This window comes from Buchananella sp. 14KM1171 (assembly GCF_041380365.1).
GTDB lineage: Bacteria > Actinomycetota > Actinomycetes > Actinomycetales > Actinomycetaceae > Buchananella > Buchananella felis.
In genome coordinates this window covers 2,075,205-2,132,875 of sequence record NZ_CP159981.1, presented here as the reverse complement: position 1 = coordinate 2,132,875, position 57,671 = coordinate 2,075,205, and the positions used below count along the sequence as shown (strand labels likewise).

The 57,671-nt window shown below is 67.8% G+C and carries 46 protein-coding genes and 2 tRNA genes (2 of these 48 cut by a window edge); 21 read left to right on the top strand and 27 right to left on the bottom strand.

The genetic code is table 11. From position 1 onward, the window contains the following. Positions 1-285: the 5' portion of a 4-hydroxy-tetrahydrodipicolinate synthase gene (gene dapA, locus ABYF38_RS08260; protein ID WP_371151907.1), read on the bottom strand. Its footprint begins 609 nt before the window's first position; the window shows 285 of its 894 coding nt (coding positions 1-285); its start codon is at positions 283-285; the stop codon falls past the left edge of the window. A 221-nt stretch (positions 286-506) separates the two neighbouring features. On the opposite strand from dapA, the gene ABYF38_RS08255 reads away from it, so the two are divergent. Beyond that, the gene (locus tag ABYF38_RS08255; RefSeq protein ID WP_371151906.1) at positions 507-1,115 is read left to right on the top strand and encodes a GNAT family N-acetyltransferase; all 609 of its coding nucleotides are present in this window, start codon (positions 507-509) and stop codon (positions 1,113-1,115) included. A 136-nt stretch (positions 1,116-1,251) separates the two neighbouring features. Here the strand turns inward: ABYF38_RS08255 and ABYF38_RS08250 are convergent, their stop codons facing one another. After that, on the bottom strand, positions 1,252-1,944 hold the full coding sequence (locus ABYF38_RS08250; protein ID WP_371151905.1) for an endonuclease III domain-containing protein: 693 nt from the start codon (positions 1,942-1,944) through the stop codon (positions 1,252-1,254). A 14-nt stretch (positions 1,945-1,958) separates the two neighbouring features. Further along, positions 1,959-3,590 carry a hypothetical protein gene (locus ABYF38_RS08245; protein WP_371151904.1) on the bottom strand — a complete coding sequence of 544 codons (1,632 nt, stop codon included), beginning with the start codon at positions 3,588-3,590 and terminating at the stop codon, positions 1,959-1,961. A 276-nt stretch (positions 3,591-3,866) separates the two neighbouring features. Between ABYF38_RS08245 and ABYF38_RS08240 the strand changes: the two genes are divergently transcribed. From ABYF38_RS08240 to ABYF38_RS08210, 7 genes are all read left to right on the top strand, one after another. After that, positions 3,867-4,166 carry a WXG100 family type VII secretion target gene (locus ABYF38_RS08240; protein WP_371151903.1) on the top strand — a complete coding sequence of 100 codons (300 nt, stop codon included), beginning with the start codon at positions 3,867-3,869 and terminating at the stop codon, positions 4,164-4,166. 82 nt (positions 4,167-4,248) lie between these two features. Beyond that, positions 4,249-4,605: a hypothetical protein gene (locus ABYF38_RS08235; protein WP_371151902.1), complete on the top strand. Its 357-nt coding sequence runs from the start codon at positions 4,249-4,251 to the stop codon at positions 4,603-4,605. A gap of 283 nt (positions 4,606-4,888) precedes the next feature. Next, positions 4,889-6,226 (top strand): glycohydrolase toxin TNT-related protein, encoded by a 1,338-nt coding sequence (locus ABYF38_RS08230; RefSeq protein WP_371151901.1) that lies wholly within the window; start codon positions 4,889-4,891, stop codon positions 6,224-6,226. Positions 6,227-7,046: 820 nt separating this feature from the next. After that, positions 7,047-7,346: a WXG100 family type VII secretion target gene (locus ABYF38_RS08225; protein WP_371151900.1), complete on the top strand. Its 300-nt coding sequence runs from the start codon at positions 7,047-7,049 to the stop codon at positions 7,344-7,346. Positions 7,347-7,502: 156 nt separating this feature from the next. Then, complete coding sequence (locus ABYF38_RS08220) at positions 7,503-7,805, top strand: hypothetical protein (RefSeq protein WP_371151899.1); 303 nt, start codon at positions 7,503-7,505, stop codon at positions 7,803-7,805. Positions 7,806-7,930: 125 nt separating this feature from the next. After that, a complete protein-coding gene (locus ABYF38_RS08215; protein ID WP_371151898.1) occupies positions 7,931-9,427 on the top strand; it encodes a glycohydrolase toxin TNT-related protein in 1,497 nt (498 codons plus the stop codon). Continuing rightward, positions 9,421-9,957, top strand: coding sequence for an Imm61 family immunity protein (locus ABYF38_RS08210; RefSeq protein ID WP_371151897.1), 537 nt, complete (start codon positions 9,421-9,423; stop codon positions 9,955-9,957). The genes ABYF38_RS08215 and ABYF38_RS08210 overlap by 7 nt, the downstream gene beginning before the upstream one ends. 55 nt (positions 9,958-10,012) lie before the next feature. On the opposite strand, the gene dapB is transcribed toward ABYF38_RS08210, so the two are convergent. From dapB to ABYF38_RS08195, 3 genes are all read right to left on the bottom strand, one after another. Further along, positions 10,013-10,759 carry a 4-hydroxy-tetrahydrodipicolinate reductase gene (dapB, locus tag ABYF38_RS08205; RefSeq protein WP_371151896.1) on the bottom strand — a complete coding sequence of 249 codons (747 nt, stop codon included), beginning with the start codon at positions 10,757-10,759 and terminating at the stop codon, positions 10,013-10,015. Between the two features lie 125 nt (positions 10,760-10,884). Then, positions 10,885-12,315, bottom strand: a complete 1,431-nt coding sequence (locus ABYF38_RS08200; RefSeq protein WP_371151895.1) for a M16 family metallopeptidase — start codon at positions 12,313-12,315, stop codon at positions 10,885-10,887. Positions 12,316-12,620: 305 nt separating this feature from the next. Then, positions 12,621-14,951: a polyribonucleotide nucleotidyltransferase gene (locus ABYF38_RS08195; RefSeq protein ID WP_371151894.1), complete on the bottom strand. Its 2,331-nt coding sequence runs from the start codon at positions 14,949-14,951 to the stop codon at positions 12,621-12,623. A 441-nt stretch (positions 14,952-15,392) separates the two neighbouring features. On the opposite strand from ABYF38_RS08195, the gene ABYF38_RS08190 reads away from it, so the two are divergent. Beyond that, positions 15,393-16,379 (top strand): aldo/keto reductase, encoded by a 987-nt coding sequence (locus ABYF38_RS08190; protein ID WP_371151893.1) that lies wholly within the window; start codon positions 15,393-15,395, stop codon positions 16,377-16,379. A 214-nt stretch (positions 16,380-16,593) separates the two neighbouring features. Here the strand turns inward: ABYF38_RS08190 and ABYF38_RS08185 are convergent, their stop codons facing one another. Both ABYF38_RS08185 and rpsO read right to left on the bottom strand, forming a co-directional pair. Then, entirely contained in the window at positions 16,594-17,778 is a 1,185-nt protein-coding gene (locus ABYF38_RS08185; protein WP_371151892.1) for an MFS transporter, read from the bottom strand. A 64-nt stretch (positions 17,779-17,842) separates the two neighbouring features. Further along, on the bottom strand, positions 17,843-18,112 hold the full coding sequence (rpsO, locus tag ABYF38_RS08180) for a 30S ribosomal protein S15 (protein WP_371151891.1): 270 nt from the start codon (positions 18,110-18,112) through the stop codon (positions 17,843-17,845). 173 nt (positions 18,113-18,285) lie between these two features. On the opposite strand from rpsO, the gene ABYF38_RS08175 reads away from it, so the two are divergent. After that, complete coding sequence (locus tag ABYF38_RS08175; protein ID WP_371151890.1) at positions 18,286-18,771, top strand: GNAT family N-acetyltransferase; 486 nt, start codon at positions 18,286-18,288, stop codon at positions 18,769-18,771. A gap of 108 nt (positions 18,772-18,879) precedes the next feature. Here the strand turns inward: ABYF38_RS08175 and ABYF38_RS08170 are convergent, their stop codons facing one another. Genes ABYF38_RS08170 through rbfA form a run of 4 tightly spaced genes read right to left on the bottom strand, consistent with a single transcriptional unit; the run spans position 18,880 to position 21,892 of the window. Continuing rightward, complete coding sequence (locus tag ABYF38_RS08170) at positions 18,880-19,878, bottom strand: bifunctional riboflavin kinase/FAD synthetase (RefSeq protein ID WP_371151889.1); 999 nt, start codon at positions 19,876-19,878, stop codon at positions 18,880-18,882. Positions 19,879-19,894: 16 nt separating this feature from the next. After that, the gene (locus ABYF38_RS08165; RefSeq protein ID WP_371151888.1) at positions 19,895-20,119 is read right to left on the bottom strand and encodes a hypothetical protein; all 225 of its coding nucleotides are present in this window, start codon (positions 20,117-20,119) and stop codon (positions 19,895-19,897) included. An 18-nt stretch (positions 20,120-20,137) separates the two neighbouring features. Continuing rightward, entirely contained in the window at positions 20,138-21,316 is a 1,179-nt protein-coding gene (gene truB / locus ABYF38_RS08160) for a tRNA pseudouridine(55) synthase TruB (RefSeq protein ID WP_371151887.1), read from the bottom strand. After that, on the bottom strand, positions 21,317-21,892 hold the full coding sequence (gene rbfA, locus ABYF38_RS08155; protein WP_371151886.1) for a 30S ribosome-binding factor RbfA: 576 nt from the start codon (positions 21,890-21,892) through the stop codon (positions 21,317-21,319). 86 nt (positions 21,893-21,978) lie between these two features. Here rbfA and rarD point away from each other — a divergent pair, with 86 nt between their 5' ends. Further along, the gene (rarD, locus tag ABYF38_RS08150) at positions 21,979-22,905 is read left to right on the top strand and encodes an EamA family transporter RarD (protein WP_371151885.1); all 927 of its coding nucleotides are present in this window, start codon (positions 21,979-21,981) and stop codon (positions 22,903-22,905) included. A 373-nt stretch (positions 22,906-23,278) separates the two neighbouring features. Here the strand turns inward: rarD and infB are convergent, their stop codons facing one another. The 4 genes from infB to rimP form a co-directional block, all read right to left on the bottom strand. Then, on the bottom strand, positions 23,279-26,356 hold the full coding sequence (gene infB, locus ABYF38_RS08145; protein ID WP_371151884.1) for a translation initiation factor IF-2: 3,078 nt from the start codon (positions 26,354-26,356) through the stop codon (positions 23,279-23,281). A gap of 49 nt (positions 26,357-26,405) precedes the next feature. Further along, a complete protein-coding gene (locus tag ABYF38_RS08140; protein ID WP_371151883.1) occupies positions 26,406-26,759 on the bottom strand; it encodes a YlxR family protein in 354 nt (117 codons plus the stop codon). Positions 26,760-26,802: 43 nt separating this feature from the next. Continuing rightward, positions 26,803-27,819, bottom strand: coding sequence for a transcription termination factor NusA (gene nusA, locus ABYF38_RS08135; protein ID WP_371151882.1), 1,017 nt, complete (start codon positions 27,817-27,819; stop codon positions 26,803-26,805). Between the two features lie 109 nt (positions 27,820-27,928). Then, a complete protein-coding gene (rimP, locus tag ABYF38_RS08130; RefSeq protein ID WP_371151881.1) occupies positions 27,929-28,330 on the bottom strand; it encodes a ribosome maturation factor RimP in 402 nt (133 codons plus the stop codon). A gap of 1,208 nt (positions 28,331-29,538) precedes the next feature. Here rimP and ABYF38_RS08125 point away from each other — a divergent pair. Further along, complete coding sequence (locus ABYF38_RS08125; protein WP_371153020.1) at positions 29,539-29,664, top strand: hypothetical protein; 126 nt, start codon at positions 29,539-29,541, stop codon at positions 29,662-29,664. A 584-nt stretch (positions 29,665-30,248) separates the two neighbouring features. On the opposite strand, the gene ABYF38_RS08120 is transcribed toward ABYF38_RS08125, so the two are convergent. The 3 genes from ABYF38_RS08120 to ABYF38_RS08110 form a co-directional block, all read right to left on the bottom strand. Next, on the bottom strand, positions 30,249-30,485 hold the full coding sequence (locus ABYF38_RS08120) for a hypothetical protein (RefSeq protein WP_371151880.1): 237 nt from the start codon (positions 30,483-30,485) through the stop codon (positions 30,249-30,251). A 792-nt stretch (positions 30,486-31,277) separates the two neighbouring features. Continuing rightward, positions 31,278-31,352 (bottom strand) — tRNA-Asn (locus ABYF38_RS08115). Between the two features lie 64 nt (positions 31,353-31,416). Beyond that, positions 31,417-31,809, bottom strand: coding sequence for a hypothetical protein (locus ABYF38_RS08110; protein WP_371151879.1), 393 nt, complete (start codon positions 31,807-31,809; stop codon positions 31,417-31,419). Between the two features lie 171 nt (positions 31,810-31,980). On the opposite strand from ABYF38_RS08110, the gene ABYF38_RS08105 reads away from it, so the two are divergent. After that, positions 31,981-32,057 (top strand) — tRNA-Ile (locus ABYF38_RS08105). Between the two features lie 401 nt (positions 32,058-32,458). Next, positions 32,459-36,868 carry a cell wall-binding repeat-containing protein gene (locus tag ABYF38_RS08100; RefSeq protein WP_371151878.1) on the top strand — a complete coding sequence of 1,470 codons (4,410 nt, stop codon included), beginning with the start codon at positions 32,459-32,461 and terminating at the stop codon, positions 36,866-36,868. A 72-nt stretch (positions 36,869-36,940) separates the two neighbouring features. On the opposite strand, the gene dnaG is transcribed toward ABYF38_RS08100, so the two are convergent. Both dnaG and ABYF38_RS08090 read right to left on the bottom strand, forming a co-directional pair. After that, the gene (gene dnaG, locus ABYF38_RS08095) at positions 36,941-39,115 is read right to left on the bottom strand and encodes a DNA primase (RefSeq protein ID WP_371151877.1); all 2,175 of its coding nucleotides are present in this window, start codon (positions 39,113-39,115) and stop codon (positions 36,941-36,943) included. A 76-nt stretch (positions 39,116-39,191) separates the two neighbouring features. After that, complete coding sequence (locus ABYF38_RS08090) at positions 39,192-40,475, bottom strand: deoxyguanosinetriphosphate triphosphohydrolase (protein ID WP_371151876.1); 1,284 nt, start codon at positions 40,473-40,475, stop codon at positions 39,192-39,194. Positions 40,476-40,616: 141 nt separating this feature from the next. Here ABYF38_RS08090 and ABYF38_RS08085 point away from each other — a divergent pair, with 141 nt between their 5' ends. Next, positions 40,617-41,876 (top strand): hypothetical protein, encoded by a 1,260-nt coding sequence (locus ABYF38_RS08085; protein ID WP_371151875.1) that lies wholly within the window; start codon positions 40,617-40,619, stop codon positions 41,874-41,876. Between the two features lie 187 nt (positions 41,877-42,063). On the opposite strand, the gene ABYF38_RS08080 is transcribed toward ABYF38_RS08085, so the two are convergent. The 3 genes from ABYF38_RS08080 to ABYF38_RS08070 all read right to left on the bottom strand — a co-directional run bounded on the left by ABYF38_RS08080 (position 42,064) and on the right by ABYF38_RS08070 (position 45,871). Further along, positions 42,064-42,936, bottom strand: a complete 873-nt coding sequence (locus ABYF38_RS08080) for a sugar ABC transporter permease (protein WP_371151874.1) — start codon at positions 42,934-42,936, stop codon at positions 42,064-42,066. 3 nt (positions 42,937-42,939) lie between these two features. Then, a complete protein-coding gene (locus ABYF38_RS08075) occupies positions 42,940-44,532 on the bottom strand; it encodes an ABC transporter permease subunit (protein ID WP_371151873.1) in 1,593 nt (530 codons plus the stop codon). A gap of 79 nt (positions 44,533-44,611) precedes the next feature. Then, on the bottom strand, positions 44,612-45,871 hold the full coding sequence (locus tag ABYF38_RS08070; protein ID WP_371151872.1) for a sugar ABC transporter substrate-binding protein: 1,260 nt from the start codon (positions 45,869-45,871) through the stop codon (positions 44,612-44,614). A gap of 146 nt (positions 45,872-46,017) precedes the next feature. Between ABYF38_RS08070 and ABYF38_RS08065 the strand changes: the two genes are divergently transcribed. Then, positions 46,018-47,025: a LacI family DNA-binding transcriptional regulator gene (locus ABYF38_RS08065; RefSeq protein WP_371151871.1), complete on the top strand. Its 1,008-nt coding sequence runs from the start codon at positions 46,018-46,020 to the stop codon at positions 47,023-47,025. Positions 47,026-47,091: 66 nt separating this feature from the next. Next, the gene (locus ABYF38_RS08060) at positions 47,092-48,900 is read left to right on the top strand and encodes a glycoside hydrolase family 13 protein (RefSeq protein WP_371151870.1); all 1,809 of its coding nucleotides are present in this window, start codon (positions 47,092-47,094) and stop codon (positions 48,898-48,900) included. Between the two features lie 357 nt (positions 48,901-49,257). Here the strand turns inward: ABYF38_RS08060 and dusB are convergent, their stop codons facing one another. Then, positions 49,258-50,481, bottom strand: a complete 1,224-nt coding sequence (dusB, locus tag ABYF38_RS08055; RefSeq protein ID WP_371151869.1) for a tRNA dihydrouridine synthase DusB — start codon at positions 50,479-50,481, stop codon at positions 49,258-49,260. Positions 50,482-50,587: 106 nt separating this feature from the next. Further along, positions 50,588-51,970 (bottom strand): glycine--tRNA ligase, encoded by a 1,383-nt coding sequence (locus ABYF38_RS08050; RefSeq protein WP_371151868.1) that lies wholly within the window; start codon positions 51,968-51,970, stop codon positions 50,588-50,590. 238 nt (positions 51,971-52,208) lie between these two features. Between ABYF38_RS08050 and ABYF38_RS08045 the strand changes: the two genes are divergently transcribed. Together ABYF38_RS08045 and ABYF38_RS08040 are read left to right on the top strand one after the other, a co-directional pair. Then, complete coding sequence (locus tag ABYF38_RS08045) at positions 52,209-53,633, top strand: MFS transporter (RefSeq protein ID WP_371151867.1); 1,425 nt, start codon at positions 52,209-52,211, stop codon at positions 53,631-53,633. Positions 53,634-53,696: 63 nt separating this feature from the next. Continuing rightward, positions 53,697-55,055, top strand: a complete 1,359-nt coding sequence (locus ABYF38_RS08040; RefSeq protein WP_371151866.1) for an MFS transporter — start codon at positions 53,697-53,699, stop codon at positions 55,053-55,055. A gap of 177 nt (positions 55,056-55,232) precedes the next feature. On the opposite strand, the gene glnA is transcribed toward ABYF38_RS08040, so the two are convergent. Continuing rightward, on the bottom strand, positions 55,233-56,654 hold the full coding sequence (glnA, locus tag ABYF38_RS08035; RefSeq protein ID WP_371153019.1) for a type I glutamate--ammonia ligase: 1,422 nt from the start codon (positions 56,652-56,654) through the stop codon (positions 55,233-55,235). Positions 56,655-56,916: 262 nt separating this feature from the next. Here glnA and ABYF38_RS08030 point away from each other — a divergent pair, with 262 nt between their 5' ends. Both ABYF38_RS08030 and ABYF38_RS08025 read left to right on the top strand, forming a co-directional pair. After that, on the top strand, positions 56,917-57,315 hold the full coding sequence (locus ABYF38_RS08030; protein WP_371151865.1) for a Fur family transcriptional regulator: 399 nt from the start codon (positions 56,917-56,919) through the stop codon (positions 57,313-57,315). 3 nt (positions 57,316-57,318) lie between these two features. Beyond that, on the top strand, positions 57,319-57,671 hold the 5' portion of the coding sequence (locus tag ABYF38_RS08025; protein ID WP_371151864.1) for a hypothetical protein. Its footprint extends 172 nt past the window's final position; only the first 353 of its 525 coding nucleotides appear in the window; it begins with the start codon at positions 57,319-57,321; the stop codon falls past the right edge of the window.

Sequence of the window (57,671 nt, the reverse complement as noted above, 5' to 3'; positions counted from 1 at the left end):
TGCGATGCGCACCGCGTGGGCCGTGTCGTTGGAGCCCGCGCCGGCGGTGATGAAGGCCTGGGAGCCGACCTCGTCCACGACTGCCGCCACCAGTTCGTCCTTCTCCGGCTGGTGGGTGGTGGGCGATTCGCCCGTGGTGCCGTTCAGGACGATGCCATCGCAGCCCTGGTCCACTAGGTGGCGAGCTAGGCGGCGAGCGGTGGGGATGTCCACCGAGCCGTCGGCGTGGAACGGCGTAACCATGGCGACGATGACGGAACCGAAAACGCGCTTTAGCTCACTCATAGTTGCACCCTAATGCGAGCGAGCTCACCTGCCCACATTCCGATTCCTTTGTTTCAAAAGGCGGACGGACGGGGGTGTGGGGCTGGGTGAGGGCCCGCGCGTTTTCGCCCCGCCGCGCGCTCACCGTCCGGCCGGTCACCATTTGGGCGACCACAGTTCGCGCACCGTCCTCGCCCCGGCCCGCGCTGTGCCCACCGGCCCAGGCATTTAGGGTGGGTGCCATGCAAACCGCCTCGCGCTACGTGCGCCCCGCCCTCGCCTCAGATCTGCCCGCGCTGGCCCGCCTTCACGCCGCCTACGTGGACTGGCTGGGACGCGCGGCCAGCGATACCGCAGCGCCTTGGGTTTTGGCCGACGACGCCCCTGCCGCCTCCCCCACTTCCCCGGCCGCTGCGAGCGCCGCCGTGGAGGCCAGCCTGGCGGGCCTGAGCGCGGCGCGCGCGGCGAGCGCGCGCGGCGCCCACCTGTTGGCGGCCGTGGAGGACGAGGCCCCGGTGGGGTTCGTGTTGAGCGTGCCAGTACAGTCGCCGGAGGCGGAGCAGGTGACGCCGCAGGGGCTGGAGCTGGCCGCCTCGGCCAGCGCGGAGCTGGCCTACCTGGTGGTGGCGCCCGGGGCCGGGGAAGGCCACGGCGAACGTTTACTGGCTGCGTTGGCGGATGTGTGCCGCGATGAGTCGCACACGGCCCTGCGCGCTTGGGTGCCCACGGTGGACCAGCGGCTCACCGAGCTGCTCACCGACTCCGGCTTTGCACCGGCCGGGGTGGAGGTGCAGTTGGACGCCGGCGCAGGCGCCCCCATCAAGGCCCGCCTCTACGCCACCACCCTCTAGGGCCGCGCGCGTCCCGGCGGCTTCCCTTCCGCCGAAACCTGTCCAACCCCGCCGGGCCTTGTCCAAACGCGCCGGGCCTTGTCCAACCCCCGCGAGACTTGTCCTTAGCGGGCCTTCTAAGGACAAGTTTCGGCGCCTATTGACAAGTTTCGGCGCGCGCTGCTTGGGCCCCATCCCGCGCCGCCGCCCCAGCCACGGCGGTCGTGAGGCTTCCGGCGGCAAGCAGCGGGTAGGCCACCTCCCAGCCGCCCAGGACGCGCGCCAGCTTGCCGCCGTCCACGATCAGTCCGTGGAAGCGCGCCAGCTCCGCTGCGGTGAAACCGGCCTCGGCCACCAGCGGGTCCAGGGCGCGCTTGGCCGCGCCGTAGCTGGGGTAGTGCCCGAATCCTGCGGCGGCCAGCAGGCGGCGGGCGTAGAGGTCGTAGATGAACACGGGCCGGTCGTAGACGTAGACCAGCAGGTCATCGGCCGTCTCCTCCCCGATCCCCCGCACCGCAAGCAGCTCGCGGCGCAGCAGCCCGGCCTCCAGGCGCTGGGCTTCCGGGTCGCGCTCCTGGAACCAGCACGCCAGCGCCTTCAGATAGCCGGTCTTGGCCTTCCAGAATCCGGCCGGGCGGATCAGGGCGGCCAGGTGGGCGTCGTCGGCCAACAAGAGGCGCTGCGGCGTCAGTAATCCCGCCGCGTCCAGGTTCGCGATCGCGGCGGACGCGTTGGCCCAGTTCGTGTTCTGGGTGAGCACGGCCCCGGCGGCGATCTCGAAGCGCGTGCGGCCGGGCCACCAGTGCCCGCTCGGCACCTGGGCGGAAAGCAGCTCGAACAGCGCCCGCATGGCCGGCGCGGGCCCTACTTCCAGAAGTCCACCCCGCGCAGCTCCACCGGGTGTTGCTCGGAGGTGACCTGAACCGACGTGATGGTCTGGCCCGCCACTGCCTCCGGCAGCTCCACACGCACGGTGCCCAGCAGGTAGACGCCGTTGTCCAGATCGGAGGCACGGTTGACCACCGCCTGGTCCGTGGCCTCCACGCCGAACTCGAACTCGCTGCCGTCCTTGAGACCCAGACGCACCCTCAGCGCGGTGCCAGGCCCGTCGTAGGTGCCAGAGGGCGCAACGTGCAACGCCACGCCCTTGGCTCCCGCCACCTCCAGCTCGGCCTTGGCGTCGGTCAGGTAGTTCACCGGGGTGACGATCTGCACCACGCCGTTCTCCGGTGCCGGGCAGGCGTTGTCCACCGCGACCGGGCTCATCGGGTCCGGGTTCACGCACTCGACGGCACTCTGCCCGGAGACCGCCTTGAAGTCGCCCGGCTGCAGGCTCACCAGCGCGCCGGGCGTGTGGGCCAGCCAGCGCGCCTGCAGGCCGGCAACGGTGGCGGGCAGCTTGTGGGCGGCGCTGACCGGCAGCGTCGTCTCCGCGCCACGCACGGTGGCACCCAACCAGTCGGTGGCAACCTCGATCATGACGCGCTCGTGCTCGGCGGCGTCGGGGCAGTCGCGCTCGTCGCAGCCGATGCGATCATCGGTGCCGGCCGTAGAGGCGGTGCGGTTTACCCACATGTGCCCCAGGCCGGGCACGGCCACCACGGCGGCCGGCTGGGTGCGGGCCTTGTCCAGGTAGTGCCCCACCCACAGGTTGGCCGACGTGCCCACGTCCGCGTCCGCCTCCCCCACCAGGGCCAGGTAGGCGACGTCGGCCGGAGCGGGCGTGATGCTGGCCAGGTCAAAGGTGTCGTAGGCCGGGCCGTAGGCGAAAGCGCCCTTGACGTTGCCCTCCCCGAACAGCTCGATGGCCGGCTCGATCAGCGTGCCCGAGCGCGAGTGCAGCACCAGCCCCACCCGGGTCAGGTCCACCGGTGCGGCCAGCTCGGTGCCTAGCGTCTCCTTGGCGGCGTCCTCATTCAGGGCGCCCACCAGCTGCCCGACCGCGTCCTTCCACATCTGGTTCTGGTCGTAGGGATCGGTGACGTCCGCGCCCACGAACACCCCGCCCAGGTCCGGGATCACCACGGCGTAGCCCTGTGCGGCCAGCGCCTCACCCAGGTAGACCATGCCGCGGTCGTAGCGGTTTTCCTGCGCCCCGTCCGCGCACGGGTAGGCGAACGTGGTGTCGGTGCAGTTGGGGGCGCGCAGGTGGCTGACCACCACCAGCGGCGTGGGAGCGTCGGCCTGCTTGGGCACGATCACCTGCCCGCGCAGCGGGGCGCTGTAGTCACCGGCCAGGACGTTGCCCAGGTCCACCTCCACCACCGTCGACTTGCCGTCGGCGCTGTCACTCGCCTTGGGGGCGGCCACCTCGCGGTCTGCCGGGGCGTGCGGGCCGTCCTGCTCCATCGGCATATCGATTTCGCCCGCCGTCTCCGAGGGCCCCGCCTGACCGCCCGCGCCCGTGTTCGAGCATGCGCCCAACCCAAACAGAGCCGTCGCGGCCGTCAGGGCCAGGCCCGCGCGTACCCACGTCTTCTTCGCCAAGGTGTTCACTTCCGTTTCTAGCCGTTGCGCGGCCACGTTGTGCGCCGCCGGGAACAGCCTACGGTGCGAACCTGGGGCGCACCTTAAACCGCAGCCCGAGTGGCCGGTGCGCGCCGCCTGCGCCCGCTGCGGTCGCTTTGCTGGCCGACGGCCGGGCCGCAGCGATCGGTGGCCGGGGTTGTCCACCGCTGTGTCCCGAACTGGTTGTGGGTTGGGGATGGTGTGGTTAGGGTTCTTATCGCTAGTGAGCGTGGGTGCTCTAGTAGAGAGGGAAGGTTGGTTGTTATGGCTAACGCCTATGGTTACACGCCCGAAGAGATGCGTCGTATTGGTAGCCAGTTGGTCTCCATCAAGGCAGAGATCGACGGCAAGGTCCAAGAAGCCCTGGCCGCCGTCAACGGCCTGATCGGTTCTGGTTTCACCACCCAGGCCGCTTCTGGCGCCTACTCCGAACAATTCCAGCAGCTCTCTACCGGGTTGAAGCAGGTCAACGAGAGCATGGAGCCCCTGGGTAACTTCCTGACCCAGTACGCAAACGCGGTTGTGGACATGGACACCCAGATGAGTGCTTCCCTGCGCGGCTAATTCACTGTTTGGCTCTGCCAGCCTCGGGGGCACGCGCGTTATTCGTGTCCCCGGGGCTGGCCTAGTTCAAAGCGAAGGGAGGGTGGTTTTGCAGTCCATCAGGGTTGATGTTGGCGCGCTAGGCACGATTGGGGCCTCGGCTAAGACGATCGCTTTGGAGTTTGAGGGTGCCAACACGAACTCCAACACCATTGCCGGTGCTGTGGGGCATGGGGGTTTGAGTCAGACCGTGCGCGGTTTTGCCCATGACTGGGACGACAAGCGCCAAAAGTTCATCGACGCCCTCAAAGCCTTCTCCGACGCCTCCCTGGCCGTGGCCCATGGGTGGATCAACTTCGACCAAGACGGCGCCAACACCCTCAACGGCCAAACCCCAACCAGCGCCGGTGGTGGGGCTGGTGCCACCGGCGGTGCGCGCCAAACAGCCGCAATCGCCTAAAGCGATGAGGGGATTAGTTGTCTATGAGTGCGCGTCCCTCTGATTGGAGTGCTCTGGGGTTGGGTGGTGATCCGACTCCGGGGGATCCGGTGGTGGTGCGTGATGGCGCAACCCGGTATCGGGGTGTGGCTGATGCGATCAAGCGTTGCGCCGACAACCTGCGGACGCTGGAAGCTGGGGCAAGCTCGCGGGCCGAGAGTGTCACCGCGCTACTAGAGCAGCGCGACACCCTGCTCGATGGGATCGGCAAGGCCGAGGGGCGTTATCGCGCGGCCGGGAGGCATTGGAGACGTATTCGGCGGCGCTGGACCGGGTACAGGCTGACACGCTGAATGCTTTGTATGCGGCCAGGCAGGCCAAGTGGGAACGCGATGAGGCCCGCGACAACCAGCACTACTACCAAGACCTGGCCGACGACTACGCGAGTACCGACGATGAGGGCGGCTATGGACATGACCAGCAGGTGCGTTACACGCGGTTAGCTAATAGTGCTGGACAGGATGCGGCGGCCGCTCAGGAGCGGATTGATAATCAGGTCCGGGTGGTCCAGGCCGCTGTGGCGGACCGGGATCGGGCCGCGCAGACGGCAATTGATGCGATCCAGGGTGTTACCGCCACCGATGGGCTCAATGACGGCTGGTGGGAGGACTATGGCGCTAAGGTCCTGGGTTGGATCGCTGACATAGCCGAATGGGTGGCCAATATTGCGGGCATCTTGGCCCTGGTCTTGTGCTGGGTTCCTGTACTAGGACAGGCACTAGCGGTTATCGCTGGGATCGCTGGGATCGTGGCGGCGGTGGCGAACATCGGCCTGGCCTTGGGTGGGGAGAAGACTTGGCGCGAGGCCCTATGGTCCGTGGGCTTTGCTGCCCTGGGCTGCATCGGCCTAGGCGGCCTGCGCGGTGCGGTTTCGTCTCTGAAGGCCCTGAAGGGTTTTGGTGGGGCGCTCAACGCTGCTGGTGGACTGAAGGGCGCGTTCTTAACCTTTGGCCGTGGAGCCGTCAAGGCAGTAAACACGGGCGCGAGCAAGATCTATGCTGCCGGCAAGACAGCATGGACAGCAACCTCAAAAGCGTTGAACAATGCCGCCGGACGAGTACGCGCTGCTGCGAACACAAGGCATCTCTATGTCAGGGGCAAGACCCTCCGCCCTGGAGCCACCGGACGTGACCTACTAAGAACGCGTGCCCCATTTGGGAAACACGAAGGCAGACGAATCAAGAGCGCAGAAGAATGGGCAAGCATCCACGCCCCCAACGGCAAAGAGATCTACGGCCCAGCCGCTGTCGAAGGAACCGAACGAACATTGTCCATGTCTGAATATGTGGAGGAATTTGGCCACGTCATCGACAGGATTGGTGGAGAGTACGGCGATTGGTTTTCCCCAGTCAAGGACGGTAAGGTCTACAGCTTCGAAGCTCGCGCACTTCGCGAAGCAAGCAAAGACCTACCCTACAACCAGCTCACATTCCCTCAGGAACTGCCAGACTTGCAAGTACACGTCTCTCAGGCGGCACCCAACCTTGGCCACCCCGGCGGCGCAATTCAATTGAACTTCGCCGACTCCACCGGAATACTTTCAATGAAGCAACTGAGAAGACTGGGGGTATCAAATTGGTAGATTTCTCGTTTTCAAAACAGTTCACAGATTTAGTGACGTCTGAGCGCCTAAAAGGGCAAATCAGGGAAGGCGATGACGAATACATAGTCTGGACTCCGAGCAGCGTGACTCACGTGGTCAAATGGCAGGATGAAGGATATTGCCATGGAACCTACGAGCGCACGCCACCTCCATCTTTTAGACTGTGCGCAAAAGATTTGACGCTAATTGAGCGGAATCTAGTCGCCGCGCTATGCGATGAGTTCAGATCAGCCGCACAGCTTCCCCTATTTGACGCCTACCACATGGCGCGGAGCGTCAAGGCAGGGTTCGAACCAGTTAGGTTGGATGACCTCCATTACACTCTCCGCGACACCGCTACAGATTACCTGTATCCAATGCGTATAACGGAAGGCTCGAATGAGCCATTAGAGCCTACCTATTTGTCTCATATCGTCACCGTTCCCATCGAGGACCTTTTTGCGGCCTACATGGACCCGAATGGCGCTCCCCTGTTCTCAGAGTTCATCGAGAAGCGCCCACCCCGGTGAGAGACAGCCAAGCCCACGCATCACGTCCCTGCTGTGGCGCGCCGGGGCAGAGCAATCAGATCTCGATGAGGCTCTCCAGGCCGCCGGTCGGTCGGGTGGTCGCCGGTTTGGATCGTTTGGTCCTGCAGGTGTTGGCCCCCGTTTGACTAGCGCCGGGTGGTGGGGTGGTCGGTGCCTCGCGGTGTGTCCACCGTGGTGTGCCGAACTGGTTGTGGGTTGGGGATGGTGTGGTTAGGGTTCTTATCGCCAGTGAGCGTGGGTGCTCTAGTAGAGAGAGAAGGTTGGTTGTTATGGCTAACGCCTATGGTTACACGCCCGAAGAGATGCGTCGTATTGGTAGCCAGTTGGTCTCCATCAAGGCCGAGATCGACGGCAAGGTCCAAGAAGCCCTGGCCGCCGTTAACGGCCTGATCGGTTCTGGTTTCACCACCCAGGCCGCTTCTGGCGCCTACTCCGAACAATTCCAGCAGCTCTCTAACGGGTTGAAGCAGGTCAACGAGAGCATGGAGCCCCTGGGTAACTTCCTGACCCAGTACGCCAACGCGGTTGTGGACATGGACACCCAGATGAGTGCTTCCCTGCGCGGCTGATTCACTGTTTGGCTCTGCCAGCCTCGGGGGCACGCGCGCGTTATTCGTGTCCCCGGGGCTGGCCTAGTTCAAAGCTAAGGGAGGGTGGTTTTGCAGTCCATCAGGGTTGATGTTGGCGCGCTAGGCACGGTTGGGGCCTCGGCTAGGACGATTGCTTTGGAGTTTGAGGGCGCCAACACGAACTCCAACACCATTGCCGGTGCTGTGGGGCATGGGGGTTTGAGTCAGACCGTGCGCGGTTTTGCCCATGACTGGGACGACAAACGCCAAAAGTTCATCGACGCCCTCAAAGCCTTCTCCGAGGCCTCGCTGGCCGTGGCTGACGCCTGGATCAAGTTCGACCAAGACGGCGCCAACACCCTAAACGGCCAAGGCTCTACCGGAGGCGGTAGCGCTGGCGCCGCTGGTGGCGCCACTGGTGGCGGGACTAGCACCCACCCAACAACCTCGATCGCCTAAAGTCCTGAAGGGATTAGTTGTCTATGAGTGCGCGGCCTTCTGACTGGAGCGCCCTAGGATTAGGGGCTGATCCCACCCCGGGGGATGCGGTGGTGGTGCGTGATGGCGCCACCCGGTATCGGGGTGTGGCTGATGCGATCAAGCGTTGCGCCGACAGCCTGCGCACCCTGGAGGCTGGGGCAAGCTCGCGGGCCGAGAGTGTCACGGCGCTGCTTGAGCAGCGCGACACCCTGATCGATGGGATCGGCAAGGCCGAGGGGCGTTACCGCGCGGCCGGGGACGCGCTAGAAACGTACTCGGCGGCGTTGGACCGGGTGCAAACCGACACGCTGAATGCTTTGTATGCGGCTAGGCAGGCTAAGTGGGAGCGCGATGAGGCCCGCGACAACCAGCGCTACTACCAGGACCTGGCCGACGACTACGCGGGTATCGACGATGAGGGCGGCTATGGGCATGACCAGCAGGTGCGTTACACGCGGTTAGCTAACAGTGCTGGACAGGATGCGGCGGCCGCTCAGGAGCGGATTGATAATCAGGTCCGGGTGGTTGAAAACGCTGTCCGGGAGCGTGACTTAGCCGCGCAGACCGCTATTGATGCCATCCAGGGTGTTACCGCCACCGATGGGCTCAATGACGGCTGGTGGGAGGACTATGGCGCTAAGGTCCTGGGCTGGATCGCCACCATCGCCGAATGGGTCGCCGCCATCGCCGGCATCCTAGCCCTGGCCCTGTGCTGGGTACCTGTACTAGGCCAAGCACTAGCAGTCATCGCCGGCATCGCTGGACTCGTCGCCGCACTAGCCAACATCGGCCTAGCCATCGGCGGGGAAAAGACCTGGGGCGAAGCCCTCCTCTCCATCGCCTACGCCGGCCTAGGCTGCATCGGCCTAGGCGGCCTGCGCGGTGCGGTTTCGTCTTTGAAGGCACTGAAGGGTTTTGGTGGGGCACTCAAAGCTGCTGGTGGGATGAAGGGCGCGTTCTTGACCTTTGGGCGTGGGGCTGTCAAGGCGGTAAACACGGGCGCGAGCAAGATCTATGCTGCCGGCAAGACAGCATGGACAGCAACGTCAAAAGCGTTGAACAATGCCGCCGGACGAGTACGCGCTGCTGTGAACACAAGGCATCTCTATGTCAGGGGCAAGACCCTCCGCCCTGGAGCCACCGGACGTGACCTATTAAGAACGCGTGCCCCATTTGGGAAACATGAGGGCAGACGAATCAAGAGCGCAGAAGAATGGGCAAGCATCCACGCCCCCAACGGCGAAACTATCTACGGCCCAGCCGCTGTCGAAGGAACCGAACGAACATTGTCCATGTCTGATTACGTGGAGGAATTTGGCCACGTCATCGACAGGATTGGCAAGAAAACAGGTAAATGGTTCTCTCCAGTCAAGGACGGCAAGGTCTACAGCTTCGAAGCTCGCGCAGTTGAAGAAGCATGCAAGGACCTACCCTACAACCAGCTCGCATTCCCTCAGGAACTGCCAGACTTGCAAGTACGCATCTCCCAGGCGGCACCCAACCTTGGCCACCCCGGCGGCGCAATACAGCTGCAATTAATTCAGAACGGCAAAGAAGTTTCCATGGCAGATCTAATCGATCTAGGGGTATCAAAATGGTAGAATTTGCATTCTCTAACACTTTCATAAGCCTAGTAACTTCCAGCCAGATCAAGGGCCGGATCGTAGAGCATGATGACCGCTACGAAATTGTGACCCCAGTTAGCGCAACCCATGTTGTCAAACTAGAGGACGGGGAATATTGCCTAGGGAGTTATGAGCGCGCCGACCCACCCTCCTTCACGCTCTACACCACCGACTTAGCACTCGCCGAACGGTATGTAGTATCCGCACTTTGCGACGACCACAGGGAAGATCTTCACTTCCCATCACTAGACTTCTACACCATGGCCCGGAAAATTAAGCCCGGCTTTGAAGCGTTCATGATAAAGGAGCACTACTCAACGCTCCGCGATACACACACCGGTAACTCGTACCCAATCCGCATATACGAGTTTTCGGACAGACCGTTAAAAGCGACCAGACTATCCCATAGCCTCACCGTTCCCATCGAGGAGCTTTTCGCGGCCTACCTGGATCCGAATGGCGCTCCCCTATTCTCAGAATTTATCGAGAAGCGCCCACCCCGGTGAGAGAAAGCTAAGTCCAAGCAGCACGTCCCTGCTGTGGAGCGCCTGGGCAGAGCAATCAGATCTCGATGAGGCTCTCCAGGCCGACGGTCAGACCGCCGCGCCCGGACACGTTGCGCACGGCCAGCAACACGCCGGGCATGTAGCACTCGCGGTCAAAGGTGTCGGTGCGGATGGTGAGCATCTCCCCCGGGTTGCCGAACAGGACCTCCTCGTGGGCCATGAGGCCGCGCAGGCGCACCGCGTGGACCGGGATGCCGTCCACGCGCGCTCCGCGCGCGCCGTCCGGGTCGGTCTCGGTGGCGTCGGGTACCGCGCCCAGGCCGGCCTGGGCGCGGGCCGTGGCAATCGCGCGCGCGGTGGCCGCAGCGGTGCCGCTGGGGGCGTCCACCTTGGCGGGGTGGTGCAGCTCGATCACCTCTGCGGACTCGAAGAAGCGCGCCGCCTTCGCGGCGAACTGCATGGCCAGCACTGCGGAGAGCGCGAAGTTCGGGGCAATCAGCACGGAGCGCTCGGGTAGGCGCTCCAGGTGCTCGGCCACGCGGGCACGGGAGGCGTCATCCCAGCCGGTGGTGCCCACCACCACGTCGGCACCGGCGTCCAGGACGGCGTGCACGTTGCCCTCCGCCACCGACGGCACGGTGAAGTCCACGACCACCTGCGCGCCGCCCAGTGACTCCTTAGTGATCTGGTCCCCGGCGTCCAGACGGGCCACCAGCTCCATGTCGGGCGCGCCCTCCACGGCGCGGCAAACGGTAGACCCCATGCGCCCGGCGGCGCCCAACACGGCAACGGCGATAGTCATGGCCGCCAGCCTAGCGAAGGTGGGGCCAGGGCAGCCCAGAGCGTCCCGACAAATGGGCGCCAGGCCTCCAAACCGCCGCACCGCCTAGTGCTGGCCACCCGCGCCACCCACAAATCACCAACGCCCTAGGCTCGCGCCACCAGCTCTTCCAGGCTTGCCGAGGCCCCCTTGGGCCCCACCAGGGCGAAGGCGCGCGGGGCGGCCCACAGGCGGCTGGCCACCGCAGCAACGTCGGCGGCCGTCACCGCCTCCATGCGCTCCACCATTCGCTCGACCGGGGTGAGGTGTCCATAAACGATCTCGGCGTGCCCAAGCCGGAACATGCGTGCACCGGTGTCCTCCAGGCCTAGCACCAGGGAGCCGCGCAGCTGCCCGCGAGCGCGCGCCATCTCCTCCGCAGTGGGACCCTCGCTGGCCATGGCGTACCACTGCTCGAGCAGGACGGAGGTAACGTCGTGCACCCGGCTCGGGGCGCAACCCGCGTACAGGCCAAAGTGGCCCGAATCGGAGTAGCGCGAATCGTAGGAGTAGGTGGAGTAGGCCCAGCCGCGCTTCTCCCGCACCTCCTGGAACAGGCGCGAGCTCATGCCACCGCCCAGCACCGACAGGAACACGGACATGGGCCAGCGCTGCGCCGTGCCCGCCGCGAACGAGCGCGCCCCCAGCACCAGGTGGGCCTGCTCGACCGGCCGGCGCACGCTGCGCACCTGGCCGCTCTCCAGGGCCGGGGCCTGACCGCCCGAGCGTCGGCCACGGGGCGCCTCCTCCCCCGCCAGCCAGCCGCCGCGTTCCAGGGCGCGCGCCACCAGCTCCACCAGCTGGGCGTGGTTGACCGCGCCCGCCGCCACGACCACCAGCTCCGGGGCGTGGTAGACGCGGTCGTAGTGCTCGCGCACCGACTCCCACGCGATCGCCTTCACCGTCTGCGCCGTGCCTCCCACCGGGCGGGCCAGCTCGCCGCCGTGCTGCGCGGCCGCGCAGAACTCCTCGTGGACCACGTCGGTGGGGTCGTCGGCGGCCATCGCCAGCTCGTCCAGGATCACCTCGCGCTCGCGCGCAAACTCCTGGCGGTCCAGCAGGCAGGAGGTCACCATGTCCCCCAGCACCTCCACCGCCAGCGGCAGGTCCACGCCCAGCACACGCGCGTGGTAGGCGGTGTACTCCTTGCCCGTGGCCGCGTTCAGGTCGCCGCCCACCGCGTCCAGGGTGGCGGCGATCTGCTCTGCGCTGCGCGTGGGCGTGCCCTTGAACAGCAGGTGCTCCAGGAAGTGGGTGGCACCGTGTTCGCCGTCGCGCTCGTCGCGCGAGCCCGCCGCCACCCACATGCCGATTGTCACCGACTGCGCCCCGGGCAGTACCTCGGTGAGCACGCGGGTACCGCCCGGCAGGATGGTGCGCTGCAGCTGCGAGGAGCCGTCCTGGATGGTGAACTCGCTGCCCGCGCCGGTCAGCGGCAGCTCGATCGTGGGCGGGGTGAGCACGCCCCCGCCGGGCTGGACGGAAAGGGAGGGGTCGGACTGGGCGGCCTCGTCGCCGGGCAGAGTGGAAAAACGCACCCCTAGAGTCTATTGGCCCTCCCGCCGGGCGCCTCACCGGAGGCGGCGTTGGTGGCCGACGTCGCACCCGCACCTGTGCGCCCACGCGGCCGGGCAAAGCGGCGGCGCCACACAATCGCGGCGCCACAAAACGGCGGCGCCGCACAATCGCGGCGCCACAAAACGGCGGCGCCACATAACGACGGCGTGGGTGGGCGACGTCGGCCAACAGCGCTCGCGGCCACGCGCGCCGCAACCACGCAACAAGGAAGCGGGGTGGAACCTTTAAGGCTCCACCCCGCTTACCTACTCACCCGTGCGGGAGCTCAGTCCTCGTTGCGGGTCTTGCGGGTGCGCTGACGCGGACGGCGCTGGCGACGCTCGCCGTCGTCCTCGCCGCGCTCGCCACGCTCGGAGCGACGCTCGGCGCGCTCGGCCTCAGCGGCGGCCTCGGCAGCCAGCTGCTCCTCGGAGAGCACCACGTGCAGGGAGAGCTTGCCGCGCGGGTCGATCTCGGCCAGCTCGACCTCAACCTGGTCGCCCACGTTGAGGACCTCCTCCACGGCCTCGACGCGCTTGCCACCGACCAGACGACGAATCTGGGAGATGTGCAGCAGGCCGTCCTTGCCCGGGGCCAGGGAGACGAACGCACCGAAGGTGGTGGTCTTGACCACGGTGCCCACGAAGCGCTCACCGACCTCCGGCATCATCGGGTTAGCGATGGCGTTAATGGCGGCGCGGGCGGCCTCGGCGGAGGCGCCGTCGGTGGCACCGATGTAGACGGTGCCGTCGTCCTCAATGGTGACCTCGGCGCCGGTGTCCTCCTGGATCTGGTTGATCATCTTGCCCTTCGGGCCGATGACCTCACCGATCTTGTCCACCGGGACCTGCAGGGCGATCACGCGCGGAGCGGTGGGAGCCATCTCCTCGGGGGCGTCGATCACGGAGGTCATGGCGTCCAGGATGGACAGGCGGGCGTCGCGGGCCTGCTCCAGGGCGGCGGCCAGCACAGAGGCCGGGATGCCGGTCAGCTTGGTGTCCAGCTGGATGGCGGTGACGAAGTCGCGGGTACCGGCCACCTTGAAGTCCATGTCACCGAAGGCGTCCTCGGCGCCCAGGATGTCGGTGAGTGCGGAGTAGCGGGTCTCGCCGTCGATCTCCTCGCTCATCAGACCCATGGCGATGCCGGCGACGGGGGCGCGCAGCGGCACACCGGCGGCCAGCAGGGACAGGGTGGAGGCGCAAACGGAGCCCATGGAGGTGGAGCCGTTGGAGCCCAGGGCCTCGCTCACCTGGCGGATCGCGTAGGGGAACTCCTCGCGGCTGGGCAGCACGGGCACCAGGGCACGCTCGGCCAGCGCACCGTGGCCGATCTCGCGGCGCTTGGGGGAGCCCACGCGGCCGGTCTCACCGGTGGAGTAGGGCGGGAAGTTGTAGTTGTGCATGTAGCGCTTGCGGGTAACCGGGGTGAGGTTGTCCAGCTGCTGTTCCATGCGCAGCATGTTCAGGGTGGTCACGCCCAGGATCTGGGTCTCGCCACGCTCGAACAGGGCGGAGCCGTGCACGCGGGGCAGCACGTCCACCTCGATGTTGAGGGCACGAATGGTGGTCAGGTTACGACCGTCCATGCGCACGCCCTCGGTGAGGACCTTGCGGCGCACCGCAGCCTTGGTGAAGGAACGGAAGGCGGCCTTGTAGTCCTTGGTCTCCTGCTCGTCCAGCTCACCGAAGGAGGCCAGCACCTCGTCGCGTACGGCGTCGATGGCGTCCTCACGGGCCTGCTTCTCCACGATGGAGATGGCGGGGGCCAGCTTGTCGCCCGTGGCCTCCTTGACGCGCTCGTACTGCTCGTCGGTGTAGTCCAGGAACAGCGGGAACTCGGCCACCGGCTTGGCGGCAACCTTGGCTAGCTCTACCTGGGCTTCGCACAGGACCTTGATGAAGGGCTTAGCGGCCTCCAGGCCCTCGGCCACCACGGTCTCGGTGGGGGCGGGGGCGCCGGCCTGCATGAGCTCCCAGGCGTTGTCGGTGGCCTCGGCCTCCACCATCATGATGGCGACGTCCTGGCCCTGCGCGGTCTCAACCACGCGACCGGCAACAACCATGGAGAACACCGCGCGCTCGAGCTCGCTGAAGCGGGGGAAGGCAACCCACTGGCCGTCGATGAGGGCAATGCGGGTACCGCCGACCGGGCCGGAGAACGGCAGGCCGGAAAGCTGGGTGGACATGGAGGCGGCGTTGATGGCGACCACGTCGTAGGCGTCGTCGGGGTGCACGGACAGCACGGTCTCGACAACCTGGACCTCGTTGCGCAGGCCCTTGACGAAGGAGGGGCGCAGCGGGCGGTCGATCAGACGGGCAGCCAGGATGGCCTCGGTGCCGGGACGGCCCTCGCGGCGGAAGAAGGAGCCGGGGATCTTACCGGCGGCGTACTGACGCTCTTCCACGTCGACGGTGAGGGGGAAGAAGTCGAACTGGTCCTTGGGGTGCTTGCCCACGGTGGTGGCGGACAGCAGGGTGGTTTCTTCGTCGAGCAGGACGACGGCGCTACCGGCGGCCTGGCGGGCCAGCTGGCCGGTCTCGAAGCGGATTACGCGGGTACCAAACGAGCCGTTGTCGATTACGGCTTCGGAGTACGGGAAGTCAGAACCCTCCACGGGTCCCCTTTCTCTTCAGGCAGGAAGCATCCTCCTGGGCCATTTGGCCTCTTGACCACCCCAAGTGGTCGCTCCCTGTGGGCTTTGCCCTTTTCTTGACTCTGTATCCCTTTAATCATCGCGTAGTTTTAGGGCGTTTTCAGCATCTGCCGCACGTGTTGCCCGTCACCTCGCCGTGCCCGACGCTCCTCCCGCCGAAACTTGTCCAACCCCGCCGGGACTTGTCCTCAGCGGCCCCGCTACGGACAAGTTTCAGCGCCCAATGACAAGTTTCGGCGCATGCGCTGGCCCCGCCGCCCCGCCTGCAACCACCGCGCCCGACGCCCCACCCACCACTCCGCCGAACCCCGCCGCCCCGCCTGCAACCACCCCGCCCTCCTTCGCCTCCTCCCCCGCCCCGCTACCGCAGCGCGGCGCAACGCGCCGGCTTAGGGTAGTGGCATGGAACAACGGCGTATGGAACGGCTCGGCATCGACACCACTGTGATCGGTCTGGGCTGCTGGCAGCTGGGCGCGGACTGGGGCGAGGTGAGCGAGGAGCACGCGATGGCAACGCTCCACGCGGCTGCGGACGCCGAGGTCAACTTCTTCGACACGGCCGACGTCTACGGCGATGGTCGCAGCGAGCAGCTTGTGGGCCGGTTCCTGCGTGAGCGCTCCGACGCCTCAATCACCGTGGCCACGAAGATGGGCCGGCGCGCCAACCCGCACGTGGCGCAGGCCTACAACGGGGCTAACTTCCGCGCCTGGAATGACCGTTCCCGCGCCAATCTCGGTGTGGACTGCCTGGACCTTGTGCAGCTGCACTGCCCGCCCACGTCGGTGTTCAGCACCGACGCCGTGTTCGACGAGCTCGACGCTATGGTCGATGAGGGCCGCATGAGGGCTTACGGCGTGTCGGTGGAGACCGTGGCCGAGGCCCTCACCGCCATCGCCCGTCCGAACGTGGCGAGCGTGCAGATCATTCTCAACGCGTTTCGCCGTAAGCCACTGGAGCAGGTGTTGCCCGCCGCTGCGGCGGCCGGGGTGGGGATCATCGCCCGGGTCCCGCTCGCGTCGGGGTTGTTGTCTGGCAAGTACGACGAGTCGACTCAGTTCGCCGCCTCCGACCACCGCTCCTACAACCGCCACGGTGAGGCTTTCGACAAGGGAGAGACGTTCTCTGGCGTGCCTTTCGAGGTCGGGGTGGCGGCGGCGCGGGAGGTGGCAGCGTTGACGCCGCCGGGCGCGACGACCGCGCAGTTCGCGCTGCGGTGGATCGTTGACCAGCCGGGCGTGAGCGTGGTGATTCCCGGCGCACGCAACCCGGAGCAGGCGCGGGCCAATGCGCAGGCGGGGCAGTTGGCGCCGCTGACGACGCCGCAGTTGGACGCGCTGGAGCGCATTTATGACGAGCGCATCCGCGAACACGTCCACGCCAACTGGTAGCGACCCGCCCTCTGCCTGGCGTTTGGGTGGCGCCGCCGCGTTTTCCGTGGCCGACGCTCCGCCCGCCGCCCTGCCTCGCCCAACCTGCCGAGCCTCGCCCACCCCGCCGAAACTTGTCCAAACCCCACGAGACTTGTCCATAGAGGCCCCGCTAAGGACAAGTTTCGGCGCCCAATGACAAGTTTCGGCGCCAGAGCACTCCGCCCCGAGTGGGCTAACGCGGCGCCGGCCTGCCTGCGGAGATTCCCGCCGCGATCTGGGCCAGGGCCAGTGCGCCCATCACCGCAAGGGAGGCCGACCATGTCCCGGTGCGCTCCACTAGGGCGCCCACCAGGACGGGCCCGGCGGCGGCGAAGAGGTAGCCCATCGACTGGGCCATGCCGGACAGGCGGGTGGTCTCTTCCTGGGTGCGCCCGCGCAGGCTGATCAGGGAGAGGGCCACGACCAGGGCGGCGCCGGAGCCGGCGCCGGCCACCACCACCCAGAGGATCGACAGGGCCGGTTGGAGCAGGAGCCCGAACACGCCCACGGCCATGGGAATGGATGAGACCACCGTGGCGGTGACGTGGCTGGTGCCGGGCTTGAGTAGGCGTGGGATCAGCAGGGCGGCGGGCAGGCTGGCCAGTTGGAAGATGAACAGGCTGAGCCCGCCCCAGCGGGCGGAGGCCCCCTGGGCCACGATGATGGTGGGCAGCCAGGTGGCCATGACGTAGAAGGCGATCGACTGCAGCCCCAGGAAGGCGGTGAGCTGCCAGGCCTCGCGGCTGCGCCACACGCTGCCGGCCCCGGCGCTGCGCCGAGCGGGAGCGGGCCGCCCGGCGGCGCGAGTGCGGGGCAGCCACACCACGGCGGTCAGCAGGGCGGGGAGCGCCCACACTGCCAGGGAGGCGCGCCAGCCCAGGGCGTCGGCTAGCGGGACGGCCACGGCCGCAGAGATCGCGGCGGAGATGATGATGCAGGCAGAGTAGACCCCGGTGGCCAGGGAGATGTGGCGGGAGTAGTCCCGCTTTACGAGGGTGGGGACCAGGACGTTGCCGGCCGCGATGGCGGCCCCGAGCAGCAGGGTGCCCAGCCACAGTCCGCCACCGCCCGCGTAGGAGCGCAGCCCGCTGCCGACCACCAGGAGCAGCAGCGCCGCCAGCAGGGTGCGTTCCATCCCGAATCGCCTGGCGGGGGCCGCGATGAGTGGGGAGAACGCGGCGAAGGCGAGCAGGGGCATGGCCCCTAGCAGCCCCAGCCAGCTCTCCGAGAGCTGCGTTGCCACCCCGATCTCTCCGAGCAGGGGCCCCACGGAGGTGAGGACGGGGCGCAGGTTCATCGCTACCAGGAACACCAGGGCGGCGGTCACGGGCGGGAGGGCTAGGGGCTGGTCCAGGTTTGGGCGGGGCTGACGAGTCATAGGCGTTCCAGCCTAAAGCAAAGGAGCCCCGCCAAGGCGGGGCTCCTCACTGCTTGGGATTGCGTTATCGACGCAGGCCCAGGCGCTCGATCAGGGAGCGGTAGCGGTTGATGTCCACAGAGGCCAGGTAGCCCAGGATGCGACGACGCTGACCGACCAGCAGCATGAGGCCGCGGCGAGAGTGGTGGTCGTGCTTGTGGGTCTTGAAGTGCTCGGTCAGGTCCTTGATGCGGCGAGAGAGCAGAGCAACCTGCACCTCGGGGGAACCGGTGTCACCGGGGTGGGTGGCGTACTCTTCGATGATCTGCTTCTTGACCTCAGGAGCCAGGGCCATGGTTGCCTCTTTCTTCTCGTTGCGCGGAGCGCCAGGTATTTCCCTGGGCATCACGTTTCCGCGGCCGGCTTTAACGGCCCCACCAGCCTAGCAGCACTCTCCCCTGGCCAGCTGTGTCCTGCGCGTGAGACCGACCACCCGCTTTGCCTCTGCCCGTCCGTATAGTCGGTGGCATGGCTTTAGAGATCCGCCCCGCTACCCCGGCCGATTTGGACGACGTTCGCTTCATCGGTTTTTCCACGTGGCCGCCCACGTACGGTCCCATTCGCGGTTCGTCGTTCGTGGTCAAGGGCCTGGACGACTGGTGGAGTCCCCAGGCGCTTGCCTATTCGCTGGAGAACGGTTTCATCTTCTTGGCGTTGGACGGTTCTACCCCCGTGGGGGTGGCGGAGTACGGCTTCCTGGAGCAGGGTGTGGTGCTTTGGAAACTCTACGTGCTCCCCTCGTATCAGGGGACGGGGGTGGGTTCCCGGCTCCTGGAGCAGGTGGGCAAGATCGCCTATGGGCGCTCCAGCGACCTGATTACTGAGTGCGAGGCCCGTAACGAGCGGGCGATCGCCTTCTACTCCGCAAAGGGTTTCCAGCAAACTGGGCGTGAGACCAGCAAGTTTGGCGATGCCATCTGGTGGCGCCGGCCCCACCGTGAACTAGATAGTTAGCGGCGGGGCCGCTGTGCTGGCAAGAGCGGCTGACCGCCAAGCACCAACCAGTTGGTTGCGTCCGTTTACTGGGCCGGGCCAGTTGGCTTACCGCCGGGCGCTGACCAGTTAACTGGCCAGGGGCCGGGCCGTCACGTCCGCCGGGTCGATCGGGCCGGGGCGCGGCACGCCAAGGATGGCGGCGGCGCGGGCGACGTCGTCGTGCATCTGGTCAATCAGCGGCTCGATCGCGGTGAAGGTGAGCATGGGACGGATGCGTTCGACCATCTCCACCGCCACTTCCTCGCCGTACAGGTTCAGGTCGGCGCGCCCGAGCACGTGGGCCTCGACGGTGCGGTTGACGTCCTCGAAGGTGGGGTTGGTGCCCACGGAGATTGCGGCGGGCAGGCGCTCGGGGGCGCCGTCGCGCAGGACGCTGGGGCGCACCAGCCAGCCGGCGTAGACGCCGTCCTGGGGCACCTCTCCCACGTGGGCGGCCAGCAGGTTGGCGGTGGGAAAGCCCAAGTCGCGGCCGCGCTGGGCGCCGTCCACCACCACGCCGCGCACGCGGTGCGGCCGGCCCAGCACGCTGGCCACGCCGGCAACGTCGCCCTCGGCGAGCAGCTGGCGCACCCAGGTGGAGCTCCACCGTTTGCCGGCCAGGCCGCACACTTCCTCTTGCACCAGCACCTCGAAGCCCAGCTCCTGCCCCAGCTGGCGCAGGGTGGAGAGCTCGCCGGAGTTGCCGACCCCGAAGCGAACGTCCTGCCCCACCAGGACGGCGCGGGCGCCCAGCAGGTCACGCAGCCAGGTGGAGACGAACTCGCGCGGCCCCTGGGCGGCGAATTCCAGGTTGTAGTCCACCACCAGCACGGCGTCCAGGCCGCTGGCCTCTAGGGCTTCGAGGCGGTCGGCCAGGGAGGTGATGAGGGGCAGCGGCCCCACGTGCACGTGGTGGGGGTGGGGGAAGAACGTCATCGCCACGGCCTTGCAGCCGCGTGCGCGCGCCTGGGCAACCACGGAGGCCAGCAGCTGCTGGTGGCCCAGGTGGACGCCGTCGAAGTTGCCTACCGTGACCACGCTGTTCAGCCCAGCGGGTACCTGCTGCGGGCCGCGCCAAATCTCCATGCGGGTGAGTTAGTCCTTACTTGGCGGCGCGCAGCCCCAGGTTGGCGCGCCCCTCTGCTTCCAGGCCGATCGGGGCGCGGTCGGCTGCGCGCTTGCGCTTGCCGCCGCCTGCGCACTTGCCACCGCAGCCGCAGCCGGTGTGCTTCTGCGCGGGCGCCGCCTCCGGCTGCGCCTGCTGCGGCGTGGTCACGCCGGAGCTGTCGCGGGGAACGCCGAGGCGGGGGCGGGTGGATTCGGTCATGGAAGCTGGGTCCTTTCGTCAGCCCTCAATGTTAGCGGGGAAAACCACGTAGGGCCGGTCGTGGTTTTCCTGCCGGCGTAGCAGGGCCACCGCGCCGCCCGTGCCGATGGCCGCGCCGGGTGCCGGGCCGTCGGCGGCAGGCAGGAACATGCCCTTGCGCAGGGCCTCGGCCTCGGCCTCGTCGACGTGCCGGATGGGGAACTCGGCGGCCACCACCTCGGTGAGGGGGCGCACCGCCAGTCCACTTGGGGCGGGGCCGGCGGCGTCGCGCTCCACCTGGGCGCTGGCCTGCTCCAGGCTGAGGGCGTCTGCCTCGGTGAAGGAGCCCACGCGGGTGCGGCGCAGGCGGGTGAGGTGTCCGGCGCTACCCAGGGCGCGCCCCAGGTCCCGCGCCAGTGCCCGAATGTAGGTGCCGGCCGAGCAGACCACGCGCACGTCTAAGTCCACCACCTGCACTTCCACCGGTACTGGTGTTTCCACCGATGCTTGCACTTCCACCGGCGCTGGTGTTTCCACCGGCGCCTGGCCGGCTTCACCCCCGGGGACGACGTTCCTCCCCTCGCCCTGCCCCACCGGCGCCTGCGCGAGGAGGGCCGTGACGCTGAGCGGGCGCGGGGCGGCGGTCAATTCGAAGGCACTCACGGTGACCGGGCGGGCGGCCAGCTCCACCTCTTGCCCGGCGCGCGCCCGGGCGTAGGAGCGCACCCCGTCCACCTTGATCGCGCTGACCGTGGCGGGCACCTGCATGATCTGGCCGGTCAGGGCGGCCAGCTCGGCCTCCAGGCGGGCCGGATCCACCTCGGCGCAGCCGGGGGCGGAGACCACCTCGCCCTCGGCGTCGTCCGTGGTCGTGGCGATGCCCAGGCGGATGGTGGCCACGTACTCCTTGTCGGTGCCCGTGATGTGGGTGAGCAGACGCGTGGCCGCGCCGATTCCCACCACCAGCACGCCGGTGGCCATCGGGTCCAGGGTGCCGGCGTGGCCCACCTTCTTGGTGGCGGCCAGGCGGCGCACCTTGCCCACCACGTCGTGCGAGGTCAGGCCGGCCGGCTTGTCGATCACCACGCACCCGGCCCGGGCGGGCACCGCCCCCCGGGCTACGCTGGGGCCGCGCAGCTGCCCGCGCGCCCTGCCCTCCCGAGGTTGCGGGTTGGCTCCGCCCGGGGAACCCGGCGCGCCCGTCTGCTCCGGGCTCACTTACTTGGCGTCCTCGCCGCTGGCGGCAGCGTCCTCAGCGCCGGCGGCAACGTCGTCCACCGCACCGGCCTCGTCGTCAAACTCGGCCTCGTCGGCCTCCTCGTCCCACTCCTCGTCATCCCAGTCGGCGTCGTCGTCAAAGTCGTCCTCGACGCGCTCCTTCTTCTCCTTGTAGGGGTTGGCGTCACCGGCGTAGGTGGCACCCTCGGCCAGGCGGGCCACCTCGGCGTCCTTCGCGGCGGCCGCGACCAGCGCGTCCTCCAGGGAGGCGGCGGTCTCCGGCAGGGCGTCGCGCACGAAGGTCAGGGTCGGGGTCAGGCGGATGCCCAGGGCGCGACCCACCTCGGAGCGCAGCATGCCGGTGGCGGACGCCAGCGCCGCGGCCGACGAACCCTCCGCCGGCTCGTCCCCCAGGACGGTGTAGAAGACGGTGGCCTGCTGCAGGTCCCCGGTCACCCTCACCTCGGTGACGGTGACGAAGCCCAGGCGCGGGTCCTTCACCCGCGTGTCCAACAGGCGGGCAACGGTCTCGTGGATGCGGTCGGCCACCTTGCGGGCGCGCGCGTCGTCAGCCATTTCTCTCTCCTCGCTAAAGAATCACTGCCATTAGGGTACGGGCAGGTCGGCGCCGCCGCTCACCCGCCTGGCCCTAGACTTGCGCGGTGCCCACCTCAACGCCCGCGCCGGGACTCGACAGAACCGGCCTTGTCACCATCGTCTCCTGCTACGTGGTGTGGGGGCTCTTTCCCCTCTACTTCCGGCTCCTGAACAGCGCCGGGGCCGGCGAGATCATCGCCTACCGCGCCTCCATGACCCTGCTGACCTGCCTGACGCTCATCGCGCTCTGGCGCGGGGCCGGCCGGCGCCTCCTGGTGGCGCTGCGCTCCCGGCGCACCGTGGGAATGCTCGCCCTGGCCGGCGCGCTGATCGCGGTGAACTGGCTGGTCTACGTCTTCGGGGTCAACACCGGTCGCACCGCCGACGCCGCCATCGGCTACTTCCTCAACCCCCTGGTGACGGTGGCGCTCGGCTACGTGTTCCTGGGCGAGCGCCTACGCCGCCTGCAGCTGGTCTCCCTGGGAGTGGCGGCCGCCGCGGTGGGGCTGCTGGTGTGGGCCTACGGCTCCTTCCCCTGGATCTCCCTGACCCTGGCGTTCTCCTTCGGCTTCTACGGGCTGCTCAAGAAGAAGGTGCGCGCCGACTCCCTGACCGGCCTGACCATCGAGACCGCCGCGATCGTGCCAGCCTGCCTGGCTTACCTGGCGTGGCTGGGCTGGCAGGGGCGGGCCGTGGTCTCCGCTGGCGTGCCGCTGGATTGGGGTGTCTTTGGTCTGCTGGTGCTGACCGGCCCGCTCACCGCCCTGCCGCTGCTCCTGTTCGGGGTGGGCGCCCAGCGCGTCCCACTCACCGTGGTCGGGTTGTCTCAGTACATCGCGCCGACCATGCAGTTCCTGATCGCCCTGCTGGTTTTCCACGAGCCCATGCCGCCCGTGCGCTTCTGGGCGGTCGGACTGGTGTGGGTGGCCGTGTTCATTTTCGTGGCCGACGCCCTCGCCGCCGCCCGCAAGGCCCGCACCCGCGCCGCTTAACCGGTCGACCTAGACCTCGTGCAGCCGACCTAGACCTTGCGTAGCACTCTACGGTCTAGGTCGGCTGCACAAGGTCTAGGCCGTACGAATTTGAAACATTTGCACGACGTTCCGCCCGCCTCCCCCACCCCGACGCCTGGCGCTGGACCACCTAGACAACGCTCAGCAGTCCGCCGGGGCCGGCCACCCCGCCGCCGGCCGGGTGAAGCGGCACGGTGGGGCGGCAGCGTCGTACAAAGAGGCGCCGCGCCCGGCCACCAACCCGGTCGGCAGCGTCGGCCACCACTCCCCCGCAAAAAAGACCGGCGGGGCGGTGGAAAACCCACCACCCCGCCGGGCATCACCACGCGCTCAGGCGCGGCGCAAAGACCGCTCAGTCACGCGGCTTCTCGCGCAGCTCCCAGGTCTCGATGACGTCGCCCTCGGCGATGTCCTTGAAGCCCAGGGTGATACCGCACTCGTAGCCCTCGCGCACCTCGGTGACGTCGTCCTTCTCGCGACGCAGCGACTCGATGGTGAGGTCGTCTGCCAGCACCACGCCGTCGCGCACCAGGCGAGCCTTGGTGTTGCGGCGAATCGTGCCCGAACGGACGATCGAACCAGCGATGTTGCCGAACTTGCCGGAACGGAACACCTGACGGATCTCCGCAGTACCGAGCTGGACCTCCTCGTAGATGGGCTTGAGCATGCCCTTGAGGGAGGCCTCCACCTCCTCGATGGCCTTGTAGATGATCGAGTAGTACTTGATCTCCACGCCCTCGGCGTCCGCCAGCTCCTGCACGCGCTCCGCAGGGCGCACGTTGAAGCCGATGATGACCGCGTTGTCCACCGTAGCCAGGTTGACGTCGTTCTGCGTGATCGCACCCACACCACGGTGGATGATACGCAGCTGGACCTCCTCGCCCACGTCGATCTTGAGCAGCGAGTCCTCCAGCGCCTCCACGGCACCGGACACGTCGCCCTTGAGGATGAGGTTGAGGGTCTCCACCTTGCCGTCCTTCAGGGCGGCGTCGAAGTCCTCCAGGCTGATGCGCTTGCGACGCTTGGCCAGCAGGGCCGCACGCTCCTTGGCGGCACGCTGGTCGGCGATCTGACGCACCGTGCGGTCGTCGTCCGCCACCAGGAAGTTGTCGCCCGCGCGCGGCACAGAGGTCAAACCGATCACCTGGACCGGGCGGGACGGGCCCGCCTCCGTGACCGTGTTGCCGTGCTCGTCGAACATCGCACGCACGCGGCCGTGAGCCGTACCGGCAGCCAGCGAGTCACCGACCCGCAGCGTGCCGCGCTGCACCAGCGCCGTAATGACCGCACCACGACCCTTGTCCAGGTTCGCCTCAATCGCCACACCACGAGCCTGCTGGTCCGGGTTAGCGGTGAGCTCCAGGGCACCGTCCGCAGTGAGCAGCACGGCCTCCAGCAGATCCTCGATACCGGTGCGGTGCAGGGCGGAGACGTTGACGAACATCGTGTCGCCACCGTACTCCTCCGCGATCAATCCGTACTCGGTGAGCTGTCCGCGCACCTTGTCCGGGTTCGCGTCCGGCTTGTCGGTCTTGTTCACGGCCACCACGATCGGCACGCCAGCGGCCTGCGCGTGGTTCAGCGCCTCGATGGTCTGCGGCATGATGCCGTCGTCAGCGGCCACCACCAGGATCGCGATGTCCGTGACCTTCGCACCACGCGCACGCATAGCCGTGAAGGCCTCGTGACCCGGGGTGTCGATGAACGTGATGGTGCGCTTCTCACCCTCCAGCTCGTGGCGGATCTGGTAGGCACCGATGTGCTGCGTGATACCGCCGGCCTCGCCAGCCACCACGTCCGTGGAGCGGATCGCGTCCAGCAGCTTCGTCTTACCGTGGTCAACGTGACCCATGACGGTCACAACCGGCGGACGCGGCAGCTCGTTCTGGCCCTCCTCCGCGTCCAGGTCCAGGCCGAAGGACTCCAGCAGCTCGCGGTCCTCGTCCTCCGGGGAGACAACCTCCACGTCGTAGCCCAGCTCACCGCCCAGCAGCATGAAGGTGTCCTCATCCAGGGACTGCGTGGCCGTGGCCATCTCACCCAGGTGGAACAGCACGGTCACCAGCGACGCCGGGTTCGCGTCGATCTTCTCAGCGAAGTCCGCCAGCGAGGCACCGGAACGGATGCGGATCTTGGTGTTGTTACCGCGAGGAACAACCACGCCACCGATGGTCGGTGCAGTCTGCTCCTCGAACTCCTGACGCTTCGTACGCTTCGACTTCTTGCCGCGCACCGGGCGGCCACCGCCGCGACCGAACGCACCCTGCGTACCGCCACGGCCACCGCGACCGCCGCGACCGCCAGCACCCATGCCACCACCGGCCGGGCCGGCACCGCCGGCCCCACCACGCGGGCCGCCGAAGCCGCCACCGCCGCCGCCCGGCCCCGGACGACCGCCGCGACCGCCAGCGCCACCACCCGGGCGCGCCGGAGCACCCGGGCGACCGATGGAAGACTGGCCCGGCATCATGCCGGGGTTGGGGCGCGGGCCGGCCGGGCGCGGGATCGCGCCGCCGCCGGGACGCGGCCCACCGGCGCGCTCACCAGGAGCGCCGCCGGGGCGCGGGCCAGGACGCTGGCCCGGGCGCGGCATGCCCTGGGCGCTGGAGTACGGGTTGTTGCCCGGGCGCGGACCGCCGGAGCGCTCGCCGCCGGGGCGGGCGCCCATGCCCTGGGAGCTCGAGTACGGGTTGTTGCCCGGGCGCGGGCCGGGGCGCTGCCCCGGGCGGGGGGCACCCGGACGCGGGCCCGGCACGCCGCCGCCGCGCTGAGCGGGGGCCTGGGCGTGGGCCGCGGGAGCCTCAGCCTTCGGCGCAGGCTTGGGGGCCGGCTTCGGGCCAGGCTTGGGGCCGGGCTTGCTTGCCGAAGCGGGGGAACCAGCGGGCCCCCCGGGCGCGGCCTGCGCGGCGCCAGCCGCCGGGGCGGACGGAGCCGGGGCGGCCGGTGCCGGGGCGGCCGGCGCGCCAGCGCCCGCGCCACCCGGGGTCGGCTTGGCGGCCCCAGCCTGGGCCTGGCCCGGCTTTGCGGCGGCAGTCTGCACGCCGGGGACGGTCGGAGCCGCCGGAGCCGCAGCGACGGCGGGGGCGGGGGCGGGGGCGGCAGGCTTCTGCGCGGCAGCGCCGGCAGCGTCGGACGCACCAGCTGCCTGCCCCTTGGGGGCGGCCTTCTTCTTGGACGCGTCGGCCTGGGCCTTGTCCGCGCCTGCGGCGCTGGCGCCGCCCTTGGCCGCGAAGTATTCGCGCACCTTGCGCTCCACCGGCGGCTCCACCGAGGAACTGGGTGCCTTAACGAACTCGCCGAGTTCGGTGCTCAAAATGCCAATGAGCTCCTTGCTGGTCACGCCCAGCTCCTTAGCGAGCTCATGCACGCGAGGCTTTGTGTTTGCCACTTCTCTCCTGTTCGGGCCCCCGCCTCGAACAGGCGCGGGCATTATTTGGTCTGGCAGCTCATCGCTGGGTACTCATCGGGTGCCCATGGCCTTATTCCGCCTTTCCTACAGGCGACGCACCGCGCGCCGCCTGGTTGCCGCCCAACGGCAGCAGTTCCATTAGCCCTGTAACGTCCAGCTCCTCCACCCGCAGCGCGCGGGGAAAGGCTCGCCGTTTCAGCGCTTTCTCTAAGCAGCCTGTCTCGTGGTGGAGCCAGGCGCCCCTCCCGGGCAGGCTGGCGTACTCGTCCAGGACAACGCGTCCATCAAGCTGCACAACCCGCACCAGTTGGTTTCGCTCCCCACGCTTCCGGCAGCCCACACATGTGCGCACGGGAACGTGGCTAGTGGGATTGCTGGCCTTCGCGGGGCCGCCCCCTATTCTAACCAGCGCCCGCTTGGGCATGGCGTAGCCCGGGCGTGTCTCTCGTCGCATAAAGCCCGGGGGATCAGGCCGGCGTGGCGTCCGGGCGAGAGCCGGTGCCGATCACCTGCTCGCCGGCGTGGTCGGGCTTGATGTCGATGCGCCAGCCGGTCAGGCGGGCGGCCAGGCGGGCGTTTTGCCCCTCCTTGCCGATCGCCAGCGAGAGCTGGAAGTCCGGCACCACCACGCGGGCGGTGCGGGCTGCGGCGTCCAGGATGGTCACGGTGCCCACCTTGGCCGGGGACAGCGCGTTGGCGACGAACCGGGCCGGGTCAGCAGACCAGTCCACGATGTCGATCTTCTCCCCGCCCAGCTCTGCCATGACGGAGCGGACGCGCGCGCCCATCTTGCCGATGCACGCGGCCACCGCGCCCACCTGCGGGTCGTGGGAGACCACGGCGATCTTGGTGCGGTGCCCGGCCTCGCGGGCGATGGACTTGATCTCCACGATGCCGTCGGCGATCTGGGGCACTTCCTTCTCGAACAGGCCGCGCACCAGGCCCGGGTGGGTGCGGGACAGGCGAACCTGTGCCCCGTTGGCGCCACGGGAGATGTCCACCACGAACGCGCGCAGCTGCGTGCCATGCGGGTAGGACTCGCCCGGGGCCTGCTCCTCCGGGGGAAGCACTCCCTCCACGCCGTCGCCCAGGTCCACCTTCACCAGCCGGCGGTCCGGGTTTTGCACCACGCGCCCGGAGACGATCGTGCCGGTGGAGTCCTTGAAGCGGCCAAAGACCTTGGCGTCGTCGGCGTCGCGCAGCCGCTGCGTGATGATCGAGCGCACCGTGTTGGTGGCAAGGCGGCCGAAGTTCGACGGCGTGTCGTCAAACTCGCCGATAACCACGCCATCGTCGTCCACCTCGGGCGCCATCACGACGGCCTGCCCGGTGCGCTTGTCGATGTCCACGCGGGCGCCGCGAATGGCGCCGGGGTTTTGCAGGTAGGCCTTCAGCAGCGCCGTCTCGATCGTCTCTACCAGGGTGGAGACGCTGACGCCCAGCTCCTCCCCCACGAGCCGCAGCTGAGTCATGTCGATGTCCACTTCGTTCCTCCTACCTCCAGGCGGTTTGCCCCGCCGCACGTTCTGCCGTGTCTAAGTGTTTAGTTGGGCCAAATGCGCCGCCTTAGCGCCGCCGCCCGTGTTTATCTGGTCAGTCCCGGGAGAATTCCAGGACCACGCGCGACTTTTCGATGTCGGCCATAGCGATTTCCTGCCCGGCCAGGACGACGCTGCCTTCGTTAACGCCCTCCAGCCTGCCCTCGATCTCCTTACCGGCCACGACCGCCTTGACCATACGACCCTCCGCGCGACGGAAATCGCGCGGCGTGGTCAGCACCCGTTCCGCCCCGGGGGTGGAGACCTCCAGGGTGTAGCGGCCCGGGATCGGGTCCTCCTGGTCGAGCCAGCTGGACACCGCCCGGGTGACGTCCACCAGCTGGTCGGAGTCCACGGCGCCGGGGCCGTCGGGCAGGTCCACGGTGACGCGAACCATCGTGTACTTCCCCGACTTGGTCAGGGTGACGTTCTCCAGGTAGAGGCCCAGGGATTCCACTGTCGGTGCAAGTGCTTGCGTTAGATCGGCTCCAGTTGGCTGTGCCATGGCCCGTGCCTCCCCCTCAGGTATGAATAATCCGTTCCATTCTATGGGAAAATTGCGCCCGTGGCTTTCTCACTTACTTTGGACCGTTCCCACGCGCGCAGCCCCCGACCTGGTATTGACCGGGGTAGCGGTGGCGCCAGTGGGCGCCGCAGGCGGACGTTTGGGGCCGCAGTGGCGGCGCTGGTTTGCGGGGCGCTCGCCCTGGGCGGCTGCTCCCTGCGGCTGGAGCGCGAACCGGGCGCACTGCCCCCGCTCACGCACCTCGCCGAGCTTCGTGAGGAGCTTTTCGGCATCGAGCGCGCTATCGAGGCCGGCGCTACCGGGATGGCCCAGGCGGCCGGTGCGAGCGTGCCTGCCCCGGCCGAGACCGACGCCGAAGGGGCTGCCGCCGCCGGCACCGGCGGTGCGGGCGGCACGGGGACCGGCACCGACGGTGCGGGCACCGGGCCGGGCGCAAACGAGGGCGGCGGCAGCGGGTCCGATTCGGCCGGTTCCGCCGGTTCGGCCGGTTCCGCCAGCCCTGCCGGTCCCGCCGCCGGGCAGTACCCACTCACCACGCCCACCGAGACCACGAGCGCGGGAAACGTGAGCGGAGAGGCCCTGGTTGGCTTGGTGGTGCGTTCGCGCGCGCGCCAGGGAGCGTTGGGCGGTCCCTGGCAGCCGTGGACGCAGGGGCCCGCGCCCGCAGCGGCCAGCGCCCCGCCGGCGCGCACGATCCCGGCCAATCCAATCCAACTGCAAGAGCTTGTGGAGCAGGCGCTGCTGAGCGCCAACGAGCTGGCGCTGCTCACCGAGGATGCCGGGCAGGCCGCTACTGCCACCACCTTGACCATCTCCTACGCGCAAGAGCTCACCGCCCTGAGCGCCCGTACTGGACGACGTTCTGACAGCGCCCTGCTTGCCGCCGCCCCCACCTCCGCCAAGCAGCACATCGCGGGACTGCTAACCGGCGGGGCTGAGCAAGTCGGCGCGCAAGACGGGGCCTCGAGCGGCGCAGAGCCGGCGGCTCCTGGGGGCCGCGGCGAGGAAACAGCGGCCGAGTTGAGCATCGGCTCTCTGCTGGCGATCAACTACGTGAAGTGGACTGCTGACACCGCAGCGATCGCCAGTGAGCCCGAGCAGCGCGCTCAGTTCACCAAGATCGCCGACAGGATCGGCTCGTGGCTGCTGTCCGCACAGCCCGTGGCTGCGCCCGCCGGGCAGGGGGAGTCGCAGCAGTCCGGGGCGCAGGCGGATGTGTCTACCTTCTCCGTGGATCGTTCCGCGAGCCCGCGCCAGTGGGTTGAGAGCGCGCTGGCACAGGCCGTGCCGATGCTCATGCAGGAGGCCGTGGCTTCCCCGGCGGGCGACCCACGTTCCCCGCTGCGGGCCGTCAAGCGTCAGGCGGCGCTAATGTACGCGGCCCAGCTCGCCGCCATGCAGGTGGAGTGGGGGGCCACGCCCAGCGCCCTGCCGGGCCAGTAACGCCAGGGCGCGCGGACGGGCTGAGGGGGCCGCCGGTCTTTCCGACCGGCGGCCCCACCCACGTGATCGCCTGGCAGGTGGGCCGCCCCCGCGAGTCAGCCGAGGGCGAGTAGAGGTGAACCCAAGTCCGTAAGGCTGGGCCTACGCAAATGCTGCATCGGGGTACATGCGACCGCTCGGGGGCGCGGCACCGGCCGGTCGCATGTACCCCGCCCGTACTCTTGTGCGCTCGGGGGCAACGCGCCGCTGCCACCAGTCGTCCCCGGAGCAGCGCACGGCTCGGCAGCTAACCAGTCCGCTGCCTATCCCCTTGCCCCTACATCCTCAGCTGTGCCGGGCCGCAATTCATCCCCTCGCTGCGGACACAAAGGGCCCCGGACCATCTCGATACAGGGCTGGGGCCGCTCTACGCAGACGAGGGGGCCAGGAATTCGGCGGCGAATTCTTCGATCACGTCGTATGCCTCAGCCAGGGGACGGATGTATTCCACCAGCTCGGGCGACGCCTCCAATCCGTCGTCGATCATGCAGCCCAACAGCGCGGCGATCGTGGAGGACGCCTCGGACGGCTCCATCTCCGCGCAACGGACTGCCTCCTCGCAGTCATAACGGGGGAATCCGGCTTCAATAGCGAACTCAGCCACCTTCTTAAGATGGCGAACCCATTCGTGTTGGCTGATCACCTGGCCCCCCTCCGTCACAAAACGCGCAGCTATTCCACCACGCCTTGCTGCGAGCGCATAGTCGTTTCGCCTGGGAGTCCCAATAGACAGTTCTGCCCCATCGGGGCCTTGGGCGCGGGACGGTGTCGAGGACGGTCGGCCCGCGTAGGAGGACCGCCCAGACCGACAAAACTCGACGTTGGGCGCTTCTGTCTCCCTGAGCGAGCCACCGAGGGCATGTTTATCACCGAGCGCCGACTCATCCAGCGTGCTGCTGGTAGTGAGAGAGCCTGCCTACGGGGCTGCCCGCCGGAAGGCCCGGAACGAGCGGACGCGTGCGCAAATGAAACTCGACGTTTGACTCTTCAACTAGACGTTGAGCTCCTCAACTAGACGTTCCAACCCGCAGAAACGTCGAGATGAAGCCCCGAACGTCTAGATGAAGCCCCGAACGTCGAGATGAAGCCCAGAACCCAAGCCCCTGGCCCCCGGCCCTCCACCGCCGCGCGCGCCCGGGCGGCGTAGAAGTCCGCGCCCAAGAGCGCCAGCTCATCCGAGCACCACCCGGCCGGACGATCACCACCACTACAGCCACATCTGGGACGCCCCACCATCGCTTCCACCGTGCTCAGGATGCAGCGCCTCAGCACCGACTCCCTCGCGAGCGGGATGGCCGCAGACCGCGAGCGCGTGGTGGCGCTGCTCGAGGGGCGGGAAACGTGGAAGGCCGCAGACATTGCGTCTGCGGCCTCCGTGCTCGGCGTGTCTGCCGATTGGCTCCTGCGGTTGGACTCGAACCAACAACCGTCCGATTAACAGTCGGATGCTCTGCCATTGAGCTACGCAGGATTGCGAGGCATAACTCTACCAGCCCGCTTGGAGTGCTCCGGACCAAAACCGGCCATTTGGGCCCTCATGTGTCCATCCCCACAACCTCGCGCACCTTTGCGAGGAGGCGTTCGACTGCAGCGTCGTCCATCCCATCCAGTGCGGTCCCAACTACGTCCACCACCAATTCTCCGTCGTGGCGGCGCCGCACGGTGGCCCTCGCCCACCTGCCGCCGGGCAGCTTGACGGTGGCCGAGTAAACGATTGCATGCTCCACGGCGTCGATGAGGGCGGAGGAGAAGCGCTCGACGTCGTCGGTGGCGGATTCGAGCACCACGGCGGGCTCGCGCGGATTGGCGCGCTGCAGGGTGAGCAGGCGCGGCTCGGCGTCCCACTGGGCGTGCTGAATGGTGTGGAACTCGTACTCGGCCACCACGGCCTCGCGGTCCGTGACCAATACGCCCCTGCGTCCGACCACGGCGAATCCGCCACCAGCCAAGGCGATGGCAGGGGCACGACGTTCCGCCCTACTGACACCCTGGAGTTGCGGCAAGCGTTGAAAGAGTTTGAACACGACACCTAGCTAACCAAATTTCCGCCCAAAACACGCACGCGGTAGTCTTGCCCGCAGGTACGGCACACCGCACCGCCCCCGATAGCTCAGTCGGTCAGAGCAGCGGACTCATAATCCGTCGGTCCTGGGTTCAAGCCCCAGTCGGGGGACCATTCATATCGGCCCCGCCATCCCGGTTCCCGTCTGCCGCGCAACACGCTCCCCCGCGCCCCGCGAGCGCCCCCGCCCCTACCCGCAGCGGCGCGCACCAAAACCGCGCCATCCCACCACTCCGGGACCAACGTCCCGCGTTCGGAGCCCCTGCTAAATCAAAAGTGCCGCATTACACGCACCACCCAACTAGACTGCGGATCATCAATAGTTGAACGGCTTTTCTAAGCCAACGCAGCGCAGCTTGACCGGTCAATCGGTCAGCTTTCATCGTGCCGGAGATAGCCCCGCACCTTCGCGACTGTTAGCATCCGCCGTTGATTGTGGGCTTCTTACAACCACCAACGGTCGTCCCTCTTGTATCAACTGACTCTCCCCCTTGGCCTATTGCGACGGAGCAAGAATGCAAACGTTTAGGCTGGCTCGGACTGTCCGGGCCCTCGCCGCAGCCATGTTGGCGACCTCATTTGTGGGCTTCGCGGCGCTGAGCGCGCCCCCTGCCCAGGCGGCCAACAACTCCCGTGTGAGCATCCGCGACGTGGAGCTACGCAGGCAGGCCGACCAGGCTGGCACGCCCTCCTGCGTCCAGGGCCCAGCAACGTCAGGCGACACCGTTTGTATAACTTGGACATGGGATGCCACCGGCGCGACCCCGAAGGCGGGGGATGACTTTTTCGTCGAGGTGCCCGCGAATATTGCGCCCGATCCCCAGACTTTTTCTCCCTTAACGGTTTCCTACCGCAATCAGCAAGGCGCCCAGATAAAGCGCGAAGTGGGCACCTGCACTATGCGTGAGCCTGCCTCGGTATTTCCCAACCGAATCCTTTGCCGGTTCAACCCGGCCGTAGCGGACCTGACCAGCGCGTCCGTCCCCATCACCGGCACCGGGTTCGCCGCAGCCAAGATCTACCGGGAGAACGACGCCGCGAGCACCACGTTCGACCTCAACGGCACGGAGACCACCGTCGCCTATCCGGGCGGCGCCCCCATCGTCCCTCCGGTAAACCCGGGCTACGTGCCGAACTCGGATCACCTGGTGGAACATCCCATCAACGCCCAGACCTCGACGCTTGTCTGGAACCTGATGTTGAACTCGGAGCAGTTGCGCAGGCTGGGCCACGGCAGCATTCCTGCCCCTCTCACCGTCAAGATCCAACTGTCCAATGGTCACCGCCTGTCCCGGACCGAGGCCGTGGAGCTGCGGTTCGTGGACTCCATCGACGTTCCCGCACCTAGCCGCCCGGCCCGGGTGGGCACTACCAAGCCTGACATCGCCCCGATCTCCGGCGCCCAGGGGCGCACGCTCTTTGACATTCAGGAGAGCGAGGATGCCTCGGGGACCGCCGTGACGTTCAAGTTGTCCCCGCGCGCCGGCAGCGCGTGGGAGCCGGATGCCAACTACCAGTTGATCTACAAGACCACCCCCGCCTCCGCATCCGGGAAGGCCTACCCGGGCCTGGTCTACCGCAGCAGCGCGTCGCTGGAGCAGCTCGCCATGTCCAGCGGCACCCAGACGGCCTTCGTGCAGGCATCGCCGCAGAGCCGCAAGCTGGACCCCGGCTTCAGCACCTTCGAGGTGGCTGCGCACGTGGACGGCCCGGCCGCGCCCAGCATCCCGTTCGGGACGCCGGCTCGTGTCTCCGTGGCCTGGCAGTTGCCTGCTGGCAAGAGCGCAACTGACTATCCGGGTTGGGTGCCGCCTGCTTCTAACCCCTTCGGCGTTGATCTGCGCGTCGGATACGGCGACGGCTACTACCCGTCCAGCAAGCCGTTCCCGGCGGGAACGCGCCTGACCATTAAGGCCGATCCTGGCTCCGCCCAGGTGGAGGGGGTGGAGCTGGCAAACCCCCGCCTGGTGAACCTCGGGGAGTACTCCTACGGTGACACGGTCTCCCTGGTGGTGGGTTCCGGTAAGGCCACGCGCACCACCCTGACGCTGGAGGCGCGCCCGGTCACCCCAGGCTCCGTGAGCGTCGGCGACTACGTGTGGCTGGACAACAACGGCAACGGGCTGCAGGACTCCGGGGACGCCCCGCTGCCCCGAGTGAAGCTGTCCATCAAGCGGGCGGGCGACGGCTCGGGTGTGCTCGACATTTGGGGCGCCCCGGTTGAGCCGGTCTTCTCTGACTCTGCGGGCCGTTACGAGTTCAAGGACCTTCCCGTCTTGGCTGCCGGCGAGCGCTACATGGTGGAGGCCGTCACCCCGCGCGGCTTTGCTCCCACCGTTGCGGGGCCGACCAACGGCGGCGGGGAGCTGGACTCCTCTACGGGTTTCGCGCTGTCGCGCTCGCCACTGACGCAGGGGCAGAGCGACCCGACTTTGGACTTCGGTTTTGTGCGCCTTCCCGCCGCGATTGACGTGGAGTCTTACTCCGGCACGTGGTCTGGTGTGGTGTTCCAAAACGGGGTCCCGAAGCTGGTCAACGGCGAGCCCGCCAACCTGCCGCAGGGCGACCACGACACGGCTGCCTTGGCGAACGTGCTGCCTGCCAACGCCTCCCACACGGTCAATTTCACGGTGACCAACACCGGTAAGGCACCGCTGCGCAACCTGACGGTTTCGCTGGTGGCTAGCGGCGGCCCGTCTCTGACGGGCCTGTCCTGCCGGGTGGCGGGGGCCGACGTCCCATCCACCTACGGTTTTGTTGCTCTCCCCGTGAATTGGGAGTTCGCTGCGGCCGATTCCTTCAAGTGCACCGCCACTCTGCCGCCGCTTGGTGCCGCGCTGCTCCATTCCCACACGGTGCGGGTGGCTGGCATGCCGATCTCCGGCGGCGCCCAGGTCGCCAACAGCGACCAGTGGCACGCCCGGCGCCTCGCCGCTGTTTCGGTGGGTGATTTCGCCTGGTTCGACCGCAACGGCAACGGCACGCAGGACCCGGCCGAGCCGGGCTTGGCGGGCGTGCAGCTGCGGCTGGTGGGCCCGGGCGGCGCTGCGGTGCGTGACGTGTTTGGCCAGACCGTGGCCGACGTGACCACGGGAGCTGCCGGTAGTTACCTCTTTACTGGGCTTCCCGCGCTGGAGGGAAACCAGAAATACACGGTAACTGTGGTGAAGGTTCCCGCTGGCTACTCCCCCACCAAGGCCGGGGCAAGTGGCGGTAGTGGACAGTTCGACTCCTCGACGGGCTCTGCCGTTACGGTCTTGCCGCTCGCCGCTGATGGGGCCAGGGACATCACGCTTGATTTCGGTTTCGTCAAGACACCGCCCGCACCGTCGCCGTCTGCATCCGCCAGCACGCCTTCGCAGCCAACTGCCTCCGCTTCTGCTTCGGTGTCCTCCTCTGCCAAACCTTCCACGGTCCCTTCCGCTAGTGCTTCGGCTTCGGTATCACTAACTCCCTCTGCGAGCCCAAGTGTCTCGGTTTCGGTACCTCCCTCGGCTAGCGCATCCCCCTCTCCGAGCGCTTCCAGTTCAGATTCAGCGGCGCCTTCGGCAGCACCGTCTCTGTCTGGGTCAGCAGCGCCGTCAGCCTCGGCCACTGCCTCCGCCTCTTCTTCGGCTACTGCCTCCGCCTCTTCTTCGGCCTCGGCCTCGGCCTCGGCCTCGGCCTCGGCTAGTGTCTCTGGCTCCCCGAGCGCATCTGCTTCTGCTCCGCAGAGCACGTCCACTCCGGCCGGTCCTTCGGTTTCTCCTTCCGCCTCTGTGACGCCCTCTAGCTCTGCCACAGCGAGTGCCTCGGTGCACCCTGCGCCCTCCACCACTGCCAGCGCGTCGGCGCCTCCGGCCCCTTCCACCAGTACCTCGGCACCTCCGGCCCCTTCCACCTCCGCGAGCGCCTCAGCCGTTCCATCGGCGTCTTCGACTCCCTCGGTCTCGGCTAGTGCTTCTGCATCCGGGGTCCCCTCTGCCAGCCCGTCCGTCTCCTCTTCGGCTTCCAGCGCACCTGCCCCGTCTTCGTCGGCCACCGCGCATGTGCCGGCGCAGCTGCAACGGGCGGCAGGAGTCAACCGGGTGGACACGGCTATCGAGGTGGCCAAGCTGCTGCCGGTGTCGTCCCGCAACGCGGTCCTGGCGACGGGGCGGGACTGGCCCGACGCCCTGGCGTCGGCTCCCCTGGCCCGCGCGGTCCAGGCCCCTGTGCTGCTCACCACGGCCGTGCACCTGGAGCCGGAGCTGTTGGCCGTGTTGAAGCAGCGCGGGGTGGAGAAGGTGTACGTGGTGGGCGGCACCAACTCGGTCTCTCCCGTCATCGAGCGCCAGCTGCGGGAGAACGCGATGACGGTGGAGCGCGTCTCGGGTCCCGACCGTTTTGCCACCTCGGTAGCGGCGGCGAAGCTGACCCGGAAGCTGGACCCGGGCATCCAGCGGGTGCTGGTCGCCACGGGCACCAGCTACCCGGACGCGCTGGCGGCCGGCAGCGCGTCCGGGCCGGCGCGCTCGTTGACGGTGTTGTCCAACGGGGCCAAGCTCACCGCTGAGGCAGCCACTTACCTGCGCGACGCGCGCCTCTCCCTGGTGGCGATCGGCCCCGGCCCGGACGCGGCCATGCGCGCCGCCGGGCTGCCCGTGGCCGCCCGTTACGCAGGGGCGGACAGGTACGCCACTGCCGCGCTGCTCGCCAAGGCCTTCGCCGCCCCGAACGCCCCCGTAGTGCTGTCCACGGGCGCCGGTTTTGCCGACGCCCTGGGCGGGGCCGCCCTTGCCGCGAATATGAACGGGGTGTTGTTGCTGACGCGCCCGGACGCCTTGCCGCCGGCCACTAGGGATGTGCTGGGGCAGCTGGGCCGCCCCGCTTCCGTCACGATCACAGGCGGGACGCGCACCGTCTCTCCCGCCGTTGCCGACCAGCTCCGGGCCTTGCTGCGCTAGCACCCCAGCCGGGGCGGGGCGGGGGAAGGCGAATCGTGCTTCCCCCGCCCCGCTCCGGCTCGCGCCACGAGCCTAGGTCTGTTCCAGCAGCTGCCTGCGCCGCGTTTCCAGCTTCATCAGCTCGGCCATGGCGGCGTGCGCCTGCTCGGACTCTGCCGGGAGCCTGCGCAGTTGTTGGCGCAGGTCTCCGATCCGCCGCACGATCCAGGCGCGCATGAGCGCCCCGACCACGCCGCGCACGTACTTGTCCACGTCCTTTTCGTCGGCCACGGGCACGGCGGCAACGGAGAGCATGTGCAGCAGCCCGACCAGGTAGGGCTCGACGTATTCGGTCACCTGCCGCATCCACGCCCCCAGGTGGGGGTATTGGGCGGCGGAGCCCACTCCCCCGGCGGCGCGGATGGACTCGTGCAGGCTGCGCAGTGCGGGGACGGTGAAGACGTTGCCGGGTAGGTCGTCAAAGCCCATCTCTGCGGCGGCGCGCGGGGAGAGCAGCACGGCCTCCATGCCCTGGCGTTCGGTGCGGGCGGCGGGGTCGCTGGACCACTGCGCCACCAGTTCGCGCAGTTCCTCCTGGCTCATGGCGCCGCCGCTGATGCTCTGCGCTCCGTCCGCTTCGCCGTAGCCGGACGACGTTCCTCCTGCCACCCCCACCTGGGAGCCACCCCCTTCACCGCCGGGCGCACCCGCCCCACCGTGCGAGCCGGGGGCACCGTGCGAACCGGGCGCACCCGCCCCACCGTGCGAGCCGGGGGCACCGTGCGAACCGGGGACACCCGCCCCACCGTGCGAACCGGGGAGACCGTGCGAACCGGGGGCGCCGGCGAAGCGTCCGCCCTCGTGGCCGCCGTATCGGTCGGGGCGCGCCCGCCCGGCGGCATCGCGTTCGGCGCGCTGCACGGCCTGGCGCAGGGCGCGCTCGTCGATGCCCAGCTTCCCGGCGGTCTCGCGGGCGTATTCGCCGCGCAGGGCGCGGTCGCGGATCTGGGCGATGACGGGGGCCACCACCCGCATGCCGGCCACGCGGCCTTCGGCGGTGGTCACGTCGAGCCCGGCCAGCACGGAGTCGATGGCGAACTCGAACAGGGGTCGGCGCGATTCGATCAGTTCGCGCACGGCGGCATCCCCGCGCTCGCAGCGCACGTCGCACGGGTCCTTGCCGCTGGGTTCCACGGCCACGAAGGTCTGGGCGGCGAACTTCTGGTCCTGCTCGAAGGCGCGCAGGGCGGCCTTGCGCCCGGCGGCGTCGCCGTCGAAGGTGAAGATCACCTCGGCGCCGTGGGGGGCGCCGGTGGAGAAGATGACGCCGGCAGCGGGGTCAAAGGAGTCGCCCAGCAGGCGCCGCGCCACGCGGATGTGTCCTTCTCCGAACGCGGTTCCACAGGTGGCCACAGCCGTTGTTTCCCCGGCCAGGTGAGCTGCCATTACGTCCGTGTAGCCCTCCACCACCACTAGGCGTCGTTTGGCGGCGATGTCCCGCTTGGCCAGATCCACGCCGTAGAGCACCTGGTTCTTCTTGTAGAGCGGCGTCTCTGGGGTGTTGAGGTACTTGGGGCCGTCCTCGTCCCCCAGCTTGCGGGCACCAAAGCCGATGGTGGCGCCGGTCAAGTCGCGGATGGGCCACATGAGGCGTCCGCGGAACCGGTCGTATATCCCTCGCGGCCCCTGGGTGGCCAGGCCGGCTGTGACGATCTCGTCGTCCCTGAATCCCCGGCTGCGCAGCACGCGCAGCAGTTCGTCCCATGCGGGCGGGGAGTATCCGACCCCGAAGTGGCGTGCCGCCCCCCGGTCGAAGCCCCGCGATGCTAGGAACTGGCGAGCCGCGCTTGCCTGCGGGCTGGCCAGCTGGGCCTGGTAGAACTCCTCGGCGATCCGGTGCGCATCCAGCAGCCTCTGGCGCCTACCGGGCTCCTCTGGGCTGCGGGCTGGCCCGGCAGCTCCGTCCTCGTAGTGCAGTTCCACCCCGTATTTGGCGGCTAACAGCTCCACAGCCTCGGTGAAGGAGACCCGGTCCATGCGTTGCAGGAAGGAGAAGACGTCGCCGCCCTCGCCGCAACCAAAGCAGTGCCAGTAGCCCAGCTGGGGGCGCACGTGGAAGGAGGGGGTGCGCTCGTCGTGGAATGGGCACAGCCCCTTCATCGAGCCCACTCCGGCCGACTTCAGGGTGACGTGCGTTCCTACGATCTCTGCAATGTCGGCCCGCTCGCGTACCGCGTCGATGTCTTCGCGCTTAATGAGTCCGGCCATGGGGAACAGTCTAGGCGGCGCTCTGGTCTGCGCTAAGCAGCTAAAGCGCAGCTAGTGGACGACGTCGCCCACCCACCTAGCCAACAATGAGGCCGCAATAGCGGGCATGCCATTGGTTGGCTGCGACGTCGCTGAGCGAGGCCACCTGGTCAATGATGGCCCGTAGTCGCTGCCCCTCGGTGTCTGCCCGCCGGTAGTCGGCGGCAAAGGCGGGTTCCAGGGCTTCGGCGCCCAACTCCACTAGGGCGTCCACCAGGTCAAAGAGCAAGGAGCGCTGGGCCAGGTAGACCGGTTCCAGCTCGCGTGGTGCCATCACGTAATGCACCGCGATGCCCTTGAGCACCGCGATCTCGGCGCGCGTGGCGCGGGGAACAACAAGGTCAGCGTCGTACCTGGCCAGGGGGCCCTGCCCGTACTGGGTGCGCGTAGCCTCCACAGTGGCGCCAATGAAGGAGCCAATCAGGCGGGAAGCGAAGTTCTTCAAGGCGGCCAGTTCCCCGCGCGTGCCCTCGCAGCTAGCCGGCCACCCCGGCAGGGCGAGCAGGCGTTCCATGGCGCTGCCCAGCTCGTCTCGGGTCAACGCGTGCCCATACCAGGACTCGACGTGGTCCAAGATTCCCTCCGCCTCGATCACCACCGAGCCCGGTGCGGCCCGGCCGGTGGCGAAGGCGTCCTCGACGTCGTGCACCGAATAGGCGATGTCGTCGGCCAAATCCATCACCTGGGTCTCCAGGCAGCGCCGCCCGGCGGGCGCATCGGCGCGCACCCACAAAAAGGCCGGCAAGTCATCGTCGTACACACCAAACTTGGTGCCGGGAGAGCCGTCAGCCTTGGCAGGTGCCTCAGAGAGTGTCCACGGGTACTTCACACACGCGTCCAGGGTGGTGCGGGTCAGGTTGAGCCCGAAGGAGTCCTGGCCGTCCACCACCTTCGGCTCTAGCCGGGTCAACAGCCGGAAGGTCTGGGCGTTGCCCTCGAACGAGCCGGCCTCCTGGCTGACCTGCGCCAGCGCCCGCTCGCCGTTGTGACCGAAGGGAGGGTGGCCCATGTCGTGGCTCAGGCAGGCCGCCTCCACCACGTCCGGGTCCGTGCCCAGGGCGATCGCCAGCTCGCGCCCCACCTGCGCCACCTCCAGGGAGTGGGTCAGGCGGGTGCGCACAAAGTCGTCGGTGTTGGGGCCCAGCACCTGGGTCTTGGCGCCCAGACGACGCAGGGCGGAGGAGTGCAGCACGCGTGCCCGGTCGCGTTCAAAGGCACTACGCCCGGGCTTCTTGTCCGCTTCCGGCAAGCGCCGCTCCAGCGCGCTGCCCTCGTAGCGAAGGGAGCGGGCGCGGTCCACGTAGGAGACTTCTTCACTCACCCTTCCACCTTAGCGCGGCGGGGCCGGGCGGCTTTTGTAGGCACAGCGGTGGTGCGGGGTTGGGCTTTGCCGGCCGCCGGGACCAGCCTCACACCCCTAACGGCCCACCCAGCACCGGCCCGCATGGTCCACAATGGTGCAATGACTTCATCCCAGGGCGGCCCGGCAGATTTGAACTCGCTCGTGACGACGGTGTTACAGCGTGGTTACCGGGGCCCGGTGCAGTGGTGGCGGGATGCCACGGTGTACGACGTGATTGCCGCCAAGTACGGCGACCCCAACCTGGAGGCCACCTTCGCCAGCGTTGCGCACGCCGCGCGCCTGGGGGTGCAGGCTATCTGTTTTCGCCCCTCGCACCTTGACCCGACCGATAAGAAAGACGCCCAGGTGATCCAGCGGGTGATCGACCGCGCCCACCAGGTGGGGCTGAGGGCATTCGTACAGGTTTCGGGTGCCAACCACCCCGCCCCGGCAAGTAGGCAGCAGGGCCCTGTCCCCTCCCCCATCGTGGGCAAAGAGGTGGACGGTTTTCCGCTGGTGGATCGGGTCGAGGCGTTCTTGGCGTTGGGAGCTGACGGCATCGAGCTGGGGTTGATCGTTGAGCCGGAGCTGACCGGCCAGCAGGCAGAAGCAGAGCTCCTCACGGCCGTGGTGGAGAAACTGAAGGAACTGCGCACGCGCAACGGCGAGAAGGTGATCCTGGCTGCTACCGCCTCAGCCCAGTTCCCGTCGTCCCTCTCCCGTCACCTTCACCAGGACTGGATGCATCACCTTCGCGACGACCGGCTTCAGCTTTCCCCCTGGACCGGGGAGGGGCTGCTGGGTGCGATTACTTCTTCCGTCCGTGAGCGCGCCAAGCTAGACCACCCCAGCGCGTGGATCCCTAATGTCAATTTTTCCTACTCCGCTTTTGGCCCGCTAGAGGTGGAGTCGTGGTTCAACGAGCCCACGAACTCCGCTCGTCGAGCGCAGGCTGTGAACCTGTTGGCGCTCTCGCTGCCTGGGGCGATCTACCTGCACCAGGGGGACGAGGTTGCCCGCTCTCAGGTGGAGGACCCTACCGACTCCCACGAATTGCTGGACTCCATTGCGGGACGAGTGATTGAGCAGCGGCAGACTGATTGCACCCCGTACTCCACCATGCGTCGTGCTCTGCGCGTGCGAGCCGAACGCCGTCTAGGTACTGGAACGCTGGCCGTGGTCACCGGAGCTCCCTGGCAGGGCCCCCACTGTATCGCCCTGCAAAACCGTGACGTCATGGCCGTGACGAACCTGAGTGAGGAGTCGATCGAGATTCCCCACGACTGGGAGGTGCTGGTCTGCTCTGCTCCGTGCGACGAATCCGGCAAGAGCGTGGTTTTGCCGCCCCAGGCCACGGTTTGGCTGCGCATAGACGCCTGAGTTCCTACCGGTCTTTGGACGACGCTGCCGCCGGTCCCGTCCCAGTCAAGGCGGCCGCCCGGTTTGCGCGGCCACGGGGACGACGTCGGCCACCCACCGCCCCTCCCGCCGCTCGCCGCACGCAAAAGGGAACCGGCCTCCCGCAACTAGCGCGGAAGGCCGGTTCTTTACTCGCTACCGGGCGGGCCTAGCCCTTGACGGCACCGGCGGTCAGGCCGGAGACGATGTAGCGCTGCAGGAACATGAACAGGACGATCACGGGGATCGCGCTGACCACGGCACCGGCGGCGAAGACGCCCCAGTTGGCGTTGCGGGCGTCGTCGGCCCAGCTGAACATGCCCACCGCGAGGGTGAACTTGTCCGGGTGCTGCAGCACCACCTTGGCGATGACGAACTCGCCCAGGGAAGAGACAAAGGAGAGCAGGCCAACCACCACCAGGATCGGGGCCACCATGCGCAAAATGATGGTGAAGAAGATGCGGGCGTGGGAGGCGCCGTCGATCATGGCGGCCTCATCCAGCTCTCTCGGCACGGTGTTGAAGAAGCCGTACATGAGGAAGGTGTTGCTGCCCAGCGCACCACCCAGGTAGATGGCGATCAGGGCGATGTGGCTGTTCAACCCCAGCACGGGGAATACCTTGCCCAGCGCCAGCATCAACAGGAAGATCGCCACGAAGGCCAGCATCTGCGGGAACATCTGCACCAGCAGCAGGAAGGTCAGGGTGCCGCGGCGGCCCTTGAAGCGGAAGCGGGACAGCGCGTAGGCGGCACTGGCGCCCATCAGCACGGTGCCGATCGCGGTAACGGTGGAGACCAGCATGGAGTTACGCACCCAGGACCAGAACTCGGAGTTGTTCAGGTCCTGGTAGTTCTTGGCGCTCACCTGGGCGAACAGGTCGTTGGAACCGGTCAGGTTCGCGCCCGGACGCAGCGAGGTGGAGAGCACGTAGAGCAGCGGGATCACACAGATCACGATCATGAAGATCGCCAGGACGTGCTTCCAACCCACCTGGGCAATCCATTTGCCCACGCTCATCTTCTGGTTCGTGTCAACAGCCATGGCTCAGACCTCCTCGAGTGTGCGGGTGGCGCGGAAGCTGAGCCAGGAGACCAGACCCACCACCACAAAGATCATGATCGACAGCGCGGATGCCAGGCCGTAGTCGATCGTTCCGTTGCCGAAGGCGATCGCGTAGACCATCGAGATGAGGATGTCGGTCTGACCGATCGAGTAGGGCAGGTTGCTGTAGGCCGGCCCACCCTCGGTGAGCATGTAGATCAGTGCGAAGTTGTTGAAGTTGAACGCGAAGGACGCGATCAGCAGCGGCGTGGTCGCCACCAGCACCAGCGGCATCGTGATCGAGCGGAACATCCGGAAGGTGGAGGCACCGTCGATGCGGGCGGCCTCGTAGATGTCGCTGGGCACGGACTGCAGCGCGCCAGTGGCCACCAGGAACATGTACGGGAAGCCCAGCCACAGGTTGACCAGCAGGATGGAGACCTTGGCCAGGGTCGGGTCGGTGAGCCACGGGACGTTGGCCCCGCCCAGCAGCACCTCGTTGATGAAACCGAACTCCTGGTTCATCATGCCGCGCCACACCAGGGCGGAGAGGAACGCCGGGAAGGCGTAGGGCAGGATGAACAGGGCCCGGTAGATCACGCGGCCCTTGACGCGCGGGTCGTTGTAGATGACCGCCAGGATCAGGCCGAGTGCGAAGGTGGTGAACACGGACAGGAAGGCGAAGGAGAAGGTCCACACCACGGAGGACAGGAACGGCCCGGCCAGGCGGGAGTCCGTCAGCATCTTGGTGAAGTTCTCAAAGCCCACGGCGACGCGCCAGCCCGGCCTGAGCTCCTCGCCGGCCTCGCTGACGAACGAGCCGTGGTCGTTTGCCTTGTAGACCGTGCCGGTAACCACGTCGATGATCGTGTCCGTCTCGGCGTCGTACTGCTTCTGGGAGACCGCCAGGAACGCCAGGGAGCCCGTCTCGGTCTTGTAGCGCGGGGCGGAGGGGTCATCTGAGATCCGCACGCGGATGTCGGTGACCTCCTTCTGGCGCTGGTTGAGCTCCTTAACGGGAAGAATGCGGGCGCCGGGGACCTCCAGGATCTCGCCGACGTTCTCCGCCACGACCTCTGCGGGGTGCTCGGAGTCGCCCACCAGGAGCTTGCCGTCCTCCAGGACGGCCAGGCCCAGCACGCCGTCGCGCTCGATGACCTTGGAGGGGACGGAGGCGGCGCCCTCCAAGCGCATCTCGTTTTGCATCGAGATGGCGGCGATGGCGTCTTCCTTGGTGGAGTTGTGGCCGGTGCCGTAGTTAGTGAAGGCCACGTAGCCCGTGTAGGCCATTACGAAGACCTGGAAGAGCAGCAGGAAGATCAGGCCGGGCACCATGTACTTGGCCGCCACCCGCTTGCCGCTGAAGTAGACGTAGTCCACGACCACCAGCAGCGCGGCCAGCACGCCGACGATGGCCCAGGACTCCACGGCCCAGGCCGCGAAGATTCCGTACAGACCCAGGGCGTTGACCAGGGCCATGATGACTAGCTTTGCGATGAAGCCGACCCCGATCTTCTCGGGACGCAGAAAGCCACCGCGCTTCGCTCGAGTTGGCGGCTTCTTAGCCGGCAACGTGTCTCCAGTTGCAGACGCCATTGTTCACCTTCTTGGAAATCAGTTTTCTGTGGGGAGGATAAGGGCGGGGGCGGGGCTTGAGCCCCGCCCCCGCTTGGCGTCACTTGCTGATCGCCTCGGTGACGTTGTCAACCATGGTCTTCCAGGCGTCGGCCGGGTTGCCGTCACCCTTGATGACGGCGGCCTCTGCTGCGCCCCAGAACTCCCAAACAGCACCCATCTGCGGAAGTGCCGGCATGGGGGCACCGGCGGCACCGGCAACGGCGAAGCCAGCCAGGGCCGGGTCGCTCAGGCCAGCGGCGGCCTCGGTGTGTGCCGGGATGCGCTTGCCGAGATCGAACAGCTTGGCCTGCACGTCCTTGGTGGCGATGAACTCAGTCAGGTACTGGTTCACCAGCAGGGTGTTCTTGGTGTAGGCGGAGGGGAAGAAGCCCTGGACGCCCACGAACGGCTGCGCGGGCATTCCGCCAGCGGAGGGAACGGGCAGCACGGAGATGTCCATGCCGGCCTCGGCGAACTTGGACAGGTTCCAGGGGCCGGTCAGGATGAACGGGGACTTGCCGTCCACGAACGCCTGGGTGGCGATGTCACCAGTGATGTTCAGGTTCAGCACACCGGCCTTGCCCTGGGCGGCCAGCCACTCGGCGAACTTGGCGCCGGCCTCGCCGCCCATGGCCAGCTCCGGCAGGTAGGAGCCGTCAGCGTTCTGCTTGAACACGGAGGCGCCGAAGGAGGTCTGGAAGGGGTAGAGGTGGTAGGGGTCGGAGTTCTCGCCCTGCTGGACCAGGAAGGGGTACTCCTTGCCAGCGGCCTTGCCGGCCTCGATCATCTCGTCGAAGGTGGCCGGGGTGGCCTGGGTGAGCTTGTTGTTGCGCACGATCGCGATGTTCTCGATCGCGTAGGGGACACCGTAGGTCTGGCCGTCGTAGGTCACGCCGTCAACGGCGGCCTTGGCGAACTGGTCCTTGACGCCGGTGATGTCGATGGTGCCGACCACGCCGTTGGCGACCAGGCCGCCCAGGCGGTCGTGAGCCATGACGATCAGGTCCGGGCCCTCACCGGTGGGGGCCTGGGCGGTGAACTCGTCGTGCATGTCAGACTCGGACTTCTGCACCACGTTGACGTCAACACCAAACTTCGCGGTGAAGTCGGCGGAGATCTCCTTGACAACGTCGAAACGGGTGTCGTCGGCCCAGATGGTCAGGGTGCCCTCAGCGGAACCGCCTTCGGCGGAATCGCTCGGGGCGGCAGACGGCTTGTCAGTGGCAGTTCCGCCGTCGTTCTTGGCGTCGCCGCTGCCGCAGGCAGCAAGGCTCAGACCCAGAACGCAAGCGCCGATGGCGGCAATGCTGCGTCGCATTTGGTATCTCCTTTGATCAGTTGCCGGACGCCAGAGCCCGGTCAATGCTTGAACGGTAATGCACTGCAACGGTTTCCGCAACGAGTTGCAGCAACTTTTGCGTTACACTTGCAGGCGCGGTGCACAGCTCTTGCAAGGAGGCAAAGATGAGCAAGCGAATAGGCTTGGCAGACATTGCAAAACAGGCCGGTGTCAGCACTGCAACTGTTTCAAGGGTGCTCAACGGGCACGCCCACGTCGCGGAGGCTACCCGCACAGCTGTTCTCACCGCCGTTGACCTACTTGGCTATGAACGCCCCGAGTCCCTCTACACGGCTGCCCAGGGCGTGGTTGGCGTGATCGTGCCGGAGCTGGTCAACCCCGCTTTTGGCAACTACGCCCAGGAGATCGCCTCCGCGTTGATCCGCAGCGGCCTGACCCCACTGCTGGGCACCGAGTTTGCCGGCGGCGTCTCTGAGGACGAGTACCTTGAAGCGCTTTCATCGCTGCGAGCTTCTGGCCTGGTCTTCGTTTCTGGCCGCCACGCGGACACCACCGCGGATCATTCTCGTTACAAGCGCCTGCGGGAACAGGGAATCCCGTTTGTCACGATCAACGGTTCTGCCCCGAGCGTGCACGCGGCCTCATTTGTTACGGATGACGCGATCGGCATCGAGCTGGCGGTCATGCACCTGGAGCAGATGGGGCACACTCGCATCGCGTTGGTGACGGGCCCGCAGCGGCTCATTCCCTCCGCCCGTAAAGTGGAGGCGTTCCGCCGATCTATGGCTAAGCACTTTCCGGAGCAGGAGCCGCTCATAGAGCACAGCCTCTACACCCCGGAGGGCGGTTCGAGTGCGGCCGCTCGCGCCTGGGCGGCCGGGGCGACGGCGGTTATCGCCGCCTCCGATCTGATGGCGATCGGTGCGATTCGCGCCGCCGACTCCCTGGGCCTGTCCGTGCCGGGGGATGTGTCCGTGGTGGGCTACGACGGCTCTCCCCTGTCCGTGCTGACCACGCCGGGTCTTACTACGGTGCGCCACCCAGTGGCCTCGATGTGCCGGGCTGCGGTGGACTGCCTGCGGGAGGAGATCGACGGCGGGGAGCAGGAGCCGCACGAGTTCCTGTTCGCCCCTGATCTGATCGTGCGCGGCACCACCAGGGCCCGCCGCTAGCAAATTCCCCGGTGCTCGCAGGTGCGAGCTCGCCAAGAATCGTCCCTACTCCCCCTCAGGAGAGTCATGTCTGCGTTAAGCAAGTGGTGGCGCGATGCCGTCGTCTATCAGATCTATCCCCGCTCCTTCCGCGATGCCTCCGGAGACGGCGTTGGCGACCTGCGCGGCGTGATCGCCGAGCTGGACTGCCTGGTGGAGCTGGGCGTGGACGCGATCTGGCTTTCGCCCTTTTACACCTCGCCGCAGAACGATGCGGGGTACGACGTTGCCGACTACCGGGACGTTGACCCGCTGTTCGGCACGCTGGCGGATGCCGATGAGATGATCGCGGCGGCCCACGAGCGCGGCCTGCGGGTGATGGTGGACCTGGTGCCCAACCACACCTCCGACGCCCACCCGTGGTTCCAGGAGGCGTTGGCGGCCGGGCCCGGTTCGCCCGAACGCGACCGCTACATGTTCCGTCCCGGCCGGGGCGAGGGCGGCGAGGAACCGCCGAACAACTGGCGCTCTATTTTTGGTGGGGAGGCGTGGACGCGCGTGTGCGACCGCAAGGACGCGCCCGGCTCCCCGTGGGAGGGCGACGGCTCCTGGTACCTGAACCTGTTTGACTCCTCCCAGCCGGATTTGAACTGGGAGAACGAGGAGGTGCGTGCGGAGTTTGATGACGTGCTGCGTTTCTGGCTGGCGCGCGGCATCGACGGCTTCCGCGTGGACGTGGCGCACGGTCTGGTCAAGCGCCCCGGACTGCCGGACTGGGACGGGCACGTCTCTATGGTGGAAGGTAACGCCCCGGCCGGCACTGCCTCCCACCCGGCCGGACTGGAGGGCATCCGCACCGCCGATTCGCCCATGTTCGATCAGGACGGAGTGCACGACGTCTACCGGCGCTGGCGGCGGGTGCTGGACGAGTTTGAGGGCGAGCGGATCTTGGTCGCCGAGGCGTGGGTGGAGCCGCTTTCCCGCCTGGCGCTGTACGTGCGCGAGGACGAGATGCAGCAGGCCTTCAACTTTGCCTTCCTGATCACGGAGTTTGCGGCCGGCCCGCTGCGTCAGTCGATCGAGGCGTCGTTGGCGGAGAACGCCGCAGTGGGGGCCACTACCACGTGGGTTTTGTCTAACCACGACGTGGTGCGCCACGCCACCCGCCTGGGCCTGGATCGCGCGCACTTTGGCGCCAACCCGGCGGGCGTGCATGCCCGCGATCCGCAGCCCGACGCCGCCGCCGGTCTGCAAAAGGCGCGCGCCGCCACCCTGTTGATGCTGGGTTTGCCGGGCAGCGCCTACCTGTACCAGGGCGAGGAGCTGGGTCTGCCCGAGCACACGACGCTGGATGATTCGCTGCGCCAGGATCCGGCGTTTTTCCGCACCAAGGGTGGGGAGACCGGGCGCGACGGTTGCCGCGTGCCGCTGCCGTGGCGCGCGGCCGAGCCGGGGCTGGGCTTCTCCCCCACCGGGGCCACTTGGCTGCCCCAGCCGGAGGTGTATGCCCAGTTGGCGCGTGACGTGCAGCGCGGCAAGCGCGGCTCCACGCTGGAGATGTACCGGGCGGCGCTGCGGCTGCGCCGCCAGCACGGCATGGGCGCGCGCGGACTGGAGTGGCTGGAGGTGGACGACGGGGCGCTGGCCTTCGCCTCCAGGCCCGCCAACGGCACGGCAGCTGGCGAGGCGGCCAGTGCGGCGGCCAGTGCGGCGGCAGCTGTGGCAGCCGGGGACGCCGGGCCGAGCCCGGACGTGCTGGTCCTGACGGCGTTCGAGGCCCCGGTGACGCTACCCGAGGGCTGGCGCGTGGCGCTCGCCTCCGGCCCGCTCAGCTCCACGCAGGCGGGGGCGGTGCAGGTTCCCGCCTACACGACCGTCTGGGCAGAGCGGGTCTGACCCAAAACCAGGGGCGGGGTGGGGTGCTTCTCCAAGCACCCCACCCCGCCCTCCGAGTTCCCCCGCCGAAACTTGTCAAACCGCGCCGGGCCTTGTCATTAGCCACCCCGCTAAGGACAAGTCTCGTGGGGGTTGGACAAGTTTCGGCGAGTGGAGGAGCGGCCACGCCCTGGCCGCAAATGCTGCAACGGGGTACATCCGACCGCTCGGTGCCACGCCCCCGGGCACACTTTTGTACCCCGAGCGCACTCTTGTGGGTTTGGGGGCGGCACGCCGCCGCCCACCGCCTCAGCAGCACCGCCCGCTTCGCGTCAAACCGGCCCGATGTCCAGCGCCCTCATCTGGGCAGAGCCAGAATCAGCCGCCGGAGGTGTCGCACTCCGCGTCGGCCAGCATGTCGGCGTCCCCGGTCGCCAGCTCGCGGGATTCCAGCCAACGGTGGGGCAGGTGGGGCACCTTGGCGGTGCCGGCGCGGCCTCGCGGCCCCTCCGCCCCGGGCGGGAACTCCTGGTCCTGCTCCAACTGGGCCAGGCGCTCGCGCAGCTCGGCCACGGTGGAGACCAGCTGCAGGTCGCGGCGCTGCGGCCCGCCCACGGCGAATCCCTTCAGGTACCAGCCCACATGCTTGCGCATCTCGCGCAGCGCCTTGTACTCGTCCGCGAACTCGCCCACGCTCAACTCCGCGTGGCGCACGATCATCTCGCTGACCTCCCGCAGGTGCGGACGCACGCGCTTGTCGCTGCCCAGCAACGCGTAGGCCAGGTCAGCAAACAGCCAGGGGCGGCCCTGGCAGCCACGCCCCACCACCACGCCGTCACAACCGGACTGCTCCATCATGCGCACGGCGTCGTCACCGGCAAAGATGTCCCCGTTGCCCAGCACCGGAATGTCCACGGTCTCCTTCAGGCGGGCAATGTACTCCCAGCGGGCGTTACCGGAGTAGTACTGCTCGGTGGTGCGGGCGTGCAGGGCAACGGCGGCGATGCCGGCCTCGCGGGCGGAGAGGGCGGCGTCTCGGTAGGTGAGGTGGTCGTCGTCGATACCCATGCGCATCTTGACGGTCACGGGCACCTCGTGGGCACGCCCGCCGTCCTTGGAGCCGCGCCGGGCGGCGTCCACGGCCTGCGTCACGATGTCCCGAAAAAGGTCCTTCTTCCACGGCAGGGCGCTGCCACCTCCCTTACGGGTGACCTTGGGCACCGGGCAACCAAAGTTCAGGTCCACGTGGTCGGCGCGGTCCTCCACGGCCAGCATGTAAACGGCACGCGCAATAGTTTCCGGGTCCACGCCGTAGAGCTGCACGGAACGCACGTACTCGGTGGGGTCGCTGGCCACCATGCGCAGGGAACCGGGGTGGCGCTCCACCAGGGCACGGGAGGTCACCATCTCGGTGACGTACAGGCCGGCCGGAGCCTTGGTGCCGTTCAGCGGCTCCGGCAGCTCCTCCTGCGGCCGGGCCTCGCGCACGGCCGCGACGGCCTGCTCGCGGCACAGCCGCCTAAAGGAAAGGTTGGTGACGCCGGCCATCGGGGCCAGCACCAGGGGAACGCCCAACTCCAGGGGGCCAATGCGCAAAGTCACCCCGGGATTGTTCCACAGCAAGGGCCCGGGCCCCAATGTGAAACAAAACGGGGGTGGGCCGGCGCTGTCCCCAGCGCCGGCCCACCCCGAAAGCCTCAGCTATGGATCAGCAGCCCACTAGGCGAGCAGCCAGGTAGCCCTGCAGCTCCTCCAGGTTCACGCGCTCCTGCTTCATGGTGTCGCGGTCGCGCACCGTGACGGCGCCGTCCTCCAGCGAGTCGAAGTCCACGGTGACGCAGAACGGGGTACCGATCTCGTCCTGGCGGCGGTAGCGGCGGCCCACCGCGCCGGCGTCGTCGAACTCCACGTTCCAGAACTGGCGCAGCTTGGCGGCCACCTCGCGGGCCAGTGGGGAGAGCTTCTCGTTGCGGGACAGCGGCAGCACGGCAACCTTCACCGGGGCCAGGCGCGGGTCCAGGCGCAGCACAACGCGCTTGTCCACGCCTCCCTTGGCGTTGGGGGCCTCGTCCTCGTGGTAGGCCTCGATCAGGAAAGCCATGAGGGAGCGGGTCAGGCCGGCGGACGGCTCGATCACGTACGGCACCCAGCGCTCGGCCTTCTCCTGGTCAAAGTAAGACAGGTCCTTGCCGGAGTGCTTGGCGTGGGTGGACAGGTCAAAGTCGGTGCGGTTGGCGATGCCCTCCAGCTCGCCCCATTCGCTGCCCTGGAAGCCGAAGCGGAACTCCAGGTCCACGGTGCGCTTGGAGTAGTGGGAGAGCTTCTCCTGCGGGTGCTCGTACTCGCGCAGGTTCTCCTCCGCGATACCCAGGCCCACGTACCAGGCCTTGCGGTAGTCGATCCAGTACTGGTGCCACTCTTCGTCGGTGCCGGGCTCCACGAAGAACTCCAGCTCCATCTGCTCGAACTCGCGGGTGCGGAAGATGAAGTTGCCGGGGGTGATCTCGTTGCGGAAGGACTTGCCGATCTGGCCGATGCCAAACGGCGGCTTCTTGCGCGCTGAGGTCATGACGTTGGCGAAGTTGACGAAGATGCCCTGCGCGGTTTCGGGGCGCAGGTAGTGCAGGCCGGCCTCGTCGTCCACCGGGCCCAGGAAGGTCTTGAGCAGGCCGGAGAAGGCGCGCGGCTCGGTCCAGGAGCCGGGCTGGCCGGTCTCCGGGTCCGGCACCATGTCCAGGGTGACGGTGTCAGGGTCCAGGCCCTTGCGGGCGGCGTAGGCCTCGATGAGCTCGTCGGCGCGGTAGCGCTTGTGGGTGTGCAGGGACTCCACCAGTGGGTCGGTGAAGGCGGCCACGTGTCCGGAGGCAACCCAGGTCTCGCGCGGCAGGATGACGGAGGAGTCCAGGCCCACCACGTCCTCGCGCGAACGCACCATGGCCTGCCACCACTGGCGCTTGATGTTCTCCTTCAGCTCCACGCCCAGCGGGCCGTAGTCCCATGCGGAGCGGGTGCCGCCGTAGAGCTCACCACACGGGTAGACGAACCCGCGGCGCTTGGCCAGGTTGATGACGGCGTCGAGCTTGGATGCCATGAGCACTCCTATTTGTTTCAGGGCGCACCTGGAGGGCGCGCTCGGGATAGTTGCGCCCACGTTGGCGCACCCGCCTTAGCCTACCGGGCCGGGCGCTCCGGGCCGAATCCGCGCCGCCCGCGCTCTCCACACGCCGGTACCGCCCGCCACCGCCGGGACCTTGGCCACCCCCTACTCCCACTGAACAGCTTTAGCCTGTCGAGGTATTTCCTTTGCGCCGAGCAGTTTGGTGGGCACCGTGACCGCAAAACCGAAGACCCGTTTTAACTACCTGCGCTGGTTCGTGGCGGACACTTCCCTCACCCTGGGCGGTGCCCTGCGGGTCTTTGCGATTCCGGCCCTGGTTGTGATCGCCACCGGTTCCGAGGCCAAGGCGGGCGTAATCCAGTCCGTGGCGATGCTGATTAGCGGCGCGCTCATGCTGTTTGGTGGCGTGCTGGTGGATCACGTGGAGCGCCGCAAGCTGGTGTTGATCCAGGCGCTCAGCGGCGTGGCGATCGTGGGTGGGGCCACGGCGTGGGCGTGGTTCTACGGCCTTTCCTTCTGGCTCCTGTTGACGTTGGGCGTGTTGATGGCTATTCGCGGCGGCCTGCTTTCCACGGCCTCCGACGCCCTCCTGCGAGACGTGGTTCCCGCCAAGGAGCTGCCCCGCCGCATGGCGATCAACGAGGGGCGCGACGCCACAGTGGAGCTGAGCGGCGGCCCCATCGCCGGCGCTTTGGTGACCTGGAACTGGATCGCCACCTTCGCTGCCGAGATCGCCCTGAACGCCCTGGCCCTGCTTGCCGCGCTTGGCATTCGCCCGCTGCCTGAGGCGGACGACGCTGCCGCCGACGCCAGTGAAACCGATGCCGCCCCCACCAATGCCGGGACGGACGACGCTGCCGCCGACGCCTCCGAGACCGAGGCCGCCCCCTCCGCCTCCGCCGACGCGGAGGGCGATGCACCGAAGGGCGACGCGGCCGAGGACGAGGCGGCCGCTGAGCAGGCGGCGCGGGAGAAGCGTCGTCCCCTTGCCACCGCGCTGGCCGGCTTCAAGGTCATGTTCGGCGACGCCCTGCTGCGGCGCGTCTACGTCCTGTCCGTCCTCTTCTTCCCCCTCATCAACGGCTTCCTGCTCTACCTGCTGCTCAACACCCTGAAGTCCGGCAAGCTGCCGATCAGCGCCTCCCTGTTCAACTCGGCCACTGCCGTGGGCGTACTGGCCGGCTCGGTGCTGGCCACGAAGCTGGTGGACCGGGTACCCACCGGCAAGCTGGTGGCGGCAACCTTCTTGGTGCCCGTGCCGCTGGCCCTGGCCGTCACCCTGGTGCCGTGGTACTGGGCCAAGCTGGCGCTGCTGGTGCCGCTGCTGTTCCTGCTACCCTCCGGCAACGCCGCCTTCGGCGGCTTCGTCATGACCATCATCCCCAAGAACCTGCTGGGCCGGACCTTCGCCGCCACCGGCCTGGGCGGGGCCGCGTTCGCGCCACTAGTCTTCCTGGGCCTAGGCCTGTCCCTGGAGCACCTGGGGGCCACCGCTACCGGGCTGATCCTCACCGCCGCGCTGGCGCTGGTGTCCTCTGCCTCCCTCACCTCGCGCGACCTGCTCAGCCTGCCCGTGCCGGAAAAGTGGGGCGACTACATCAAGGAGCGCAGCCTGACCCCGGTGGTCAGCAAGTAGGGCGCGCCCGTCCATCGGCTCCGCCCACCGGCCCCGCGATAGCCCCTAGCTATGATGTTGCCGATGTTTAAGTCCAGGTTCCCGCTCAGCGCCAACGCGGTCAACTACTACCGCTGGCTGGTGGCGGACACCTCCCTGTCCCTGGGGGCGGCCTTCCGGGCCTTCGCGCTGCCAGTGCTGGTATTCCTCGCCACGGGTTCTGAGAGCCAGGCCGGAATCATTCAGGCCACCGCCACCGCCGTCAGCGGCGCGAGCCTCCTGGCTGGCGGCGTGATCGTGGACCACTTCGACCGGCGCAAGCTGGTGATGGTGGAGGCAGTCACCGGCATAGTGGTCACCGGTGCGGCCATCGCGTGGGCGCTCGCGTTCGGGCTGTCCTTCTGGCTGCTGCTGGTGGTGGGCGTCCTGATGGCACTGCGCTCCGGCCTGCTCTCCACGTCCACCGACGCTCTGCTGCGGGACGTGGTGCCACCCAAGGAACTGCCCAGCCGCATGGCCATGAACGAGGGCCGCGACGCCGCCATACAGCTGGGCGGCGGCCCGCTCGCCGGCGCGCTGGTGACCTGGCACTGGCTCTCCAATTTCGCGGCCGAGCTGGTCCTCAACGCCCTGGCCATGGTGACCGCTGCCCGGATCCGGCTGCTGCCGGAAGGTGCCCGCGCTGAAGAGGACGCCGCCGCCGAGGACGGCGTGACGGAAGAAGACGCCTCCCCCGCAGCCGGCGCCGCGCCCGCCCCTGAAGCCGACACCCCTAAGGAAACCGGCGGCATGGTCTCGCACGCGCTGGCGGGCTTCAAACTGCTGGCGGCCAACCAGCTCATGCGCCGCTTTGCCGTCCTGTTGGTCCTGTTCAACCCATTCCTGAACGGCTTCTTCCTCTACCTGCTGCTCTCCACGCTCAAGACCAGCAGCGCCCCGATCTCTGCGGCCTTTTTTAACTCCGTCTCCGCCGTCGGTATGCTGCTGGGCGCCGCCGCAGCCACCAGACTGGTCAAGCGCTTCCCCACCGGAAAACTGATCGGCTTCACCTTCACGGTGCCCGTGGTGTGCGCGGTATCGATCACCCTGGCCCCCTCCATCTGGGTAAAACTGGCCCTGATCGCCCCCATGCTCTTCCTGGTGCCGGCGGCCAACTCCGCCTTCGGCGGCTTCTACATGTTGATGATCCCCAAGCGGATGCTGGGCCGCGTCTGGGCCGCCGCCGGCGTGGGCAACGCCCTCATCGCTCCCCTGGTATCGCTGGGCCTGGGCTACAGCCTGGAACACCTGGGCCCCACCCCCACCGGCCTGCTCCTGGCAGCCGGCATGGCCCCGGTGGCGCTCTTCACCATCACCTCCCGGGACACCATGGCCATCCCCCTGCCAGACCAGTGGGAGGACTACCTAAAGACCCACGGCCTGACGCTGACCGAAACCCCCTAAACCGGGCACGGCGCCCCATTACGGGCAGGAGGCCCCCAGCCCGGGCACGGCGCCTCAAAGAACGGGGCCCGCTCCATCCGCGCGGCCGGCGCAACGTCGTACAACCACAAGCCAGCAAAACGGCGGGGCCGCCGGGAGAAGCACTCCCCCAGCGGCCCCGCCAGCCCTCCTGCGCCCCTAGACGTTCAGGTACATCTCGTACTCGAAGGGGTGCGGATAGATGCGCATCGGCTCCACCTCGGTGCGGCGCTTGTAGTCGATCCACGTCTCGATCAGGTCCGGAGTGAACACGTCGCCCTCGGTGAGGAAGTCGTAGTCGGCCTCCAGGGCGTCCAGCGCCGCCTCCAGGGAGGAGGGCAGCTTGGCGATGTCCGCGTACTCCTCCGGCGGCAGCTCGTACAGGTCCTTGTCGATCGGTGCCGGCGGCTCCGTGCGGTTGCGGATGCCGTCCAATCCGGCCATCAGGCAGGCCGCAAACGCCAGGTACGGGTTGGCTGACGGGTCCGGTACCCGGTACTCCACGCGCTTCGCCTTCGGCGAGGTCCCGGTCACCGGGATCCGGGTGCAGGCAGACCGGTTGCGGGCCGAATAGACCAGGTTCACCGGCGCCTCGAAGCCAGGCACCAGGCGGCGGTAGGAGTTGATGGACGGGTTGGTGAACGCCAGCAGCGCCGGGGCGTGCTCCAGCAGGCCACCAATAAACCAACGGGCCGTGTCAGACAACGCGCCGTAACCGCGCTCGTCGTAGAACAGCGGCTCGCCGTTCTTCCACAGGGAGAAGTGGCAGTGCATGCCAGAACCGTTGTCCCCAAAGAGCGGCTTGGGCATGAAGGTGGCGGTGTGGCCGTAGCGCATCGCCTCGTTCTTGATGACGTACTTGAACTTCAGCATGTCGTCGGCCGCAGCGAGTAGGTGGGCGAAACGGTAGTTAATCTCCTGCTGGCCGCCAGAACCCACCTCGTGGTGGGCACGCTCCACCACCAATCCCACCTCCTGCAGACGCTCGGTCATGGCGTCGCGCACGTCGGCGTACTGGTCCAGGGGCGTGACCGGGAAGTAGCCCCCCTTGATGGGGGTTTTGTTGCCGGGGTTGCCACCCTCCTCCTGCCGCCCGGTGTTCCAGTAGGCGGAGGCGGAGTCCACGTGAAAGAAGGTCGAGTGCGGCTTGACGTCGTAGCGAACGTCGTCCAGCAGATAGAACTCGGCCTCGGCGCCAATGAAGCAGGTGTCCGCAATACCGGTAGATCGCATGTAGGCCTCGGCCTTGGCGGCCACCTGGCGCGGGTCGCGGGAGAACGGCTCGTCAGTGAACGGATCCACGATCGAGGCGGAGATAATCAACGTCTTGACCCGACGGAACGGGTCCAGGTAGGCGGTGTTTACATCCAGGATCAGCTTCATGTCCGACTCATGGATGGCCGTAAATCCCCGGATTGAGGAGCCGTCAAACATTAGGCCGTCCGTCACGGCCGCCGCGAACTCGCCTGCCGGGATGGTGAAGTGCTGCTGCACACCGGGCAGGTCACAGAAGCGCACGTCGATCAGTGCAACTTCTTCCTGCTCGACGAAAGCAATGACTTCTTCTGCCGAAGTGAACATGCCGTTTCCCTCTTTAGTCACGCTTGGGCGGTCTCATTCTAGCTACCGCGCCCCCTTGGCAAACCGTGCGTCCAGGAACCGCATATGTGAACCTTGTTTCGGCAAAGCGCCGACCAAGAATGTGATGGACGACGCTGCCGCCCGACCCTCGTTAGACGCCGGCGCCGCGCCCGCTTGCACTTGGTGTAGGTCACTCTGGTACACCTAACTTCGCCGTGAGATGATGGCTCTCCCCGTCTACCACTTCTCTTGGAGAGCCTGCATGACCCGCATCACGCGACAGCGCACGGAAATCATGGAGTTGTTGTCTGCGAGCGACGAGTTCCGCTCCGTTCAGCAGCTCCACGAGGCCCTGCGCGCCGCTGGCTCTACCACCGGCCTGGCCACGGTCTACCGCACCGTGAACAAGCTGGCTGCGAAGGGCGCGGTGGACGTGCTGCGGCTGGAAGACGGGGAAGCCCGTTACCGCCGCTGCTCCACCGACGAACACCACCACCACCTGGTGTGCCGAGTTTGCGGGCGCACCGTGGAGTTGGACGGCCCGCCGATCGAGGAATGGATCGAGCGCATTGGCGCCGCCAACGGTTTTGTGAACATTGGCCACACCCTGGAGCTGGCCGGCACCTGCGCCGCCTGCGCCAGCGAGCTTTCCGAGGACTAAACCTTGCTGGATTACCTGCGCAGCCAGCCCTTCCCGCTGGCCGTAGCCGCCCTGTTCGTGATCGTGTTCTTCCGCGCCCAGGGCAGCTACTGGGCCGGGCGCCTGATCTCTACCGCCGCGTTGAAGCGCGGCGAGGAGCACACCTGGCGTGGGCGCGCCCGCGCCTGGCTGGCCAACGAGGAGGGCCCCGGTATGCGGGCCATCCGTCAGCTGGGCTGGGTGGTGCTGCCGCTGTGCTTCCTCACCGTGGGCCTGCAGACCGCAGTGTTGGCCTCCGCCGGCGCGCTGCGTTGGCACTGGGGCCGCTTCAGCCTGGCGATCCTGCCAGGCGCGGCGGCCTGGGCGGTCATCTACGC

Bases quoted from the DNA above. Each gene is read 5' to 3' on its own strand.
- ABYF38_RS08255 (WP_371151906.1), top strand. From the start codon at position 507: ATGCAAACCGCCTCGCGCTACGTGCGCCCCGCCCTCGCCTCAGATCTG.
- ABYF38_RS08250 (WP_371151905.1), bottom strand. From the start codon at position 1,944: ATGCGGGCGCTGTTCGAGCTGCTTTCCGCCCAGGTGCCGAGCGGGCAC.
- ABYF38_RS08240 (WP_371151903.1), top strand. From the start codon at position 3,867: ATGGCTAACGCCTATGGTTACACGCCCGAAGAGATGCGTCGTATTGGT.
- ABYF38_RS08225 (WP_371151900.1), top strand. From the start codon at position 7,047: ATGGCTAACGCCTATGGTTACACGCCCGAAGAGATGCGTCGTATTGGT.
- ABYF38_RS08210 (WP_371151897.1), top strand. From the start codon at position 9,421: ATGGTAGAATTTGCATTCTCTAACACTTTCATAAGCCTAGTAACTTCC.
- dapB (WP_371151896.1), bottom strand. From the start codon at position 10,759: ATGACTATCGCCGTTGCCGTGTTGGGCGCCGCCGGGCGCATGGGGTCT.
- ABYF38_RS08190 (WP_371151893.1), top strand. From the start codon at position 15,393: ATGGAACAACGGCGTATGGAACGGCTCGGCATCGACACCACTGTGATC.
- ABYF38_RS08185 (WP_371151892.1), bottom strand. From the start codon at position 17,778: ATGACTCGTCAGCCCCGCCCAAACCTGGACCAGCCCCTAGCCCTCCCG.
- rpsO (WP_371151891.1), bottom strand. From the start codon at position 18,112: ATGGCCCTGGCTCCTGAGGTCAAGAAGCAGATCATCGAAGAGTACGCC.
- ABYF38_RS08175 (WP_371151890.1), top strand. From the start codon at position 18,286: ATGGCTTTAGAGATCCGCCCCGCTACCCCGGCCGATTTGGACGACGTT.
- ABYF38_RS08170 (WP_371151889.1), bottom strand. From the start codon at position 19,878: ATGGAGATTTGGCGCGGCCCGCAGCAGGTACCCGCTGGGCTGAACAGC.
- ABYF38_RS08165 (WP_371151888.1), bottom strand. From the start codon at position 20,119: ATGACCGAATCCACCCGCCCCCGCCTCGGCGTTCCCCGCGACAGCTCC.
- rbfA (WP_371151886.1), bottom strand. From the start codon at position 21,892: ATGGCTGACGACGCGCGCGCCCGCAAGGTGGCCGACCGCATCCACGAG.
- infB (WP_371151884.1), bottom strand. From the start codon at position 26,356: ATGCCCGCGCCTGTTCGAGGCGGGGGCCCGAACAGGAGAGAAGTGGCA.
- ABYF38_RS08140 (WP_371151883.1), bottom strand. From the start codon at position 26,759: ATGCCCAAGCGGGCGCTGGTTAGAATAGGGGGCGGCCCCGCGAAGGCC.
- ABYF38_RS08100 (WP_371151878.1), top strand. From the start codon at position 32,459: ATGCAAACGTTTAGGCTGGCTCGGACTGTCCGGGCCCTCGCCGCAGCC.
- dnaG (WP_371151877.1), bottom strand. From the start codon at position 39,115: ATGGCCGGACTCATTAAGCGCGAAGACATCGACGCGGTACGCGAGCGG.
- ABYF38_RS08085 (WP_371151875.1), top strand. From the start codon at position 40,617: ATGACTTCATCCCAGGGCGGCCCGGCAGATTTGAACTCGCTCGTGACG.
- ABYF38_RS08080 (WP_371151874.1), bottom strand. From the start codon at position 42,936: ATGGCTGTTGACACGAACCAGAAGATGAGCGTGGGCAAATGGATTGCC.
- ABYF38_RS08075 (WP_371151873.1), bottom strand. From the start codon at position 44,532: ATGGCGTCTGCAACTGGAGACACGTTGCCGGCTAAGAAGCCGCCAACT.
- ABYF38_RS08070 (WP_371151872.1), bottom strand. From the start codon at position 45,871: ATGCGACGCAGCATTGCCGCCATCGGCGCTTGCGTTCTGGGTCTGAGC.
- ABYF38_RS08065 (WP_371151871.1), top strand. From the start codon at position 46,018: ATGAGCAAGCGAATAGGCTTGGCAGACATTGCAAAACAGGCCGGTGTC.
- ABYF38_RS08060 (WP_371151870.1), top strand. From the start codon at position 47,092: ATGTCTGCGTTAAGCAAGTGGTGGCGCGATGCCGTCGTCTATCAGATC.
- ABYF38_RS08050 (WP_371151868.1), bottom strand. From the start codon at position 51,970: ATGGCATCCAAGCTCGACGCCGTCATCAACCTGGCCAAGCGCCGCGGG.
- ABYF38_RS08040 (WP_371151866.1), top strand. From the start codon at position 53,697: ATGTTTAAGTCCAGGTTCCCGCTCAGCGCCAACGCGGTCAACTACTAC.
- glnA (WP_371153019.1), bottom strand. From the start codon at position 56,654: ATGTTCACTTCGGCAGAAGAAGTCATTGCTTTCGTCGAGCAGGAAGAA.
- ABYF38_RS08030 (WP_371151865.1), top strand. From the start codon at position 56,917: ATGACCCGCATCACGCGACAGCGCACGGAAATCATGGAGTTGTTGTCT.